At 62.7% G+C, this 53,306-nt stretch carries 63 protein-coding genes, 1 tRNA gene and 1 pseudogene (2 of these 65 running past the window's edge); 31 read left to right on the top strand and 34 right to left on the bottom strand.

Annotated elements, in window-relative coordinates; all coding sequences use genetic code 11:
- The 9 genes from JN279_RS17460 to JN279_RS17420 all read right to left on the bottom strand — a co-directional run.
- Positions 1-939, bottom strand: partial view of a portal protein gene (locus JN279_RS17460; protein WP_096447801.1) — the 5' portion only. The gene continues 843 nt to the left of window position 1, outside the view; 939 of the gene's 1,782 nt are visible here — the first part of the coding sequence; it begins with the start codon at positions 937-939; its stop codon lies beyond the left edge, outside the window.
- Between the two features lie 609 nt (positions 940-1,548).
- Positions 1,549-2,118: a hypothetical protein gene (locus tag JN279_RS17455; RefSeq protein WP_096447803.1), complete on the bottom strand. Its 570-nt coding sequence runs from the start codon at positions 2,116-2,118 to the stop codon at positions 1,549-1,551.
- Between the two features lie 563 nt (positions 2,119-2,681).
- The gene (locus JN279_RS17450; RefSeq protein ID WP_096447805.1) at positions 2,682-3,005 is read right to left on the bottom strand and encodes a hypothetical protein; all 324 of its coding nucleotides are present in this window, start codon (positions 3,003-3,005) and stop codon (positions 2,682-2,684) included.
- Positions 3,006-3,283: 278 nt separating this feature from the next.
- Entirely contained in the window at positions 3,284-3,490 is a 207-nt protein-coding gene (locus JN279_RS17445) for a hypothetical protein (RefSeq protein ID WP_096447807.1), read from the bottom strand.
- On the bottom strand, positions 3,487-3,870 hold the full coding sequence (locus JN279_RS17440; protein ID WP_244661771.1) for an SMI1/KNR4 family protein: 384 nt from the start codon (positions 3,868-3,870) through the stop codon (positions 3,487-3,489). The genes JN279_RS17445 and JN279_RS17440 overlap by 4 nt, the downstream gene beginning before the upstream one ends.
- A gap of 419 nt (positions 3,871-4,289) precedes the next feature.
- Positions 4,290-4,496, bottom strand: a complete 207-nt coding sequence (locus JN279_RS17435; protein ID WP_096447809.1) for a hypothetical protein — start codon at positions 4,494-4,496, stop codon at positions 4,290-4,292.
- Entirely contained in the window at positions 4,493-4,891 is a 399-nt protein-coding gene (locus JN279_RS17430) for an SMI1/KNR4 family protein (protein ID WP_096447811.1), read from the bottom strand. Before JN279_RS17430 ends, JN279_RS17435 begins: the two co-directional genes overlap by 4 nt.
- Positions 4,892-4,893: 2 nt before the next feature.
- Positions 4,894-7,332, bottom strand: a complete 2,439-nt coding sequence (locus tag JN279_RS17425; protein ID WP_202353471.1) for a hypothetical protein — start codon at positions 7,330-7,332, stop codon at positions 4,894-4,896.
- Positions 7,333-7,686: 354 nt separating this feature from the next.
- Positions 7,687-8,442, bottom strand: a complete 756-nt coding sequence (locus tag JN279_RS17420; RefSeq protein ID WP_096447813.1) for a phage terminase large subunit family protein — start codon at positions 8,440-8,442, stop codon at positions 7,687-7,689.
- 450 nt (positions 8,443-8,892) lie between these two features.
- Between JN279_RS17420 and JN279_RS17415 the strand changes: the two genes are divergently transcribed.
- The gene (locus JN279_RS17415) at positions 8,893-9,039 is read left to right on the top strand and encodes a hypothetical protein (protein WP_202353470.1); all 147 of its coding nucleotides are present in this window, start codon (positions 8,893-8,895) and stop codon (positions 9,037-9,039) included.
- A gap of 31 nt (positions 9,040-9,070) precedes the next feature.
- Here the strand turns inward: JN279_RS17415 and JN279_RS17410 are convergent, their stop codons facing one another.
- The 4 genes from JN279_RS17410 to JN279_RS17395 form a co-directional block, all read right to left on the bottom strand.
- Complete coding sequence (locus JN279_RS17410) at positions 9,071-9,424, bottom strand: hypothetical protein (RefSeq protein ID WP_096447815.1); 354 nt, start codon at positions 9,422-9,424, stop codon at positions 9,071-9,073.
- An 84-nt stretch (positions 9,425-9,508) separates the two neighbouring features.
- Entirely contained in the window at positions 9,509-10,273 is a 765-nt protein-coding gene (locus JN279_RS17405; RefSeq protein ID WP_096447817.1) for a terminase large subunit domain-containing protein, read from the bottom strand.
- Positions 10,161-10,556, bottom strand: coding sequence for a hypothetical protein (locus JN279_RS17400; RefSeq protein ID WP_096447819.1), 396 nt, complete (start codon positions 10,554-10,556; stop codon positions 10,161-10,163). The genes JN279_RS17405 and JN279_RS17400 overlap by 113 nt, the downstream gene beginning before the upstream one ends.
- A complete protein-coding gene (locus JN279_RS17395; protein WP_096447821.1) occupies positions 10,549-10,953 on the bottom strand; it encodes a hypothetical protein in 405 nt (134 codons plus the stop codon). Before JN279_RS17395 ends, JN279_RS17400 begins: the two co-directional genes overlap by 8 nt.
- Before the next feature lie 643 nt (positions 10,954-11,596).
- On the opposite strand from JN279_RS17395, the gene JN279_RS17390 reads away from it, so the two are divergent.
- A complete protein-coding gene (locus JN279_RS17390) occupies positions 11,597-11,866 on the top strand; it encodes a hypothetical protein (protein WP_095205016.1) in 270 nt (89 codons plus the stop codon).
- Between the two features lie 54 nt (positions 11,867-11,920).
- Here JN279_RS17390 and JN279_RS17385 read toward each other — a convergent pair whose 3' ends face one another.
- Positions 11,921-12,289 (bottom strand): YbhB/YbcL family Raf kinase inhibitor-like protein, encoded by a 369-nt coding sequence (locus JN279_RS17385; RefSeq protein WP_244734646.1) that lies wholly within the window; start codon positions 12,287-12,289, stop codon positions 11,921-11,923.
- A gap of 181 nt (positions 12,290-12,470) precedes the next feature.
- Between JN279_RS17385 and JN279_RS17380 the strand changes: the two genes are divergently transcribed.
- The 3 genes from JN279_RS17380 (at position 12,471) to JN279_RS17370 (ending at position 14,182) form a co-directional block, all read left to right on the top strand.
- Positions 12,471-12,776 carry a hypothetical protein gene (locus JN279_RS17380; RefSeq protein ID WP_010910423.1) on the top strand — a complete coding sequence of 102 codons (306 nt, stop codon included), beginning with the start codon at positions 12,471-12,473 and terminating at the stop codon, positions 12,774-12,776.
- Between the two features lie 118 nt (positions 12,777-12,894).
- On the top strand, positions 12,895-13,641 hold the full coding sequence (locus tag JN279_RS17375; RefSeq protein ID WP_096447828.1) for a hypothetical protein: 747 nt from the start codon (positions 12,895-12,897) through the stop codon (positions 13,639-13,641).
- A gap of 187 nt (positions 13,642-13,828) precedes the next feature.
- Entirely contained in the window at positions 13,829-14,182 is a 354-nt protein-coding gene (locus JN279_RS17370) for a hypothetical protein (RefSeq protein ID WP_096447830.1), read from the top strand.
- Between the two features lie 57 nt (positions 14,183-14,239).
- On the opposite strand, the gene JN279_RS17365 is transcribed toward JN279_RS17370, so the two are convergent.
- The gene (locus JN279_RS17365) at positions 14,240-14,665 is read right to left on the bottom strand and encodes a DoxX family protein (protein ID WP_096447832.1); all 426 of its coding nucleotides are present in this window, start codon (positions 14,663-14,665) and stop codon (positions 14,240-14,242) included.
- Here JN279_RS17365 and JN279_RS17360 point away from each other — a divergent pair.
- The 7 genes from JN279_RS17360 (at position 14,664) to JN279_RS17330 (ending at position 17,581) form a co-directional block, all read left to right on the top strand.
- Complete coding sequence (locus JN279_RS17360; RefSeq protein ID WP_202353469.1) at positions 14,664-14,876, top strand: hypothetical protein; 213 nt, start codon at positions 14,664-14,666, stop codon at positions 14,874-14,876. The genes JN279_RS17365 and JN279_RS17360 overlap by 2 nt on opposite strands.
- A 13-nt stretch (positions 14,877-14,889) precedes the next feature.
- Positions 14,890-15,258, top strand: coding sequence for a VOC family protein (locus JN279_RS17355; protein WP_096447836.1), 369 nt, complete (start codon positions 14,890-14,892; stop codon positions 15,256-15,258).
- A 139-nt stretch (positions 15,259-15,397) separates the two neighbouring features.
- A complete protein-coding gene (locus JN279_RS17350; RefSeq protein WP_096447838.1) occupies positions 15,398-15,589 on the top strand; it encodes a hypothetical protein in 192 nt (63 codons plus the stop codon).
- 510 nt (positions 15,590-16,099) lie between these two features.
- The gene (locus JN279_RS17345; RefSeq protein WP_027052489.1) at positions 16,100-16,279 is read left to right on the top strand and encodes a DUF3606 domain-containing protein; all 180 of its coding nucleotides are present in this window, start codon (positions 16,100-16,102) and stop codon (positions 16,277-16,279) included.
- 212 nt (positions 16,280-16,491) lie between these two features.
- On the top strand, positions 16,492-16,935 hold the full coding sequence (locus tag JN279_RS17340; protein WP_096447840.1) for a GFA family protein: 444 nt from the start codon (positions 16,492-16,494) through the stop codon (positions 16,933-16,935).
- Between the two features lie 120 nt (positions 16,936-17,055).
- A complete protein-coding gene (locus JN279_RS17335) occupies positions 17,056-17,292 on the top strand; it encodes a DUF982 domain-containing protein (protein ID WP_095205020.1) in 237 nt (78 codons plus the stop codon).
- A gap of 43 nt (positions 17,293-17,335) precedes the next feature.
- A complete protein-coding gene (locus JN279_RS17330; protein WP_096447842.1) occupies positions 17,336-17,581 on the top strand; it encodes a DUF982 domain-containing protein in 246 nt (81 codons plus the stop codon).
- Between the two features lie 48 nt (positions 17,582-17,629).
- On the opposite strand, the gene JN279_RS17325 is transcribed toward JN279_RS17330, so the two are convergent.
- Together JN279_RS17325 and JN279_RS17320 are read right to left on the bottom strand one after the other, a co-directional pair.
- Complete coding sequence (locus JN279_RS17325; protein WP_096457525.1) at positions 17,630-17,917, bottom strand: hypothetical protein; 288 nt, start codon at positions 17,915-17,917, stop codon at positions 17,630-17,632.
- Between the two features lie 158 nt (positions 17,918-18,075).
- On the bottom strand, positions 18,076-18,393 hold the full coding sequence (locus JN279_RS17320; protein WP_096447844.1) for a hypothetical protein: 318 nt from the start codon (positions 18,391-18,393) through the stop codon (positions 18,076-18,078).
- On the opposite strand from JN279_RS17320, the gene JN279_RS17315 reads away from it, so the two are divergent.
- Both JN279_RS17315 and JN279_RS17310 read left to right on the top strand, forming a co-directional pair.
- A complete protein-coding gene (locus tag JN279_RS17315) occupies positions 18,392-18,688 on the top strand; it encodes a hypothetical protein (RefSeq protein ID WP_244734644.1) in 297 nt (98 codons plus the stop codon). The two genes, JN279_RS17320 and JN279_RS17315, sit on opposite strands and share 2 nt — an antisense overlap.
- Positions 18,689-18,725: 37 nt before the next feature.
- Positions 18,726-18,799, top strand: a tRNA-Gln gene (locus tag JN279_RS17310).
- A gap of 472 nt (positions 18,800-19,271) precedes the next feature.
- Here JN279_RS17310 and JN279_RS17305 read toward each other — a convergent pair.
- Positions 19,272-19,436, bottom strand: coding sequence for a hypothetical protein (locus JN279_RS17305; protein ID WP_179298282.1), 165 nt, complete (start codon positions 19,434-19,436; stop codon positions 19,272-19,274).
- A 421-nt stretch (positions 19,437-19,857) separates the two neighbouring features.
- On the opposite strand from JN279_RS17305, the gene JN279_RS17300 reads away from it, so the two are divergent.
- Positions 19,858-20,103, top strand: coding sequence for a DUF982 domain-containing protein (locus tag JN279_RS17300; protein WP_096447846.1), 246 nt, complete (start codon positions 19,858-19,860; stop codon positions 20,101-20,103).
- Between the two features lie 119 nt (positions 20,104-20,222).
- Positions 20,223-20,456 carry a DUF378 domain-containing protein gene (locus JN279_RS17295; RefSeq protein ID WP_096447848.1) on the top strand — a complete coding sequence of 78 codons (234 nt, stop codon included), beginning with the start codon at positions 20,223-20,225 and terminating at the stop codon, positions 20,454-20,456.
- A 48-nt stretch (positions 20,457-20,504) separates the two neighbouring features.
- Here JN279_RS17295 and JN279_RS17290 read toward each other — a convergent pair whose 3' ends face one another.
- Together JN279_RS17290 and JN279_RS17285 are read right to left on the bottom strand one after the other, a co-directional pair.
- Positions 20,505-21,620 (bottom strand): sensor histidine kinase, encoded by a 1,116-nt coding sequence (locus JN279_RS17290; protein ID WP_096457531.1) that lies wholly within the window; start codon positions 21,618-21,620, stop codon positions 20,505-20,507.
- Positions 21,621-21,736: 116 nt separating this feature from the next.
- Complete coding sequence (locus JN279_RS17285) at positions 21,737-21,970, bottom strand: hypothetical protein (RefSeq protein WP_096447850.1); 234 nt, start codon at positions 21,968-21,970, stop codon at positions 21,737-21,739.
- Positions 21,971-22,243: 273 nt separating this feature from the next.
- On the opposite strand from JN279_RS17285, the gene JN279_RS17280 reads away from it, so the two are divergent.
- On the top strand, positions 22,244-22,546 hold the full coding sequence (locus tag JN279_RS17280; protein ID WP_202353468.1) for a hypothetical protein: 303 nt from the start codon (positions 22,244-22,246) through the stop codon (positions 22,544-22,546).
- A gap of 234 nt (positions 22,547-22,780) precedes the next feature.
- Positions 22,781-23,785, top strand: coding sequence for an aldo/keto reductase (locus JN279_RS17275; protein ID WP_096447854.1), 1,005 nt, complete (start codon positions 22,781-22,783; stop codon positions 23,783-23,785).
- A gap of 159 nt (positions 23,786-23,944) precedes the next feature.
- Here the strand turns inward: JN279_RS17275 and JN279_RS17270 are convergent, their stop codons facing one another.
- Positions 23,945-24,244 (bottom strand): DUF1236 domain-containing protein, encoded by a 300-nt coding sequence (locus JN279_RS17270; protein ID WP_096447858.1) that lies wholly within the window; start codon positions 24,242-24,244, stop codon positions 23,945-23,947.
- A 202-nt stretch (positions 24,245-24,446) separates the two neighbouring features.
- Between JN279_RS17270 and JN279_RS17265 the strand changes: the two genes are divergently transcribed.
- Entirely contained in the window at positions 24,447-25,097 is a 651-nt protein-coding gene (locus JN279_RS17265; protein ID WP_096447860.1) for a DUF1236 domain-containing protein, read from the top strand.
- A 150-nt stretch (positions 25,098-25,247) separates the two neighbouring features.
- Here the strand turns inward: JN279_RS17265 and JN279_RS17260 are convergent, their stop codons facing one another.
- A complete protein-coding gene (locus tag JN279_RS17260; protein ID WP_096447862.1) occupies positions 25,248-25,499 on the bottom strand; it encodes a hypothetical protein in 252 nt (83 codons plus the stop codon).
- A 522-nt stretch (positions 25,500-26,021) separates the two neighbouring features.
- Positions 26,022-26,426: a host attachment family protein gene (locus JN279_RS17255; RefSeq protein WP_202353467.1), complete on the bottom strand. Its 405-nt coding sequence runs from the start codon at positions 26,424-26,426 to the stop codon at positions 26,022-26,024.
- Between the two features lie 749 nt (positions 26,427-27,175).
- Here JN279_RS17255 and JN279_RS17250 point away from each other — a divergent pair.
- Positions 27,176-28,021: a FecR family protein gene (locus JN279_RS17250; protein ID WP_446720412.1), complete on the top strand. Its 846-nt coding sequence runs from the start codon at positions 27,176-27,178 to the stop codon at positions 28,019-28,021.
- Between the two features lie 36 nt (positions 28,022-28,057).
- Here JN279_RS17250 and JN279_RS17245 read toward each other — a convergent pair whose 3' ends face one another.
- Positions 28,058-30,262: a CHASE2 domain-containing protein gene (locus JN279_RS17245; protein ID WP_202353466.1), complete on the bottom strand. Its 2,205-nt coding sequence runs from the start codon at positions 30,260-30,262 to the stop codon at positions 28,058-28,060.
- Positions 30,263-30,567: 305 nt separating this feature from the next.
- Between JN279_RS17245 and JN279_RS17240 the strand changes: the two genes are divergently transcribed.
- Both JN279_RS17240 and JN279_RS17235 read left to right on the top strand, forming a co-directional pair.
- Entirely contained in the window at positions 30,568-31,158 is a 591-nt protein-coding gene (locus tag JN279_RS17240) for an ankyrin repeat domain-containing protein (RefSeq protein ID WP_096447870.1), read from the top strand.
- Between the two features lie 12 nt (positions 31,159-31,170).
- Positions 31,171-31,671 (top strand): YHS domain-containing (seleno)protein, encoded by a 501-nt coding sequence (locus JN279_RS17235; RefSeq protein WP_446720411.1) that lies wholly within the window; start codon positions 31,171-31,173, stop codon positions 31,669-31,671.
- 12 nt (positions 31,672-31,683) lie between these two features.
- On the opposite strand, the pseudogene JN279_RS17230 reads toward JN279_RS17235, so the two are convergent.
- A pseudogene (locus tag JN279_RS17230) lies at positions 31,684-33,864 on the bottom strand (adenylate/guanylate cyclase domain-containing protein).
- A gap of 105 nt (positions 33,865-33,969) precedes the next feature.
- Positions 33,970-36,147: an adenylate/guanylate cyclase domain-containing protein gene (locus JN279_RS17225; RefSeq protein ID WP_202353464.1), complete on the bottom strand. Its 2,178-nt coding sequence runs from the start codon at positions 36,145-36,147 to the stop codon at positions 33,970-33,972.
- 290 nt (positions 36,148-36,437) lie between these two features.
- On the opposite strand from JN279_RS17225, the gene dgoD reads away from it, so the two are divergent.
- The 7 genes from dgoD to JN279_RS17190 all read left to right on the top strand — a co-directional run bounded on the left by dgoD (position 36,438) and on the right by JN279_RS17190 (position 43,707).
- On the top strand, positions 36,438-37,610 hold the full coding sequence (gene dgoD, locus JN279_RS17220) for a galactonate dehydratase (protein WP_202353463.1): 1,173 nt from the start codon (positions 36,438-36,440) through the stop codon (positions 37,608-37,610).
- 5 nt (positions 37,611-37,615) lie between these two features.
- Positions 37,616-38,392 (top strand): SDR family oxidoreductase, encoded by a 777-nt coding sequence (locus JN279_RS17215; RefSeq protein WP_202353462.1) that lies wholly within the window; start codon positions 37,616-37,618, stop codon positions 38,390-38,392.
- A 22-nt stretch (positions 38,393-38,414) separates the two neighbouring features.
- Positions 38,415-39,398, top strand: coding sequence for a substrate-binding domain-containing protein (locus JN279_RS17210; protein WP_096447882.1), 984 nt, complete (start codon positions 38,415-38,417; stop codon positions 39,396-39,398).
- 102 nt (positions 39,399-39,500) lie between these two features.
- Positions 39,501-41,024, top strand: a complete 1,524-nt coding sequence (locus JN279_RS17205) for a sugar ABC transporter ATP-binding protein (RefSeq protein ID WP_202353461.1) — start codon at positions 39,501-39,503, stop codon at positions 41,022-41,024.
- A complete protein-coding gene (locus JN279_RS17200) occupies positions 41,021-42,022 on the top strand; it encodes an ABC transporter permease (RefSeq protein WP_202353460.1) in 1,002 nt (333 codons plus the stop codon). The genes JN279_RS17205 and JN279_RS17200 overlap by 4 nt, the downstream gene beginning before the upstream one ends.
- A gap of 2 nt (positions 42,023-42,024) precedes the next feature.
- Positions 42,025-42,825 (top strand): FadR/GntR family transcriptional regulator, encoded by an 801-nt coding sequence (locus JN279_RS17195; RefSeq protein ID WP_244734642.1) that lies wholly within the window; start codon positions 42,025-42,027, stop codon positions 42,823-42,825.
- Positions 42,826-42,831: 6 nt separating this feature from the next.
- Complete coding sequence (locus JN279_RS17190) at positions 42,832-43,707, top strand: aldose 1-epimerase (RefSeq protein WP_096447888.1); 876 nt, start codon at positions 42,832-42,834, stop codon at positions 43,705-43,707.
- 49 nt (positions 43,708-43,756) lie between these two features.
- Here JN279_RS17190 and JN279_RS17185 read toward each other — a convergent pair whose 3' ends face one another.
- The 4 genes from JN279_RS17185 to JN279_RS17170 form a co-directional block, all read right to left on the bottom strand.
- Positions 43,757-44,644 carry an aminoglycoside phosphotransferase family protein gene (locus JN279_RS17185; RefSeq protein WP_244734641.1) on the bottom strand — a complete coding sequence of 296 codons (888 nt, stop codon included), beginning with the start codon at positions 44,642-44,644 and terminating at the stop codon, positions 43,757-43,759.
- A 22-nt stretch (positions 44,645-44,666) separates the two neighbouring features.
- Positions 44,667-46,655 (bottom strand): AI-2E family transporter, encoded by a 1,989-nt coding sequence (locus JN279_RS17180; RefSeq protein ID WP_202353459.1) that lies wholly within the window; start codon positions 46,653-46,655, stop codon positions 44,667-44,669.
- A 207-nt stretch (positions 46,656-46,862) separates the two neighbouring features.
- The gene (locus JN279_RS17175; protein ID WP_096447890.1) at positions 46,863-47,936 is read right to left on the bottom strand and encodes a D-alanine--D-alanine ligase family protein; all 1,074 of its coding nucleotides are present in this window, start codon (positions 47,934-47,936) and stop codon (positions 46,863-46,865) included.
- A gap of 15 nt (positions 47,937-47,951) precedes the next feature.
- The gene (locus JN279_RS17170) at positions 47,952-48,569 is read right to left on the bottom strand and encodes a C39 family peptidase (RefSeq protein ID WP_096447892.1); all 618 of its coding nucleotides are present in this window, start codon (positions 48,567-48,569) and stop codon (positions 47,952-47,954) included.
- Between the two features lie 673 nt (positions 48,570-49,242).
- On the opposite strand from JN279_RS17170, the gene JN279_RS17165 reads away from it, so the two are divergent.
- Positions 49,243-49,497, top strand: a complete 255-nt coding sequence (locus JN279_RS17165; RefSeq protein WP_244734640.1) for a hypothetical protein — start codon at positions 49,243-49,245, stop codon at positions 49,495-49,497.
- Between the two features lie 23 nt (positions 49,498-49,520).
- Here the strand turns inward: JN279_RS17165 and JN279_RS17160 are convergent, their stop codons facing one another.
- Together JN279_RS17160 and JN279_RS17155 are read right to left on the bottom strand one after the other, a co-directional pair.
- A complete protein-coding gene (locus JN279_RS17160) occupies positions 49,521-50,720 on the bottom strand; it encodes an aminotransferase-like domain-containing protein (protein ID WP_202353752.1) in 1,200 nt (399 codons plus the stop codon).
- Between the two features lie 132 nt (positions 50,721-50,852).
- Positions 50,853-51,305, bottom strand: a complete 453-nt coding sequence (locus tag JN279_RS17155; RefSeq protein WP_202353458.1) for a GNAT family N-acetyltransferase — start codon at positions 51,303-51,305, stop codon at positions 50,853-50,855.
- 105 nt (positions 51,306-51,410) lie between these two features.
- On the opposite strand from JN279_RS17155, the gene JN279_RS17150 reads away from it, so the two are divergent.
- Positions 51,411-51,878 carry a hypothetical protein gene (locus JN279_RS17150; protein WP_202353457.1) on the top strand — a complete coding sequence of 156 codons (468 nt, stop codon included), beginning with the start codon at positions 51,411-51,413 and terminating at the stop codon, positions 51,876-51,878.
- A gap of 27 nt (positions 51,879-51,905) precedes the next feature.
- Here the strand turns inward: JN279_RS17150 and JN279_RS17145 are convergent, their stop codons facing one another.
- Together JN279_RS17145 and JN279_RS17140 are read right to left on the bottom strand one after the other, a co-directional pair.
- The gene (locus JN279_RS17145; RefSeq protein WP_202353456.1) at positions 51,906-52,451 is read right to left on the bottom strand and encodes an NADAR family protein; all 546 of its coding nucleotides are present in this window, start codon (positions 52,449-52,451) and stop codon (positions 51,906-51,908) included.
- Positions 52,452-52,804: 353 nt separating this feature from the next.
- A protein-coding gene (locus tag JN279_RS17140; RefSeq protein ID WP_096447906.1) for an IS5 family transposase crosses the window boundary here: on the bottom strand, positions 52,805-53,306 show its 3' portion. 458 nt of this gene lie beyond the right edge of the window; only the last 502 of its 960 coding nucleotides appear in the window; the start codon falls outside the window, past its right edge; the stop codon is at positions 52,805-52,807.

The following is a 53,306-nucleotide window of genomic DNA, read 5'->3' as shown; positions in this document are numbered from 1 at the left end:
GATCTGCTGCAGCGCGCGCAAGCCGGAGCGGCGCACGGCGTTTTCCTCGCGCACGGTCGTCAGCGCCTCGATGGCCGGCGAGATGCCATAGGGATCGCCCTCATAGCGACGCCAGTTGAAGGTCGACACCGGAAAGGTGCGGAACCCGCTTTCCCTGACAATCTCCTCCTCGTCCTCGATGACGTGGTAGGAGGCGAACGCCGTGTCGAGATACTGGTACTGATCGCCCAGCCGATACATCCTGCGCTCGTCGCGCGGCTGGATGCACTGGACCAGCGAGATCTTGCTCTCGCATTTGACCGGATCGTCGACCAGCACCTTGATGCGCGCCGGCAGTTTTTCATAGCCGAGCAGCTGCGCCGCCTGCCGCGCCGTGCGCTCGTAGCGGCGATGGAAGATGTCGACCTGGCCCCAGCGGTTGCGGCTGAGATAGCCCTCGACCACGGGGATCGAGGCATAGTGGATCAGCGTGTTGCCGAACCCTTCCTCGGCATAGAGATAGGCCGGGCCATAGCGCACGACATTGCGCAGGCAGGCTTGCGTGGCCGGCACAAAGTTCGAATTGGCGGAATAGCGCAGCGAGAACAGGAAGTCGCGCAAGCCTTCCGCCCATTCCTTCTCCTCGTCGGTCTCCTCGTCGTTCATCGCCGCCGTCGACAGGCCATGCCATTTTTCCGACTGCGGGATGATCAGGCTTTCCAGCCCGGCGGCCAGCCGATTGGCGGCCGAATTGATGGTGTTGGCGTAGACGCGGCTGCCGCGCCGCTCCTGCCGCTCGGCCTGCGAGTCCGGCCCGCCGCTTCGGCGCCCGCTCCAGACATCGGGCGCGTCGGGGTCGCAGAACTCCGCCACCTGCTCCCACACAGCCTCATACTGGCTGCGCTCGGTCTCGAGCTCGGACTGGCGGGACAGGATATCGCGGGCGCGGGAATCGGTCATGGGTGCCTCGCTGGGATGTGGGAAAGGGATTGACAATGGCGCGCGGCGCCGAAGCTGCCAATCTCCCCCCAAGTGGGGGTTGAGGAGCGGTCCGCGCAGCGGACGGGAAGCCAATTGCTTGGCTTTCCGAGCAACGAAAGCCGGCAGGACCGAGGGGGGCGTTGTCCCTCGGCCTGCAACCATTTTCATGTTCTGTCAGGCAGGGTGTTTCGATTGGAAATGGGGAGCGCGAAGGATCGCCAGCCTCTCAGGCTTCCATCGAATTCAGTCCTGGAGGGCGAAAAAGGAAGGACTGATAGGTCGGCGGGACAGCGCCCCCTCTGCCCTGCCGGGCTTTCGTTGCTCGGAAAGCCAAGCAATTGGCTTTCCGTCCGCTGCGCGGACCGCTCCTCAACCCCCACAAGGGGGAGATTGGCAGCATCACCCGCTCCGCTTCTTCACCAGCCGCGCGTGCCGGCGCCAGTACCACCAGTCCAGCACGCGCCGGCGAAAGCTGCGCTTCATCGCTGTCATGGTCAAAGCCCCAGGAGCACGCGGCGCTGGCCGGTGAGGCTCGACGGCGCGAGGTCGGTCTTGACGGTGCTCTGCGTGCCCTGGCGCTGTTCGAGCTCAGCCCGCAATGCCGCCTCGCGCGCCTTGACATCTTCGTCCTTGATCGTCGGCGCCGGCGGCAATGGCTTCAGTTCCGGTGGTTTTTGAAACAGACACATGGTTCCAGCCTTCTCTTGTCCAGTCGTAGAGGAAGAAATCTTCGCCGTTGCGGCCGTAGCCCGGCAGCAGGCAGCGTTGCGTGGCGCCCAGCCGGCCAAGCCAGCGCAACGCCAGATCATTGGCGGCCAGGGCGCGGGCCTCGACCCGCCAGGCGCCGCGAGCGGCAACCTGAGGCCCCAGCACGGTATGAAAGAACTCTGTAATCCTGGGCACGCAGCGCTTCATCCGGCGCGTGCCCCAGCTCCAGGCGATCCACAGCCCGCTCCGCTGCTCGGCCGCGCCGAACCCGGCCTCCGGATTGCCGTCGAGCTCCGCCACATAGGCAAACCCCTGCAACGCGGTGAGCGCCAGCAGCGCCGGCGACCAATGGTCGAGCTGGCAGTCGATCTCGGCACGGTCCTCGGGGCGCAGGTTGGCGGCGATGTAGGAGAGATCGCGCAAAGTGGCGGGAACGATGCAAGCGGTCATGGATGGACTTTCCTCCGCAGGAAGCGAAGTTCATCGTCAAGCGAGGGAAAGCGCCGGTGATCCCAACTTCGTCATTCCAGGGCGAAGCTAGCAGCGCAGCCCCCTGGAACCGCTCTGCAAGCCCAAGGAATCCATTCCGTCACATCAAGGCGTTGCGACGATGCGGAGGCGCCGCCTTCCTTCGCAATCATCGCGGGATCCGCACCGACCATCGCGCAAAAACAAAACCCGCCTCAAGGGCGGGTCGCTGGCGCAAATCAGCACCATAGGCAAAATGTACCATTGCTGCCCTCACACGGTCAATGGGTTGCAGGAAAAAATTCCTACTTGATGCCTTTCCTGGCCAAAATTGCGGTGACAGTGCACTGCTTCCGTTCGATCGTCCTGAAGCAATAGCGGACTTCGAGAAGCGGAGTCGCATCAGAGAATGAGTGCACTGTCACCGCAACTCCGTTCGTCGACAGATGTCGCGGAATGGATCCCCTGGTCAAGGCGGTCAAGCCCGAGGATGACGAACCGGTAGGCGTCCCGCCCCTCGAAGGCGGTTCAGAGGCCGTGCCAGTCTAGGCTTTTGGCTTCGCCTTCCTGACTTCCTCAATGGCCATGTTTAACGCCGTTTCAAAGGCGTGCCTTAAGCCAGAAATCTTGTCCTTCCTCAGCGCGGCAGTTTGTTTTGAAATAGGCGCGAGTTCCCAAATGAGCGCGTTGCCTGCCTCCAGCAGGTGAGCCAGAGCTGCATCCGTTGCCCCGGTCGTTTCCAAAAGGTCGCGCGACTTCCCAATGTTCAGCTGCAAATGACGCGTAATCCCTTTCACGTTGCCCGCTTCCGCATGGATCGCCTCTCTGCGCAACTTATGCAGGTACTCCACCGCTGCTCCGATTGGCATTTGTTCCTCCCTTGCTGTCGAAACCTAACGGATCATCATACGCCTCATTCTGAAAGAGGCAGCGCGATATCGTGGGTTTGGCGACTCGGGCGAAACCAACCAGGTCCGGAACTCAAGAATGTTGGAAATTCACTGGTCGAGCTGGCAATCGATCTCGGCGCGGTTTTCGGGGCGGAGAATTACGGTGACAGTGCACTATTTCCCAGATCTCAGTCCGAACCTCACTCCAATCACATAGACACAGTCGTTAAAATGCACATCACCGCAATTGCCGCGCCCTAACGATCCGCCCGCGCCGCCTTCTCCAGCGCCGCCTTACGCTGAATTTCGATAGTTCGATTCCAGAAGCGCACCACTTCAAAATGCTCTTGTCTGGTCAACCAGATCTTGTTCTCCAAACTGACTGGATCGCCGCCAACCGCAATCGGTTTGATCTCGAACAGTTCCATGCCCTTGGAGCGAGAAGCCGTATCTTGTACGCTCATTTCAAGTCCTCCAGTGTGGCAAATAGATCGGCGAGGTCTCGCGCTATCGTCTCGGCGGATTGCCGTTCCATAAATATAAACGGGATGCGCACGATTGGCATTTCCACATCGTGGGTGTCGAAGCCATAGGCTTCCCCTCCTCCGTTTGACGCAAACAACAGGATGCCTGGCGCATATTTTTCAACCTCGTATTCTCGATTGAAATCAGCCAACTCTTCGGCTTTAAAAAAAATAATATAGTTGTCGCCGATGAAACCTTCGCCGCCATTATGCTCTTTGAGGAAGTCGGCGTAGTCCTTGGGCAGCACGACGCCCAAGCGCGCGGACAGGCCATCGACGACTGTGGATTCAGCCGGCGCGTCGAACTGGCCCTCAGTCAAACTATATCCCACTGATCTCCTCCCAGGTCCTTCAGCAACTCATTCCACCACGGCGTAGCCTGTTGTCTATAAACTTCGCGAGGCAGAACGATCTTTGTAGGAGGTGTCGATCGGACTACCGCCAAACTTCACTGGAGAGACCGGTCAGCGTTGCGTCGCCGCGACAACAAAGGCGCGATCCCGTTACTGTTCGTAAGGCTCGACCACAGCAAACGGAATGCCTAACGATTCCAGAATTACGGTGACAGTGCACTAATTTCCAGTATCAGTCCCCAGTCTCAATCCCGAACCTCGCAATAGCCGCATCCTACTCGTCCGCCCGCGCCGCCTTCTCCAGCGCCGCCTTACGCTGAATTTCGAGTTACGGTGACAGTGCACTATTTTCCAAACTCAGTCCCGAACCTCACAATAGCCGCATCCTACTCGTCCGCCCGCGCCGCTTTCTCCAGCGCCGCCTTACGCTGAATTTCGATAGCTTGATTCCAGTAGCGCACGGCTTCAAAGTGCTCTTGTCTGGTCAACCAGGTCTTGTTCTCCAAACTGACTGGATCGCCCCCGACGATAATCGGTGTAATCTCAAACAGCTCCATGCCCTTGGGGCGCGAATATTCATTTTGGTTGCTCATTCTAAGTCCTCTTCCAACCGAGCAAATAGATCGGCGAGGTCACGCGCAACGATGTCAGCGTATCGCCGATCCATACCAATGAATGGTATCTGCACGATTGGCATGGCCGCATCGTCAGTGTCAAAGCCATAGCCTTCACCCGCTCCGTTCGATCCGAATAGGAGGATGCCCGGCGCATACTTTTCAACCTCATACTCTATGTTGAATTGCACCAATTCTTCGGCTTTAAAGAGAACAATATAGCTATCGCCGATGAAACCTTCACCTCCATTATGCTCCTTGAGGAAGTCGGTGTAATCCTTGGGCAGCGCGACTCCCAGGCGTGCGGACAGGCCGTCGACCAGCGAGGCTTCAGCCGGCGGATCAAGCTCTCCTTCGGTTAAACTATATCCCATCGCTATCCTCCTAGGTCTTTCTTTAACTGCTCCCACCATGGCGTAACCTGTTTTCGATGAACGTCGCGTGGCAGGATGATCTTGTTAGAGATGTCCGTCGGGCTACCGCCAAACTTCACTGGCTTGATTTCATGCACATCAACGGATTTGCCGGCAAGCCCTAGCTTGCGGCGGATAACGCGGTTGGCTTTGTGGGCCGCTTTTCTAGCCGCCTTGTACTCTGTGCCCTCTAACAATCTGAATGGCCCTTCTGGCTTCGGGATCATTGCCGGATAGGCTGTCCAATCTGAAATCGAGAAGCTGCCAGAGGGAAGTTCGGACCCAGCATCGCTTAAATCGTCTACGCTTTTGTAGAAGTCCGCTCCTTCAGAAAGAACGTCCTCCGTCGAGTCGGCGAGCTTGCCGCTGCTTCCGCGAACAAGCGCCTCGGCCCCGTCAGCGAGGTCGTCGGGCCGCTTCAAGACGAGCCCAAGCTCCTTAGCCAACGGCCTAACAATTTTGCCTGCTTGGCTCAGGCCGACAGACGCCAGGCGATCGGTGGGCAATGCTCCTGCGGCATTGAGAAACATGTCGCCGTAATTGCCATATCTGGCGGAGATACCAGCCTTATCAGCCGCGAATACAGCCCCTAGGGGAGTGAGGTCGGATAGCGAAAAGCCTTCCTCGCCACCTCCTGCAGAGCCAAGCAGCTTCACCGTCAAATTCTGACGCACGCTGCCTGGCTTGCTATCGCCGGCGGCAAATCTGCCGATCCTGTCTTGAAGCGTAGGAATGTAGTTCGTCACTTCTACATTCGAGTCCCGCAGACCCAACTCGGCCGCTTTGCGCAAATCGAGCAGCATCTTGGGATCGACTACCCAATCGCGACGTGTTCGATCAGCTAGGCTTCTCTCTGTCTGAGTTGCACTTGTCCGAATTAGGTGGTCTAGAATTGCCTCTTGGGCAGCTTCGGTAGGGAGCGCAGCAAAGATGTTGTTTAGGGTGTGATCTTGCGGTTTGGTCCCGTTTTTGAGTCCGTCGACGACGCCTCCCGCCACAGAATTGGGCAGCGGTTGTATCCTCTCGAAGCCCAACTGCTGCTGTGCGGCGATCGAGCCGATAATCGCCGTCTGATAGTCTTCCGGCGTCGAAAGATTGTTCCAAGCCGCATCGAGATTCGCGAACGTCTTGCGGACATAGCCGCCGGGATCGCCCTGCCTCTCCTTGAGGGTGAGGTCGGCGGCCGTGACTATGGCCTCATGACGCGCCCGGTCCTCTTCCGGCGTCGCGCTATCGGCCTTGGGGGCAGACGCTCTGACCATCGCCTGCACGGCGTCGTTAGACATCGTGCGCATGCCGTAGAATTGGCGACTGACATCAAGCGCTTGATTGAAAGCCTGAAAACGCCTGATCCCTTCCGTCGAGCCGTAGAGCGCCACGAACTGCTCTGGCGTGAAAGTCGGCCCTGAATAGCTACCTGTCTCCCTGATGGCGGCCGGCGCGTTCAGTTCGGCCAGGTTGATGCCGCTGCGCATTTCGACTTGCCGGGCGGCGTCGGCGGCCCAGGCTTGCTCGGCCAGGGCCGGCCGATCTTCAGGCGGAATGTCGTCCCCGAAAGCCTGAGCCACTCGCTGGTCTGGCGTGAGCTTGCCAACGCGATCGCCGGTCGCGGCAGCGGCCTTCGAGCTGCCTGAGGCAAGAACCCAGGCGATCGGAGAGGCGCCGGAGGCATCGCCCCCTGAAGACTCTCCTAGTCCCCCCGCCCCGAACATCTCCAGCGCGCGCTTCGGGTCCTTGGCGATCAGGGCCTCGAACCGCGCCTTGGCGGCGGTGCCGAACCAGTCCTTCGCCTTCTGCTGCCTGATCCCCGGGTCGAGCCCCATCTTGTCGATCAGGTCGAGACCCTGCTGGCGGGCCGCTTCGAAGGTGACGTGGTCGTCGGGGTTGGCGTTGCCGATGGCGATGGCGCTGGTCTTCAGCGCTGTGTCGACCTCGGCCTGCTCATAATCCCTGCGTCGCTGAAGCTGCCGCGCCGCCATGCGCAGCCCGCCGGTTTGACGCAACGCTTCTTTCTGCCTGGCGAAGGCGGCGCGCTGGCTCTCGGGCATGCCGGGCAAGGCAGCGGCGAACAGCTTGTCGAACAGCCCGGTCTTCACCACCCGGCCGCTGTACGGATCGACCTGGCCATACATGGCTTCATGCAGGCCGCTGCCGTCGGCCGGCGCGTTGGCCGTCACCTCGTCTTCCGCCTGCGCGATCTGGCCGTTGAACCGGCGGCGGGCCAGCTCGGCGTCGAACGCTTCCTGCTGGTCCTTCATCTGCTGGTAGCGCTCGGCGACAGCGGAAAGGTGATCGCCCAGCCCTTGCATGGCGCCGCCGATTGGCGATCCCTGCGGGTATTGCGGCGCGTTGCCGGTATCGAGCCGGCGCTTGGCGATGGAAAGCGGGATGACGTGGACCATTGCCGGGTTCCTGCTCGAATTGGCTTTGAACAAAGGGCGCGCGGCGCCGGCGATCACGGCACGGCCGGATCGCACGCATGCTGGTTGTCGCGGTCTTGTGAATCGACGTTCTTGGAGGGATCGGCCGGTGTTGCGGACTACAGGCGCGGCCAGGCGCCTCTTGCGTTCGTCATCCCACGAGCGGAGCAAGGAGCGAAGCGACGCGGCGCAGACCCCTGGAGCTGCTCCGCAGCCCAAGGGACCCATGCCGCGATTCAAAGCGCCGCTGCGGTGCAGAATTCTGTTCGGCAGCACGCCTCGGCCGATGTCGCGGCATGGATTCTCGGGTCAAGCCCGAGAATGACGAAGTGGAAGTTACCGAAACGCCCCCAGCGGATCGCTCTGCCCCGCCGGCCGCCGCGCCGCCTTGAACTCCGCCGGATCGACCACCGCCTCGCGCAGCATCATCACGCCATAGCGGGTCGCCGCCATCAGGTCGTCGCGCAGTTTTACAACCTGGCCGTCCTTGCGATGGTAGAGGCGAAACTCCTCGAACCAGTCGGCGAGCGTCGAAAACACCTTGAAGCGGCCGGATTGCATGCGGTCGAGCATCTCCATCAACCCTGCTTCGACCGAGACCGAACCGTCGGCAAATTGCGCGTGGCGCGACAGCATGTTCAGCCCGTACGCGGCATATTGTTTGGCGAGCGCCACACCCGCCCCTTCCAGCGTTTCACGACGGCCGTCGCGCGGCCAGGCGAAGGGCAGCCATTCGCCCCAGGGTTTCAGGGTCAGCGTCTGCATGGCCGGCGTCTGCTGCGAGGCCCGCACTGCCTTGGTGACATAGACGACATCGGCCTCCGTATCCCAGGCAAGCTCGACGGCGGCGGAAGGGTGGTCCCAGCCGAAATCGAGCGCGCCGATGCGCGGCCAGTAGCGCGGCAGCCGGAACGGCTCGCAGGCAATCAGCGCCTCGGCCACCGGAAAGATGCGGCCAGAACCCAGCACCGGAATGCCCCGGGCGCGCGCCTCGCGCTCATGCGCTGGATAGGCGGCGACGATCGCCGCGCGCTCTTGCACCGAATAATGCGCGGCATCGTCGATGGTCATGAAGGTGACGTGACGGGACATATTAGCCTGTCCTAATTACCTGCCGTGACGAGCTATTGCCATTGATAATACTGTTCATCAATGCGAAGTAGCTGATGACTCGGGGGAGATACATGATCCGCATAGCAATCGTTGTGGCCATTGCAGCCAGTGCATCAGCATGCCAGTCGAACGTTCCATACGATACAAGTAAGCAGACCTGCAAGATGTACGATCTCCACGGGTACCAACACAAAGTTTGTGCCCCGGACACACCGAACAAGGTATGCAATGTCTGGTTCAATCCAATTTCGGGCGACGAAAGGATATGGTGCCAACCGCTCACCCGGAAAGCGACCGATCCCAAGGCCCGCGCCAGACAGCTTGCGGGCAGCCAATACCCCTGATTCGACTTCAATCAGCTTTTTTGACGCTCAGACCTGATCAGCCGATGCGAACGTCACGGGGGCGGCGCTGCTTGAGCAAGTCCTGGTGTGGCCCGCCGCGCGCGAGGCGCTGCATGAAGGCTCGGAACGGGCGCTGGCAGGTTTCGGCGAAGATGAAGTGGCGACGCTGCTGGGTTTGCTCAGGCGGCTGAACGAAAACCTCGATCGGATGGTGGCGCGGGAGACGGAGTGAATAAGTTCAGAACCCGAGTTACCAGACCCGCTTAGCTCTTATACCCCTCGTTCAGACAATCATTCTTCCAGGCCCAGTCGAAGTCGGCCCGAGACATGGACTGGCCCATGCCCGGCTCGACAAACGGACCGGCGGTGTTGTCGATATAGACGATGAAGCGCGCCTCCTTGGTGAAGGTGCCAACCTTGGCGGTGATGACGCCGCAGGTCTGGCCGGACGAACTGTCGCCGGTAAGCTGGACATGTGAGAATGTGGCGGAAGGATCGCTCACCAGACTGCGCATCTTGCCTTCGGCGGCGGTGATTGCATCGGCGCGCCAATCGCCGCTTCCGGTGCAGGCTGAAAGCAGGGCAGAGAGCAGGAGCAGTTTTGCGATTTGGCGCATGTCAGACCTCAAACGTCGCGCCGGACGCTACTCGACCACCGGTTGCTGCAAAAGCGGCATTGCAAATCATGGTTTCGCGGCGGTTCACCCCTTCGCCAACTTTTCCACCTCCCCCGCCGACAAAAACAGCAGCACCACATCGCTCATGCCAAGCAGCGGCGTGAAGGTGACGATCGTAATCCCGCCCGTCGCGTTGGTGCGGGTCAGGCCTTCGGAATAGATGTCGAGTGGCGGTTCCTCGTCGAACCAGACGCCGTGCAGCGTCTCGCCCTGCCATTTCTCGCGGCCCTTCTCGAAGCTCTTGAACGACAGCACGCTCTCGCCGGCCTGCACGTCGCCGCCGCCGCCATGGCGCACCACGACGCTGTCGAGCGCGCCCGGCGCGCCGCGGCCCATGATGGTGTCGACAATGGCATCCGCCGGGATCATGCCGGTGCCCCAGGCCGCCTGCTGCTGCGGCGGGCCGACCAGCACGCGCTGCGGGTTGTCACGCGTGCCCTCGCCGGTCACGCCGGCGGCCCACAGCCGCACCGGCGTGTCGAAAACCTTGCCTTGCCACCACTGGGGATAGCGGCCGGTGAGATGCATCGCCCATTCCGCGCCGCCGGCCCTTGTCTTGCCGAGCTGGTTGCCGGCCATGAACAGCCTTTCGCGGTTGACCGCCCCTGCCGCGTGAAATTCGGCCTGGCGCTCATAGGGCTTATACGCCGCCAGCTGGTTTGTGCGTCTGCGGCGGTCAAGCTCCGCCAGCAGCGCCAGATATTCCGTCTTCGCGGTGATCGGCGGGCTCTTCGAGGAACGGTTTGACGATGGCTTCGAGGCTGCGGATACGGCTGCGGATCTCTTCATCGCTCAGGGCATCCAGATGGTTGATGGCGCCATCGAAATCTTTGGGCAAGACGGACAGCACGATCTTCAGATACTGGTCCGGCTTGTCGGCCCGCACCTCGGCGATGACGCCGGCGCCATACGCGCGGAAGTCCGCACGCACGGCGGCAAGAAAATCATCGCCCAGCGTCTTCTTCGTCCGCTTGGGACGGGGTTTTTGCGCAGCCGCCGAACTGGCGGCGGGCTTGCGCCTTGCTGGCCTCGCCTTGCCGCGCGTCGGCCTCTCGGCGGTGTCATCAGCCATCGACCTGGTCCATCGTCTCTGCAGCGACTTCGCTGGCCGCCCTGCCCGCCTTCGGCATCGATCCGGCCGGCTTCCTCGATCGGATTTTTTTCTTCGCCCGCTTGGCGCGCTTCGGCTTTGCCGCCGCGGCAGGTTTCGCGGCACCAGCGCGTTTTGCCACGCTGGCCTGCGCCTTGAGCCGCGCCAAGACGAGACCGATGGCCTGGCCGCCGATGCCGGCTTGCGGAAAACCAAAGCCACCGGCCGCGTCCCGCACCATGCCGATCAGCACGCCGGGCGCGACCAACTCGACCCGGCCCAGACGCGGCTGCGGCGCTGCCCCCTCGAACGCGCCAATGGCGCTGACGATTTCGGCGCCGTCATCGTCGGTGATGATTGTGGCGTAGCGTGTGGGCATCAGAGTTTCTCGCGGAGTGGATCGTCAGATGAAGGCAGCGCTCTACGACGCCCCCCTCTGTCCTGCCGGACATCTCCCCCACAGGTGGGGAGATTGGCAGCTTTGGCGGCAGCGCTTTTCCTGCAACGTCGGCAATTAGCGAAAGCCGAGATAACGGCTGATCTCCCCCCTTGTGGGGGAGATGTCCGGCAGGACAGAGGGGGGCGCTGTCCCGCCAACGTATAAGTTGGCGGCCGGGCGGATTGGCTGACAAGGCGCCAGAAACACAAAACCCACCTCGGCGGCGGGTCGTTGGCGCAAATCAGCACCATGGACAAATATGTAGCATGGCTGCCCTCACCCGGTCAACGATTTTCTGAGAAAATATTCCTATCCCATCTTCCCGCGCCAAGGCGAAGACGCAATCGGCATCGCTCCGGGAGCGCGCTAAAAAACAAAAACCCGCCTCGCGGCGGGTCATCGGCGCAAATCAGCACCATGGGTAAAATGATAGCACGACTGCCCTCACCCGACAACCGCAGCAGCACCACCGCCGGCCCGAAACCCGCATTGGCTAGCCGGCTTTTCATCGGCCGGCAGCTGTGGGATCATCAGAAGAAGCTCATGGAATGATTCGCGTCGCACGGCCTTTTAGGAGAGGACGATGGACAGACCGGCCATGGCATCCGTGTTCAGGATGCGGCATGCTCCAGCCTCGGTTTCCGGTGTGCGCAGCACCGGTCAGGGCCAGGCTGATCCGATCATCCGCGTGAACTCGCTTGGCGACGCGATCCGTTTCGTCGCCAACGCCTACCCTAACTACGACATCAGCGCCGTGGCCATAGATTGCGGCGATCCGTCCATCCCTCGCCTCGGCAGCCTGGAGGTCAAGGCGGTGTGGCGCGAATATGGCGAGCGCCTGACGCAGGAATAGAACACGGTCCCGAAAGGTGGAATCCGGCTTCGTCCACGCCATTGCTCGATAGCGTTACGGAAAGCGTCTTCGCGCTTTTGCCGTCGCGATGGTTTTGCCGCTGCCATCGAGCGCCTTCACCGATATCTCGTACATATGCGGCCTGGGTGGACAGGGTCCGCGATAGCTGAACGCTCCATAGGGCAAGGTTTTCTGGCCGCCGAAGGCCACGGTGCCGCCGCCATGCTTGAAGTCGGGCGCGTCCGTATCGACCATCTTGAACGCCAGCGTCTTCGTCCCGGCGGGAACGCCGGAAAGCGTGATCGGCGGCGACTTCGGATCAAAACACTTGACCGTCGGACCCCATTCGAAGTTCATCGCCATGTCGGCGGACGCGGCCGTCGTCATCGCCACGGCAAAACCAAAGGCTGGTACAAGACGCAAAACGACCTCCCTGCTTCGCACCCGGCCCTGGCGATCATAGTCTCTTTTCGCACGCAAGGCATCGCGGCGAGGCTCGCGACCGACGGGCAAGACGCCCGCGAGCCGGCCAAATTGGCTTGCGCACCGGATCGGAAACGCCGCTGGCGCGTTTTAGCTTTGGTCAATGGAGGGAACAATCGCCATGAACGTCGCCAACCTGCAACTCGAAGGTCTGCTGATGGCCGTCGCATCGATCAACCACGTGCTGGTTCGCAAGGGGGTGCTGACATCGGAGGAGATCGACATCGCGCTGCGCAAGGCCGAAGCCAGCGAAACCGGTGAGGAGCGATCCAATGGCATGTCGGCGTCAAGCCGCGACGCCGTCAATTTCCCGATCCGGCTGCTGGAACTCGCCAACCAGTGCCAGCCCGAGGCCGACATGCCGTCCTTCTCGAAACTGGCGCGCATGGTCGGCCAGATGAAGGAGCCTTACAACGATCAGCTGTGAGGCCTGGAGCTTTCGAGCATTTGAGGCCGGCCAGCACTGTGTGTAGAATTTTTTGTGCCTATCCGTTTTCATGTGCCTTCGCCTATAACCGCCAAATGCCCGGAACATTCCGCCTCCTATGCAGCCCGACGACCAGCTTCAGCGCCTGATCGACGATTGCTACGCGGCGTTTGCACCTTATCCGCGGCCGCATGCCATGCACGCCTCGCCATTGCGCGATCCCGTCGCGCTGCTGAAGACGCTGAGCTCCGCCCCGTTGCGAGAATTGACCGGCGAGCAAATCGGCCCTTATGCCGGTTACGCCATGACGACCGTCGGCGATCTTGATGACTACAAGCACTTTTTGCCGCGCATCCTCGAGCAGGCTGTCCTTGAGCGGCAATGGACTGGCACCGAACCACCGATCATTGCCGAGCGTTTGAAGAGGGGTAAGTGGCTGGAGTGGCCGGCGCATGAACCGGCTGCGATCCGGGCGCTGTTTGCCGGCGCTTGGTCGCGGGCCCTTCAGGAAGATCCTGATGAGGAGGAAGCCGACAGCTGGATTTGCGGCACCGCCTGTCTCGATCTCGATCTGGAGGCGATGCTGGAGAAATGGCTTGCCGCACCGTCGATCAGCGCCTCGCTGCAGCTCGCCAACTTCATGCAGACCGGTGCAAAATTCGTGTTCGAGAACGACACCACCGAGCGCGCCTTCTGGGGCTATGTGGACGAAGTGAAAATCCACCAGATGCGGCGTTGGCTGCTTGGCCAGCCGGTGCATCAGCTGTTGCTGACGGCACGCGGCCGCACCCCGCCTTCCCGTCTGTGGTTGATCGACAAAGGGCTGGAGGCGCTGGCGTCATTCGGCCCGGCCAGACTGCATTAGCAGCCTGGCACGGACCTCATCGCCCTCGCCGAGCATGTCCCGATCCTGGTCGAGGTAGAAATTCCCTGCAAGTCAAACCATTGGCCCAACACTATTCGTCGGCGTGATGTATCGAATGTCTTGCCGATGTCACCAAGTTTTGCTTGGTTGCGGCTGATTGCTGCCTGGTGATTTCTTGGGGGGACACATGAGATTTGAACCGCGCTTTGGCGCCTTGTTGCTTGGCGCCGTCATGCTCGCCGGCTGCACAACCGTCAGCGAGGGCGAGTTCAACAACGCCCAGGCAGTCCTCAGCGGCAGCCCGGCGATCAAGGCCAAAGTCACCAGGGAATGCATTGCCGACCAGGCGACACTGCCGCTGGCCGAGAGAAAAACCCTCGCTGACGTCGCCAATGTCAGCCTGGAACGCCTGCCGGCAACATTCTGCAATCGCCTTTGGAATGCCGTCGCCAGAGGACGCATAACCTATGCCGACTACCGCAATCTTTCGTCGCCATCGGCTGACAGCAGCAAGGTGATCAAAGTCCTGCAGGGCCGCTAGCCGGCCTTCGGCCCGGCCTGGCTACAAAGGTCGCCTGGCTCGGGCCCGACGCTGTCGCTACGCCCTGCCAGGCCAGCCCAGATTCAGCGTCAGCGTCCGTCCCGGCCCGTGCACGGCGGCGAACAGCAGTCCGGCCAGGAACGAAAAATGGTCGACGAAGAAGCCGAACTCGGCCTGGTTGCCGGCCCAGTGGCTGGGGCCGTGGAAGGCAAAGCCCAGGAACAGCACATAGGCAGCCGCGACGAGAGCCGCCTGGGTGAAGAAGGCGCCGCTCAGGAAACACAGCACCAGCGCCACCTCCAGGATCGCCGCGCACCAGGCAAGGAAGAGCGGGAAAGGAAAGCCGGCGGCGGCGATGAAGCCTGCGGTGGCACCCATGCCCATGAACTTGAAGGTCACCGCCATCAGGAAGACGGCGGCGAAGATCAGGCGGGCGATGAGCAGGGCCGCGGTCTGCCACGGCGATTGAGTGATATCCGGCATGCTGTCTCTCCAGGGTTTGCAATGGATGTCGACCCAAGGACGAGCGACCCCGCGCAGTTCCGACACCGGTCTGAAATTTTTGCACGAAAGCCATGCCGCGCTGGATCTCGGCACCGGTCCGGCGCTCACAGGACGCCGTGGCCGGGGCTCCAACCTTGCCGCGGCCTGCCCCGAAAGCTACCTTCACAAGGGGCGCTTGATCAGTTTGTGAGGAGAGCAAGCCTATGGCGACGGTCCGGTATCTCGTCAGCGATGTCGAGTTGGCGATAGCATTCTACACCAGGCATCTCGGCTTCGTGCTGCGGCAGCAGTTCGGTCCGGCGATGGCCATCCTGAGGCGCGACGACCTGACGTTCTGGCTTGCCGGCCCGACGGCGTCGGCGGCGAGACCGATGCCGGATGGCAGGACGCCGGAACCGGGCGGATGGAACCGCATCGTGCTGGAGGTGGAGGACCTCGCGGCGCTCATCGTCCGGATGCGCGAGGCCGGCGTGCCGTTCCGCAACGAGATTGTCGACGGCCCCGGCGGCCGCCAGATCCTTTGCGAGGATCCGTCCGGCAACGTCGTCGAGCTTTTTGAAGCAAGAGCATGATCCCTGCCCGAAATCCGTTCGCTTGCCTTGGCTTGCGCCTTGGCGCTGTCGGCGCGGCGCTCCCGCGCCGGCGAAATCGGATTATTCGGTTTGCCGGCTGATGGTATGATCGCCCCCGCCCACGGGGAGGGAATCAAACATGGCCAAAACCTTGACCATCGGCGCGCCGCAGCATCCGGCAATGAGCGCCGCCTATGAACTGGACTGCCGGGAGATGCTCGTCCCCCATCTCGACGCGCTGTTCGACGAGGTCGAGGCGGCCGGCCGGGATCGCTGCCAGGCCGCCCCGGCGCTCATGTACCTCGCCGCCAGGCGGCTGACGCCGGCCTGACGCCAAGGCGCCCGCCGGGGCGTTCACGAACAATTAATGATCCTGAAACTTGTCCGTAACCAGCAACGTGATACCGTAAGCTGGGGCTAATGCACAGGTCCGTCCTGTGCAGCTATTGGGGTGGGTTGGGTTTTGGGCGCGAGCGTCAAGTTCGGGACGATGTCCTATATGGTCCGGTCTACGGTCCTCGAGTGCAATGGCTGCGGCGGCACCGGGCAGGTTTTCCAATGCCCGCGCTGGACAAGCTCAAACGGCCTTTGCTGTCCCGCCGGCACCCACCAGCGCGGCTGTCCTGGCGCCAGCGCGCCTTGCGCCGATTGCGCCGAAACCGGCCAGCACGGCGCCGGCCTGGCCCATTCGGCCTGACAGGCGGCTTGCGATCCGCGTCGGCCGGGCCTCATCCGACGCCCGCCATGGAACCAGTACCGCCGATCGCTGTTATGTCTGATCGTGGCATCCTATATAGCGATGTCCGCACGACCGTGCGGCTGACAGAAAGCGAGGCACGCCATGCCCGACGACAAATCCAAGATCAAGCAGGACCGCAAGCTGGTTTCGAGCGAGGAGACCTATGAGGTCGCCGCCTTCGCGCGCAAATACGGCATCCCGCAGAGCGAAGCTCAGACCATCATCAAGCGCTACGGCCCGTCGCGCAAGAAGCTCGACAACCACATGGCCGCGCGCGGATAGAAGCCGCGAGCCGCAACCATTTCGCCATTATGGCGTTGATGGATGCTGCGGGCCGCGTCAGCCCGGTTGGTGTTTGCCAGCCGGGCTCGGCGGCACCACGAACAGGACATCTTTCCTGGTTTCTGGCCAACGAAATGGCAGATGAGCCTCTGTCCCGCCCGGCCCGTAGCGTGCCAGACTGACGAGAGCCAGACCGAGGGAGGGCCGCGATCATGTCCGACACCACACGCAGGACCGGCAGTTGCCTGTGCGGCGGCGTGCATTTCGTCGTCACAGGCCAGCCGACGCGGGTCGGCCTCTGCCACTGCAAGGACTGCCGCAAGGCGGGCGGCTCGGTCTATTCGGCCTTCGCCATCTGGCCGCGCGACGCCTTCGAAACATCGGGCGAAGTCGCCAGCTACGGCACGCGCAGCTTCTGCCCGACCTGCGGCGGCCGCGTCGCCTGGATCGGCGATGATGAGGTCGAGGTAATGCTTGGCAGCCTCGACGTCGCGCCAACCGACCTGGAGCCGCAATATGAATTGTGGACCAGCCGCCGCGAGACCTGGCTGCATGCCTTGCCCGGCACCGAACAGTTCGAGCATGACCGGCCCATCCCGGAAGACGCCGTTCCGCCGCCGCCGAGGCCTTTGTCGGACGCCGTCGCTCACGATTGAAAATTGATCTTTTCGGGCCTGGAACCCTCCCCTGCCGGCGACGTTATCCGGCGCCCCTTGCGAGTGCGTTGTTTCACAACCGCTGTTCGCTCCTGGGGCGACATGCCACGGAGACTTCCGTTGAACGACAAGATGTTCCCCCGACCGATCCGCCTGAAATTTGCCCCCGAGCGAGAGCGCGTTGTGCGCAGCGCCTGGGAGGGGCTGGAATGCCTCGGCGACTGGCCGGCCGGCCGAGGCCGGCGATACCAGGCGGCGCTGCGCTGCTGTCGCGATGCACTGGACGGCTGGACGCCGCCGGAAAAGGCGATGCGGGCGATGATCGACGCCGCACGCGAAGCCCACATCCTCCAATAGCGGGAAAAGCCCGGTAGCGGAAAACCCAGGAGCGGGAAAGACAATGGCCGATGTGATGCTATCTACTCCGGTGCGGGTCAAGCCGCATGGCTCCGACACGATCCGCGAGGTGGCGACCCTTCAGGACGCCAGCGAAATCCTGATCGACTGGCCGCATGCCAGCCGCGGCCCCTTCTACCAGGCGGCGCGCGAAAAGATCGAGGCGGCGCTGGAAAACAAGGACGGCGCGGCTCAGGCACAGGAGGCTTTCACGGCGCTGTGCGATCACGCCGGCCTGCTGGTCCGCTGATCGAGACCGCCGGCCGGCGCCATCTTGCGTCTCTGTTGTTTGGATCCTCTATTGCCTGGGCGGCTGGGCCGGCACTTCGCCGGGCTTGATCACCGGTGTCTTGCCTTGGTCGGGCGCTGGCGCGGCCATGCCCTGATCGCCGGTGGCCGGCGGCTTCAGCACCCCGCCGCAATCGTTGAGCTTTTCGCTCAGATTGCCGCCGCCGGACTGCTGCTTGTCGCCTTGATCCGTCTCGACCCGGCAGTTGTCGACCTGCTGGGCCGGGTTCTGCTCCGTCTGCGCCGCGGCCGGCCCGGCCAGGGCCAGCATCAGGGACGCGATGGCGAGAGGTTTCATCTCGGCCTCCTTTCCTTGCATGCCGCCCGCGGCGGCCTTCCTTCGCGGGGACAACGCCTGACGGCCCAAAAGGTGGCGGCAAAAAAGGCTGGCCGCCTTCTCCCGGCGGCGTGACACCTCCGGCCGCTATGCGTAGCGGAGGCGCCGTGGAAACGGTCCTAACTGTCCGGTGCCCGGGTCATGTCCCCCTCGCCCCCTTCGGCCGGAGCAACAGGCGGTTCGGTCCTTTGCGGGCACGCCTCGTAGCGGTGGTCGCGGCCGCCGCAGAAGGAACAGCACATGGCTTCGCGGCCCTCGTCTCCGGGCCACCATTGCGGCGTTTCGTCGGGCTTCCTGCCGTCCATGCCCAGCAATGCGCGACGCGTGGTTTGGTTGCGTCTCGCCCTGCGCAATGCGCGGCCCATCACGGAACCGGCGGACAGGTGGTGGGTTTTGTGGAACAATGAGGCTGAATCAAAACCAAGAGAAACCGTCATGTCCGCTCGCCTTCGAATCCTGTCGATGACCCTGGCCACCGTGCTTGCGGCGCCCGGGCTGGCCGAGGCCCGTCCCGACAGCCGCAGCATGAGCTGTGCTGGGATCCAGGCCATGATCCAGAGCCATCGCGCCGTGGTGCTGACCACCGGCCCGAACACCTATGACCGCTATGTCAGGCAGTTCGGCAATGAATGCGACTGGCCGGAAGTGCCGATGTCGGCCTATATCCCGGCCCGCGACGGACACTGCCCGGTCTACCGCTGCGACGAACCGGTCAACAACTTCCCGAATTGACGCCTCGCCGTACTAACGGCATAACCATCCGAGCTTCTCCCGCTTCGTCTAATGGTAGGACAGCGCCCTTTGAAGGCGTGAATCGTGGTTCGAGCCCATGAGCGGGAACCAGAAAAATCAGATCGCTGGATTCCAAATCTTCCTTTCTGTCGAATACCCACTGAATAAACGCGTGCGAATTGCCTGAGGGATAGCCGCCTCGCAGGCGCCCACCGTATTTGTGGTCCGGGTCACGGGCCCGGCTTCCGCGATCACACCATAGGCCAACGCGGCAACTTGGTTCACAGTACAACCACAAGCGGTCGATTCCTTCGGGATGTAGCCACTTGAAAAGCCCGCCGCAGGTCGCTCCTGTGGCGGGCTTTTCCTATTGGGACCAAGGTCTTAGGTGGCTCCATGCAAAGGTCTGACGTAACCGCTTTGGTTCCGGTATCGTCCATTGGATGTTCCATTACTTTAGTCAATCGCAATATATGGATGAAGGCTTGGCTGACCCGCCGCCCCATTCACGGCGGCGACGGGCGCCCCTAGGGATCGCGGGACTTGCCGCCACCTATGTTCCGAGGCTTCCCTGGCGGGCGCCTCAACGCTCCTTTGGCTTCGGCGTGATCTCCTCGACCCGCACCTTGTCGCCAATCTCTTTCGCCAGGGCGAAAGCCTTGGTTTTGTCCTTCGTGGTCAGGACCGTACGCCACATCGGTTTTTCAAAGACGCTCACGACATAGGTTGTGGCCGGCTTTTCAGTCATCGATGGCTCTCACCTCCTTCATTTGAATGCTTCAGTTATATTAGCGGTACCGCATATAATGATCAGCCGGCAGCAGCCCCACGCCGGTTAGGCCCGGCGCACTGCTTTCCCAACGAAGTGTGCGCCGGGCCGCCCCAAGTCGGGCCGGCAAAGCTCGCGATCTCGGCCAGAGGTGCGCGAGCCGATCGGAGACCCGATCTTCAGCAGGGGATGCCCCTGCCCTGCTGACAACAACAACTATTAGAGATGACTAATGTTCCATCAAGCCGGTTCCGATCGAACGGACCGGCGCCCGCAGCCCGCGGGACCATCGGATGCCTTCGCCGCCGACAGCTCCCCTCAGCCTCGCGCGACAGTGGCCGGCAGAGATGGAACCGTGCGCTGACGCGGGCGTTATTGTCCTCACGCAGTCGAGGTTCCAATGCAAACCGCTTGGTTTTCCAAACCCGTGGTGGTTTCGGTCGGTGTGGCCGGTGCCACCCGCAACTTGTCCAACACACAGCAGGCCATCGAATTGCTGACGACACACTGGCGCGACGCCGGCAGCCTCAAACATCAATCCGCGTTGCGCGCCTGCCGCCGCGCGACAAGCGGCGAGGTGCCTGCCGATATCGCCAGGGAGGCTTTCATCGAGGCGGCGCGCGAGGCACACATACTGGTCGAGTAGGTCGAGCCGCATTCACGGACTGCAACCATCGTTCACAATTTCGTGATCGACGGAACCGTCTGAAACGGCGAGCGTTTTTTTGCAGGCGTCTTTTTGTCAGGCAACATCAGGAGGCGTTTATGCGCATCATGAACCTCGTCACGCTCGCTCTCATCATCCTTGGCGGTCTCAACTGGCTGTCCATGGGTGTGACCGGCTATGACGTAATCGGCACAGCCCTTGGGGGCGCCATGCTGGCCCGCCTGGCCTATCTGATCATAGGCCTTGCAGCCATATGGCAGCTCATGCCGGGCTTCCAGAGCTTCACCCTTGGAGAAGTCGATGCCGAAAGGCATCTCCCGCATCATCGGTGACTGGTAAGCCGGGGGCGGCGGAAAACCCGCCGCCCCACGGGGGGGCATTCAGATGCCAAAACCCGGCGCGGCGTCGGCATCGGCATCGACGCCGGCTTGCGGCACGATAATCGATGCCAGCGGCGCGCTGAGGCGCCAGTGGAGACGGCCGGGCGAGCGCTCCAGTTCGGCTGAACCGCCCAGCGACTGCGGCGCCACCCGCTGCAGGACGACAGTGCCGAACCCCTTGCGTGTGATCTCATCGCCGTTGCTGCCCGGACGAGGCGTGGATGTTTCGGTCCAGAGCATCTGGAATTCACGCCCGCCAGAACCCTGGGCACCTGCACTCCGGGCGCCGGCCCCTTGGACGCTGGCACCCTGGGCGCCGGAACCGATCGTCCAGGTGATCTCGACCCGGCCGTCTTCGCTGCCCAATGCGCCATATTTGGACGAGTTCGTGCCGAGCTCATGGAAGGCCATGCCGAGATTCTGCACGGCATTCGACTGCAGCGTCAGGACCGGACCCGAGAGCAGGATCTGCTCCTCGCGGCCGAACGGCTTCAAATGTTCCTGGATCAGGTCGAACAGGCTGGCGCCGGCCCATTCCGAGGTGACGAGCAGGTCGTGCGAGCGCGACAGCGCCATGATGCGGGCGCGGATCAGTTCCTCGAACTCACGCGGGTCGCTGGAGCGCTTGCTCGTTTCCCTGACCATCGACAGGATGACCGCGAACTGGTTCTTGACGCGATGGTTGACCTCCCGCATCAAGAGCCTGATGCGGCGCTCGCTCTCCTTGGCGGCGGAAATGTCGCGGGCGATCTTCGAGGCGCCGACGATCTCGCCATTGGCGTTCTTGATCGGCGAAACCGTCAGCGAGACGGAAATAAGCGCGCCGTCCTTGCGCCTTCGCGTCGTCTCATAGCTCGCCACCCGCTCGCCGGCGCGAACCCTGCGGATGATCTCGGTCTCCTCGCCCTTGAGGTGATCGGGGATGAGCATGAGGATGGACTGGCCCACCGCCTCGTCGGCGCTGTAGCCGAACATGCGCTCGGCTGCCAGGTTCCAGCTGGTGATGATGCTGTTCAGATCCTTGCTGATGATGGCATCGAAAGACGAATCGACAATCGCCGCGAGCCGTCCGTCGGCGAGCATGTCCAGCCTGTTACTGCCCTTGGTATCGGTCATCGCCGCCCGGAATTCCGCCATCACCATTAGCTAGCGCGCTGGCGGCTCAAGGCAATCGCCCGGGGAAAAATTGCTGCGGGCGACGCGCGATGAGGCAGCGCATCATGCCGAACGCCTCATCGGCCGGCCGGCTTCGCGCCTTCGGCGTCAGGCAGCACGCCGAACTCCTGCGACTTGACGCCTTGCTCGGCCGTCAGGAATCCGTCCGAGGAAAGACCGCGCCGCAGCAGTTCCCTGACCGCCGCCGAGCGGCTTGGCATGCGCCTTTCGAAGCGCCAGTTTTCCAGCGCCGCCAATTCGTCTGTGGTGAGCATGATCTGCAGTCGTTCGGGGCGTTCGAGTTCAGCCATGTGCGCGCTCCTCGCTCAGGACTAAAAATACAGTGAGTTAGTATCTAACTCATTTGGCTTATAATTAGGATAGCGCTCATTACGCGTCAAGACCGGCCAGTGAGCGCTCCCCGCATCAAACTCATGATGCGTATCGAACGCCTGAAACACATTCCTGTAACTACCCTAACTAACTGATTTTATTTGGATATTATGAAATTTTCACTTGCCATGCCGACGCGCCGGGCGCATGCTCCAAGCTGAACAGAAAACCGTTCCCTTTGGGAGGTTTCGATGCGGTACGATTACTCCACGCGCCTGCGCGATGACGTCAATTCAGCGGCCGAGAGGGCATTCAAGACGGCAGGCATCATCAACATCACGGCGACGGCCGAACAGGTCAGGGTCCGGAATCTGGCCGAGAACGTCGCCCTCGAGGACATAGAGTATCTGGTTCTCCAGGCTGCCCAGCTGCTTGGCGCGGCAATCGAATTCGACGCCTTGAGCAATGGGTTGGCGCTGCCAGGAAATGGCATTGATGCTGAGGAACCTGCGATCGGCGCGCCCACCTTCTCACAGCCGGTCTCGATCCAGTAGTGCCGCTCTGACGCGGCTCCTAACCGCTGCGCCGCTTCCAACACGTGAAGGAGCGCTTTCCGGCCGGGGACCGGCAGCTCGCGCCTCGGTCACATTCGCCCGATCGCAGTCGCCCCATCACAGCGGCCCGATCACAGTCGCCCGATCACAGTCGATTGAGACAGCTCCGAACACCTTTGGGAATTGAGCGCGCGCTCTATATGGTGCGGCAAAACCCCAATCGGAGCCTCCACAATGACCCTCGCCACACGAAAACTCGGCAGCCAGGGGCTGCACGTCTCGGCCATCGGTCTCGGCTGCATGGGCATGAGCCAGTCCTACGGTCCGGCCGACGAGGCTGAATCCATCGCCACGCTGCACCGCGCCATCGAACTGGGCTGCACCTTCCTCGATACCGCCGAGGTCTATGGCCCGCACACCAACGAGGCACTGCTCGGTCGGGCGCTGAAGGGCAAGCGCGACCAGGTGACGATCGCCACCAAATTCGGCTTCCGCATCGAAAACAGCAAGCAGGTCGGCGGCGTCGACAGCCGACCCGAGCACATCAGAGAGGTTGTCGAAGCCTCGCTCCGCCGGCTCGCCACCGACCATATCGACCTGCTCTACCAGCACCGCGTCGACCCTGATGTGCCGATGGAGGATGTCGCCGGCACCGTCGGCGAACTGGTCGCGCAAGGCAAGGTGCGTTTCTTCGGACTGTCGGAGGCAGGTAGCGCCAACATAAGCCGCGCGCATGCCGTCTTTCCGGTCTCGGCGCTGCAGAGCGAATATTCGCTGTGGGAGCGCAACCTGGAGCCCGAGATCATCCCGCTGCTCAAAAAGCTCGGCATCGGACTGGTGCCCTTCTCACCCCTCGGCCGCGGCTTTCTCACCGGCGACGTCAAGCGTGCCGAGGATTATCCCGAGAGCGACTACCGCCGCAACGACCCGCGCTACCAGGGCGAGAATTACGACGCCAATGTCGAAGCGGCCACCAAGGTGCGCGACATCGCAACGGCCCGCGGCGTCAAGCCTGGACAGATCGCGCTGGCCTGGCTGCTTGGCAAGGGCAACGGCTTTGGCATTGACATCGTGCCGATCCCCGGCACCAAGCGCAGACAATATCTGGAGGAGAACATCGCCGCCGCCTCCCTGAAACTCGACGCCGCCGAAATGGCAGCACTCGACGAGGCGCTGGCGCCAGGAAAAATCTCCGGCCCACGCTATGGCGAGCGCGGCATGGCGATGGTGGATCGGTAGCGCCGCACTGGGTTCCATTTCCGGCCAACTAGCGCCGCTACGCACCGACCCGAAGCGGTCGATCGGCGCCAAGATCATCCAGCTTCATCAGGCGGTCTCGGAATTTGACTGCCGGCAAGAGCCCGCCACCGCGAAGCGGCGGGCTTGGATGACCTTGGATCACTGAATGATCTTGACGATCTTGCGTGTGTGAGGATCAACCACAACAGTTTGGTTGTCGACCACGACGTAGCGGTATTTGACGTTGGGAACTTCATGAAGTTCGACGGTATCGGGCAGAGCCGTGCCGACATTGAGCTCAACCCCTGGAAGCTTGACGGAAGCCAGCGGTTGCTTGTGCACATACTCCTTGATCACCGTTTCCTGCTCAGGCTGGATGACCACATCCTGAGCGGCGGCAGCGCCAACGCCAGCGAGAAGCAAAAGTCCTGCCGCGGCAGTGATAAGATGCATCCTCATGATTGTCTCCTTTCCTTTGCAAGCCCTTTCGCTGGGCGATTGAGATCATTTCGCAGCGCAGCAAGGGCTCCCGCCGTAACGCCGTCGGATGTGGGTTGTTCCTTCAAATTTCCGACTGCCGCTTTTGCCAATTCGCCTGGAACGAAGTTTTTTCGTCGAGGTTTATCCTGCGAAGGGACTGATGCTTTCGAGGAGACCTCCCATGAAGCATATTCTGATCACCAGCATGCTCGCGCTCGGCATCGGATGCGGTGCCGCGGTTGCCCAGACACAGCCAGCTGAAACCCAGTCGGGCGGTGACGCCAATTGCGCGGCCGGCGCGGCTAATTGTCAAAAAGGCTCAAAGATGAAGATGGGCGAGCAGGCCCAGGGCAAGGCAAAGGCCCAGACGGACCAGCAGGCTCAAGGCAAGCCCAAGGTCCAGACCGACGAGCAGGCCCAGGGCAAGGCCAAGGTCCAGACCGACCAGCAGGCCCAGGGCAAGGCCAAGGTCCAGACGGACCAGCAGGCCCAGGGCAAAGCAGGTGCGACCACCGATCAGCAGGCCCAGGGCAAGACCTCAACACAGACTGATCAGGGGTCGACTGCTTCCATCAGCAACGTGACTGTCGAACAGAAAACCCAGATCACCCAGGTCATCAAGGAGACCAGGGTCGAGCCGGTGTCGAATGTCGATTTCGACATTTCGGTCGGCATCGAGGTTCCCCGGCACAAAATCCGGTTGCATCGTCTGCCCGCGCGCATCGTCAAGATCGTGCCGGCCTACGAAAGCTACGAGTATTTCGTATTGGCCGATGGTCGGATCGTCATCGTCGATCCGGACACGTTGAAGATCGTCCTTATCCTGACCTGACCTTGTACCCATCGCACCGCCCGCCACATCCACGTGGCGGGCGTTTCTATGATAGGGCCGATGAACCGACTGAGCGATGGCCACCTCGCGGCATGGAGGCGGATCAGTGCAGCTATTGGAGTTCCGACCGCATTTGCTGGGGCAAGGCCGCTAGGATTTAGCTGTCAGGACGTCAAAGTGGATTTCAGCACCCGCCTGTTCGTCGAACAACACCGAGCAGCCTCGCGCAAGCGCTACCGTGGAAAGGGCGTTTGCCACGACGTCGTCCGGTGACACGAAATCGCCGGTCAGCACCCGCAACTCTTCGACGCCCTCAGCCATCGAGACAAAATTTCCGACCACTCGATCGTGCCTGCAGGCCTCGACCACGTAAAGCAGATCGACCATTTCGAAGCTGTGCATGTTCAGCCTCCAATAAAAATCGTCCCTTGCAGGATCATGAAACGCATTGGCTGAACATAGTGTTCCGGCGGGCTTGAGTTACCCCTATCGCCGCTCCGACCGGCGCCGTTTGGCGATGAGCTTGAGGATCGTTCGACCGCGCGCGCGTCGCGGCATCGACCATGCCATAAGCGATGGCCTCGAACCCGAAGGTGCCTAGATCCGTTTGAAATCGGCAAGGCCTAGCCGTATCCACTGCCCCTCTGCAAAGGCTAGAGCAAACGCCTCCAAAATTCCTCGACCATAAGCTGGAGTGCCCATACCTGCCTCACCATACGGCTGAGAATTCCCGCCAACGCTGATCCAGACACCCCGATTTTTTGCGATGATTGTGGAGCGTATCTGGGCACCTGGGATGAACTCCAAACCGACTTTGAGAGGCAAGGCTTAAGAATGGTGTCTTCCGCCTGAACAAGGGCCGTATCCAGCGGGTCGAATAGGACGTGCCCCGGCCAGATCGCGAGCGGCTGCATGCAAATCCATCTAGGCGCCAGCAATTGCCGTTTCTACCTCCCGCGCGGAATGACCTGTGAGATCCTTGGCGATTTCGCCTACCAGCACGGCCGATAGTTGCTGGTGATAGTGCTTGCGAAGTTCCCCCAGGGTTCGCGGAGCGGCGATGACAATCAGGTTGGCGATTCGTCCGTCCAGAACTTGTCGGTTGAGCAACCCGGCAGTTCCTGCCGCGAAACTGTCTTCTTCGATCTGACTGTTGTCGGGATTGGCGGAACTGCTCTGATGACGGGCGCCGGACCCCTTGTTCTCATTTGCCACGTCTTCAACCGCCGAGGCCGTCAGCTTCGGGTTGGCTTCGTCTCCGGAGTTGCGAAACAGGTTGAGTTTCTCTCCATCAGCTACTGCAACTGTCGCACCTTTGGGAATATTCATTTTAAGTCTCCAAAATTGCGCCAGTCGTTGGCTGATCCAATTCAAAGCCATCTGGCGTCGGCCTCAACGTTTCAACTCGCCATTGGATGCCTTGGATCGGAGCCTTTCGTCGAGGACCATCGGGATCGGAAAACCACATCGCGCCGCTGCGAGATGCCAGAGGCATCAAGGCGCGGCATTGAATGCGGAATGTCGTTCGTTCCCTAGCAGGCGCCGCCTACTGGCCGCTTTCGGCCCTTGAGGGCCAATTTTCATAGCATCCGTTTCAGCATCCCACCTGGAAGCCGCGAGCATGCTCGCAGTGGTCGTTTCTAACGAGCCGCTTCTGTTCCAGACCGATGATCTCAGGGTCGACGAGGCGCCAGGCAAAATCTCCGGCCCCGCTATGGCGAGCGCGGCATGGCGATGGTCGATCGGTAGCGCGCTAGGAGCATGGACGCCAAGGGCATGAACCGGTTTCGAAAAAACATGCCTAGAAAACAGATAGTTATCCTGACCCCGTCGGGATGGGCGGGCCCTGCCGGTGGCCGAGACGGGCTGGGAACGGACATCCGGAGGCGCTCGACCGAAAGGCCGATTGCGGGCGCCTGAGCGAACGCGATATCCCATTCAAATTGATGTATTCCCCAACGTAAGCATGTGATAATTAAGAATTCACTAATGAAAGCATCGCGGGGGATGCCATGCCGTCCTTTAGATGGGCTGTTATTGTCGCGCTTGCCGCGACGCTCAACAATACGACACCGATGATGGCCGCCGAAACAGTGGGCCAGGCAGTCGTGATCAAGACTGCTGTCACCGGCGCGACCGGACCGCTTGTGGTCAGCGCACCCGTTCATCGGGACGAACGTATCAAGACATCCAATACCGGGCTTGGCCAGTTCGTGTTCCTGGATGGCACCAAGCTGGCGGTGGGGTGGGGTTCTTCCGTCGTCATCGACAAGTACGTCTTCAGCGGTGAGAATTCGGTGAAGAACCTTACCGTGCGCGCCGCCAAGGGAACGTTTCGCTGGATAAGCGGAAGCTCGCCTTCGTCCGCCTACCAGATCGTGACGCCAGCAGGCACAATAGGCGTGCGGGGAACAGCATTCGATGTCCACATCGCGCCCAACGGCACAACCGCCGTCGTGCTCCTGAAGGGGGCGGCCCGATTCTGCAACGGCGGCGGATGCAGGGAACTGAAGCGGCGCTGCGATTGTGTGGTCGCGACGCCATCAGGCGCAATGACCGACGTCGTCAAGGTCAATCAATCGGTGCTCACCAGACTCGGCACCGCGCGGGCATTGCCGTTTCTGACCGGCAATCAGCAGCTTTCGGGCGGCTTTGGCGCGACCGGTTGCGGGCTTACCGCCTCCAGTCAGCGTGAGGGCACCGCGCCGCAGCGGCAGCGAACCTCACCGGCGCCCAATCCGCCCGGCCCACCCAGTCCGGGCACACCCGATCCGCCGAGCCCGCCAAGCCCGCCGAGCCCGCCGAGCCCGCCGGATCCGCCAGGCGACACGGATGACGGCAACAACGGCAATGGAAATGATCCGGGTCATCACGACCCAAGCAATCCCGGGAGAGGCCACGGCAATGGCCATGGCAGGGGATAGCCGCACTTTTGTCTTGGCGCGTCCGGTATTCGACGGTCAGGAATCGGAGCCGAATTGTTGTTCCGCATATCCGGCATTCGCTTCCACCGTCGCTCCCGCCCGTTTGGCAAGAAAGTCATCCGGTCGGCGCGATATCCGGCCATAGAAGTCCTGCAAGCCCGCCGGCAGGCCCGCGGCCGTGGCTTTGGCCGCCGCGATGATCTTTCGGCTGCGTGGCGAGCGCGAATGCAACGCCTCGACGAGCTTGCCGTGGAGAAGCCGCAACTCCGCAAAATCCGGCGACGAGGCAACATTTTCATCGCCGACGACGGCGTTGATTTTCGTCCTCGCGCTCTTTCCCTTGAGCTCCAGCGATCCCGCGTCGAGCACGGCCCAGCCTGCCAGCGATCGGACTGTGTCGTCGGACGCGAGGATGTCGAAATTCACCATCTTGCACGCTGTCTCGATACGCGCGGCGACGTTCACCGCATCGCCAACGGCCGAATAGTTGAATCGCGACTCCGCCCCCATGTTGCCGACGCAGGCGACGCCGGTATGGATCCCGATACCGATGCGGACCGTCTGCTCGGCCCCGAAACCGAATGCATCGCTCTCGTTGAGGCGGGCAATCGTCTCGCGCATGGCCAATGCCGCGCGAACGGCCTTCGCGGGATGATCCGCGACATCGATGGGGGCATTCCAAAAGGCCATGATCGAATCGCCGATGAACTTGTCGAGCGTGCCTTCATTGGCGGTGACATGACGGCTGAGCGCGTCGAGAAGCGTGTTCAGAAACCCCACGACGGCGGTGGGCGGCAGTCTTTCGCTGATCTGGGTGAAGTTTCGCACGTCGACAAACATCACGGTCAGCTCGCGGTCGTCGCCGCCAAGACGAAGTGCGTTGCGCGTGTGCTCGATGCGGTAGAGAAGCGATGGCGACAAATATTGGCCGAAGGCCCGCCGGATCGCGCGCCGCTCCCGGTCGGTCACCAGGAAGCGGAAAGAGGTTGTCGCGAAATGCGTGATCGAGCCCATGACGATCGGCGCAAACGGGTCGAACAGCAGTCCAGCGAGCGAAAAGGCAAACCATGATGCGACCAGCGCCAGGCCGGTGATCGCCAGGCCGCAGGCGAGCGCAATCGCGGGGCTTACGAAAATCGTGAGGATCACCAGAAGGCTGCCCAGCGTCGCGATCGACGCTATTTCCAGCCCGTTTGCCCAGTCGGGCCGCGACAGATAGTGGCCGGACAGTATCTGTTCAACCATCTGCGCATGGAGCGAGACGCCCGGCACGTTCTCACCGAGCGCCGTGACACGAATATCCTGCAGCCCGGCGGCGGAAGTGCCGACAAACACGATGCTGCCTTCGATCGCGGCCTTTGTTTCGGGCGAGACGCCGCCGGGTGCGAGCACGTTCTTCGCCGAAACATACCGTTCCGCCTTGTCGGGACTGACATAGAGCCAGAGTTCGCCGGCCGAGGTCACCGGGATAACGAAGTCGCCGATCTTGACGGAGGTCATTATGCCCTGCCGGTCCGGCGCGCCGGCAATGAGGTAGGTGGAGGCGCCTTGCGCTACCCTTATGGCTTCGAGGGCAAGACCGGGATAGAGCTGCTCACCATCCGTCAGAAAGAGTGGGGCTGCCCTCACCACGGCGGTCGATCTGCCCGGATTGAGGCTGATATGTCCGATGCCGGCGGCATTGGCCTCAAGCTGCGGCCGCAGCGGCGTGGCTGCCTTGACATGGGGAGGAGCATCGACCGGGCTCTCACCTATAAAGGCAATGCCGGCCTTCACTTGCGGCCGATAGTTGCCTTCGTTGGAGATGCCGTAACCCAGGATAACCGGCTTGCCGGCGATCGATTGGGCGAAGATTTCGTCATTGTCGGGCAAGCGATCGAGCAAGGCAGGGTCGACGCCTGGCACGGCGCGGACGACAGTGCGAGGCGACAGACGATCGGGCTCGGCGAAAACGATGTCGAATGCGATGGCTGCCGCACCAAGCTCCGTCAGTTTGTCGACCAGAGCCGCCATGCGATCCCTGGGCCATGGCCACTGCCCGAACTGCCGCAAGGAGGCCTCGTCGATGTCGACCACGCGGACGGGCATCGACTCGAACCTTCGGGGTGCCAGCCTCTGATATTGGTCGAACGTCGCTTCGCGGGCGAGCCGCAACGGTTGCGGGTCGCTCGCCCGGACAATGGTAAGCGCCGCGACCAGCGACAAGCCCAGGATGACGCCGGCCAACTGGGCGCGTGTCATCGCTTCTGCACCAGTTGCTGTGCCGCGTACCCTTCCTGCATGGTCCCGCCCCGGGAGTGGCCTTTCGAGCCTCGAGGCTAGGCTGCATTTTTCCAAGAGAATTAGCAATCGCTAACCTACAGCCCAACGGAGTAGCGCAGGTCCAGCGCCGGCGATTTGCGCAGCCATGAAGAGCTCGATCGGTTCCACATGGTCGACACCGGCGATGTCTAGCGTGCCGAGGATTGTCCCGAGGGCGACTACGGCCGCGGCAGGCACCGCCCTGCCGAACTTGTACGCCATCCTCGCGCGTGGTATCGATAGTGATGCGTGGACTGTTGACACTTATCGTGTTGGCGTTTGCCGCGACCAATGCTGCGGCGGGCAATACGCTGTTTGACGCCATAGCTGCCGGCGACAAAGCAGGTGTCGAGCGAGCCCTCGCGAGTGGTGCCGATGTCGACAGCCGGGCACGCGACCAGGCAACCCTCCTCATCGCTGCAGCGCTCGACAACCAGCTGGAAATCGCTGAACTCCTGCTCGGCAAAGGTGCCGACGTCATGGCGCGCAACTCGGGCGGCTTCACCCCACTTCATGCGGCGGCCTTCTCCGGCAGCCTGCCGATCGCCAAGTTGCTGCTGGAAAAAGGCGCGGTACTCGACGATGCCGCCAACAAGGCGGGAGCTACGCCGTTGTTGGTGGCCGGCGAGGAAAACCACCTAGAACTGGCCGAATTCCTGATTGCGAAAGGCGCCGATGTGAACCATCCCGAGGGTCATGGTTACATGCCGACAACGCGCGCATTCTGGAAGGGCAATACGGATATCATACGGCTGTTCAAACGCCACGGTGCTACCTGCCAAACCAAAATCCTTGGCGAGGTGAACGCGGCGAAGTGCGCGGAGATCCACGATTAACGGAGGATGCAGATGAGCACGATGATCAAGTCACGACTGGTTCGGAATTTGGGGGCTGCCCTGGTCGCTGTAGCTGCGGTCGCCGGCGCGGGATCGGCCTTGGCCGACGGTTCGGTAAACACCGGCTATTTCGGCGGCGTGGCGATCATGGGCTACGACACGGTCGCTTACTTCACTGACGGCAAGGCCGTGAAGGGCTCCGAAGAATTCACTTATGAATGGCTGGGGACACCTTGGCATTTCGCCAGCAAGAAACACCAGGAAATGTTCATGAGCGAACCGGTCAGGTACGCTCCTCAATATGGCGGCTACTGTGCTGGCGAAGTCGTGGGCGGTGGGGTCACGGTCAATGTCGATCCGGAAGCATTCAAGATTATCGACGGCAAACTCTACCTGATCTACGACGTCGGCAATGCGGACGATTTCGCCGCGCATGCGGCTGAAAACATACCGAAAGCCGATGCCAACTGGCCGAAGGTCGCGGCCAACCTGAAGCTCGATCAGTATCACTGAGACCGGGTCGTCCTACTGGACGACCATGAAGTGAAACACCTTGCTTGTATTGGCATAGGAGTAGCCTGTGCCGGCAGTGTCATTGCGTCTGTAGACAGGACCGCAGTCGGGGCGCCCGAACAGGTTCTCGCTCTGCTCGCACAAGAGTTCGCCATCGACGTAGACGGTCTCGGTGACCAGCCGCGTCGTCGTGCGGAAGGCCGCCTTGCCGTCGCTCCCGATCTGAAGGAAGGCTGGTTGCAGGCCGGGTTCGATCTGGCCTTGCAGTGTATGGCCAATGACGAGGGACGCGATCTCAGCACCCTTCAACTGGTCGTGCTCGTCCGGGGTAAAGCCATAGCGCCATTGGGGTAGGCCTGCCTGGCGCAGTGCGTTGACGAGGATCGCCAGATCCTGCGGGTTCCGGAAATGTGCATGAGTCATCTGCCACCCAGCCAAAGAGTCCACGTAGCTGGACCCTGCTACGAGGTGGAGCCCAGCTGCGATTTCGGCTTTCGCATCCGGTAGACGGCCGCCGCGGACATACGCCGCAGCGAGCGTAAACCGAAAGTTGCCAACCGTGGGCGCATCGTCGCGTGCGCGTTCGAGAGTCTCGATCGCTTTCTCGACATTCCCCTGCAGAAGAAAAACCAGCCCGGCAGCTTCCCGGTTGATGGGTGAAAGGTTGGGGTCGAGCCTGAGCGCTGTCTCGACCGCTGCGGCTGCCTCGGTATAATTGCCGGCGCATAACTGAACATATCCAAGGGCTGCTTGCGCCTCTGCATCGCCCGGACCGATTGAAACAGCCTTCTTGGCAGAGGCAATCGCATCTTCGTAGCGGCGATTCACGACCTGCATGATACCGAGAATTGCATAGGGCGATGAAAGGTCCGGTTCGAGTTCCAAAGCTCGGCTCGCCTTCTCATAGGCTCTCTTTTGTGCTGGCGCGCTCTGGATGATGTCGTTTAAGGCCTCGCGCCAGATATAGACGGTCGTGCGCGCGTCGGCCGCAAAGGCTTCGGCAAAAGCGGAGTCGAGCCCCTCCGCCTTTTCATAGAGCGCAAGCGCCTCCCGCAGCCCGGCCTGCAGGACGCTGCGTGACGCCGTCTCGGCTTGGAGATAGTAATCGTAGGCTTCGAGGTTTTCGGTCGGCGGGCGCGCCATGCGCTCGCTCTCCGCTGCCGAAGCCTGGATACCGAGCGCCTTGGCAATCTCCCCGCTCATCTCTTCCTGGACGGCAAACACGCCGGCCATGCCACGGTCGAACCGGTTGGCCCACAGATTCTCACCCGTTGCCGTATCGACGAGCTGGGCATTGAGGCGGATCTGCTCGCCGGTGCGGCGCACGCTCCCCTCGACGACGTAGCGGACGCCAAGGTCGCGCGCGACGTCCGCCAGCGCTGCAGGGTTGTTCTTGTAGGCGAACACCGAGTTGCGGGCGATGACATCGAGGCCGGAAAGTTTGGTGAGGTCGGTGATCAGATCCTCGGTGATGCCGTCAGCGAAATAATCCTGGCCTGGATCGCCGCCGAGATTTGCAAACGGCAGCACAGCAACCGATGGCCGCGACGACACCGAGAACTTCTGCCACGCAAAAATGCCGGCAAGCACGGCAAATGCCAGAGCCGCGGCGCCTGCCAGGATCATGACGCGCGATCCCGGCCGGTGTGGCGCGGCTGTGACCTTTCCCGATGCTGCGGGATCCAGCAGCAGCCGATAGGCGCGAACCGGATCAGCGATGTTCTTGAGGCGCTGCTCGCCGAGACTGGCAAAGCCGACATCAACCTTGTGCAGCGCATGATCGAACGCCGTGCCCGAGATGCATACACCTCCCGGCTCGGCCATGGCCTCGAGGCGAGCGGCGATGTTCACGCCATCTCCTTAGATGTCGTTTTCCTCGACAATGACGTCGCCGAGATTGACGCCGATGCGAAACCGGATCTGTCGGGCATCAGTGGCGCCCTTGTTGCGATCGGCCATCCGGCGTTGGATCATGGCAGCACACTGGACGGCATCGACGACGCTGGCGAACTCGACCAGCGCCCCGTCGCCCATGAGCTTGATAATGCGACCGTGGAATTCCTTGATCGCAGGGTCGACCAGTTCGCGACGGCAACTTTTCAACCGCTCGAGCGTGCCTACCTCGTCCTCGCCCATGAGGCGGCTGTAGCCAACCACATCGGCAGCAAGAATCGCGGTAAGCCTTCGCTCCATACTTGCCTGCGCCCTCCCCGGTCGATCACGCGGCTTCGCTGCAGCCTATTCCAGTCCCGCGTCGGACGCGAGCGTAAGCAGCCGCTTTCACTGAGACGCGTGCATCTACTGAATCACCGCGAAGTGGAACACCTTGCTTGAGTTGACGAAGGAATAGCCGCCGCCTCCATCGTCACGACGTTTATAGACGGGTCCGCAGTCCGGGCGCCCGAACATATTCTCGCTCAGCTCGCACAAAAGGTCGCCATCCACACGGACAGTCTCGGTGACCAGCCGCGTCGTGGAGCGGAAGGCAGCCTTGCCGTCGCTCCCGATCTGGAGGAAGGCTGGTTGGAGACCAGGTTCAAGCTGGCCCTGCAGCGTATGGCCCAGCACAAGCGAGGCGATCTCCTCGCCCTTCAAGCGGTTGTGTTCGTCGCCGGTGAAGCCGAACGGCCATTCGGGCAAGCCCGCCTGCTGCAACGCGTCGATGATGAGAGCCAAATCGCGCGGGTTACGGTATTGGGCACCGTTGAGCCGATATGCAGACAATGAATCGGACCCAGCTGTCGACGTGGAACGTAGTCCCTCGGCGACCGCCGCTCTTGCATCGGGCAAACGGCCGGCGCGGGCGTAGGCCGCAGCGAGGTCAATCCTGAAATCTCCAACTGACGGCGCCTCGTCGCGGGCGCGTTCGAGCGCCTCGATCGCCTTGTCGGTGTTGCCTTGAATGAGAAAGACCAGACCGGCAATTTGCCGGTTGATGGGGGAAAGGTTGGGATCGAGCCTGAGCGCCGTCTCGACGGCAACGGCTGCCTCGGCATGATTGCCGGCAAACAGCTGGACATATCCCCGCGCGATCTGCGTCTCGGCATCTCCGGGGCCGAGCGCGACGGCTCGCTCGGCCGAAGCGATGGCTTCCTCGTAGCGACGGTCCACGACCTGCATGACGCCGAGAATCGCATAAGGCGACGAAAGGTCCGGGTCGAGCTGCAGCGCACGGCTTGCCTTCTCATAGGCGCGCTTGCGCGCGGGCGCGCTCTGCATGATGTCGTTGAACGATTCGCGCCAGATATAGACTGTCATGCTTGCATCCGCCGCGAAGGCTTCGGCAAAAGCGGGGTCGAGCTCCTCCGCCTTGTCGTAGAGCGTGAGCGCCTCCCGCAGCCCGTCGCGCCGGCCGGTCCGTGCCGTCTGCTCGGCCCGAAGGTAGAAGTCGTAGGCTTCGAGGTTTTCGGTCGGCGGGCGCGCCATGCGCTCGCTCTCCGCTGCCGAAGCCTGGATACCGAGCGCCTTGGCGATCTCCCCGCTCATCTCTTCCTGGACGGCAAACACGCCGGCCATGCCACGGTCGAACCGGTTGGCCCACAGATTCTCACCCGTTGCCGTATCGACGAGCTGGGCATTGAGGCGGATCTGCTCGCCGGTGCGGCGCACGCTCCCCTCGACGACGTAGCGGACGCCAAGGTCGCGCGCGACGTCCGCCAGCGCTGCAGGCTTGTTCTTGTAGGCGAACACCGAGTTGCGGGCGATGACATCGAGGCCGGAAAGTTTGGTGAGGTCGGTGATCAGATCCTCGGTGATGCCGTCAGCGAAATAATCCTGGCCTGGATCGCCGCCGAGATTTGCAAACGGCAGCACAGCAACCGATGGCCGCGACGACACCGAGAACTTCTGCCACGCAAAAATGCCGGCAAGCACGGCAAATGCCAGAGCCGCGGCGCCTGCCAGGATCATGACGCGTGGGCCCGGCCGGTGTGGCGCGGCTGTGACCTTTCCCGATGCTGCGGGATCCAGCAGCAGCCGATAGGCGCGAACCGGATCGGCGATGTTCTTGAGGCGCTGCTCGCCGAGACTGGCAAAGCCGACATCAACCTTGTGCAGCGCATGATCGAACGCCGTGCCCGAGATGCATACACCTCCCGGCTCGGCCATCGACTCCAGTCGCGCGGCGATGTTGACGCCATCGCCGTAGATGTCATTTTCCTCGACAATGACGTCGCCGAGATTGACGCCGATGCGAAACCGGATCTGCCGGGCATCAGCGGTGCCTTTGTTGCGATCGGCCATCCGGCGTTGGATCACGGCGGCGCACTGGACGGCATCGACGACGCTCGCGAACTCGACCAGCGCCCCGTCGCCCATGAGCTTGATAATGCGACCGTGGAATTCCTTGATCGCGGGGTCGACCAGTTCGCGACGGCAACCCTTCAATCGTTCGAGCGTGCCTACCTCGTCCTCGCCCATGAGGCGGCTGTAGCCAACCACATCGGCAGCAAGAATCGCGGTAAGCCTTCGCTCCATACTTGCCTGCGCCCTCCCCGGTCGATCAAGCAGCTTCGCTGCAGCCTATTCTAGTCCCGCGTCGGATGCGAGCGTACGCGACCGCTATCGGGAGGATGGCGGGTTACTCAGTATGCGCGACGCGCCGATCCTTCCATCCGCGAGTCCTGAACGGAATGCTCTTCGACAAGATGTCCGCTTAGGTATGACGCGAAGTCGGTGCAACCTGATGCCACGCTTGACTTGCTCATATGTTTCATAATAAATCATACATAATAATGTTAAAAAAGACGACGCGTCTGGGAGCATCTATGAAAATTACGGCCATCAAGGCGCTCGTCTGCAATGCGGAAATGCGCAACTGGGTTTTCGTTCGGGTCGAAACCGATGAGACCGGTCTGTTCGGCTGGGGTGAGGCAACGCTGGAATGGAAGACGCGTGCCGTCGTTGGCGCGCTTCAGGATCTTGAGGCACTGCTCATCGGGCAGGATCCGCGCAATGTGGAGCAGTGCTACCAGATCCTGACGCGCCACGGTTTCTGGCGCCTCGGCGTCGAAGGAATGTCGGCCGTCAGCGGCATCGAGATCGCGCTCTGGGACATTCTGGGCAAGTCGCTGGGCATTCCGGTCTGGCGGCTTCTCGGCGGCAAGGTCCGCGACCATCTGCGCACCTACACGCATCTCGGCCTCGGCGACATGAAGGCGGTCTATGAGAGCGGGTCGGTGGACACGATCGTCGAACGCGGACGCATCGTCACCCAGGCCGGCTACGACGCGGTCAAGGTCGTCTGCATTCCCTACACCCACTATGTCTCGCCGGCGAAGGCGGTCGACTCCGTCGCCAATATGGTTGGCGCGCTGCGCGAGGCCGTTGGTCCCGATATCGACATCATGGTCGACTTCCACGGACGCCCGGCCTCCGTCAACGCGGCGATGGACTATCTCAAGGCGATCGAACCGGCCCGCATCATGTTCGCCGAAGAGCCGGTGCCGCCCGAGGATGTCGCCGGCCTGGCGCATATCACCGCGCGATCGGCGGTCCCCATCGCGTCCGGCGAGCGGCTGATCGGACGCCGCGAGTTCACGCAGTCGATCGCGGCGCGTGCGTTCAACATTGCCCAGCCCGATATCTGCCATACCGGCGGTCTGCTCGAGACCAAGAAGATCGCGGCTCTGGCGGAAACCGCAGGCATCGGCCTTGCGCCGCACAACCCTCTCGGCCCGATCGCCGGAGTCGCGGCGCTTCACTTCGGCATATCGACGCCGAACGTCATCATCCAGGAGGAGATGTCGGGCGCGGTCGCCTGGTACGATGACGTCGTCACCTGGCCGATCGATCGCAAACCCGGCCGCTGGGACGTGCCCGATCTGCCGGGCCTTGGCGTCACCGTGAATGAAGATGTCATCGCGCGCCACCCCTTCAAGCAGGAAGTGCTGCATGCCCGCAACGCCGTCATGCCCGACGGCACCGTGGTCGATTGGTGAGCGCCATGACAGGCAGGCTTCAGGGAAAGACCGCAATCGTCACCGGCGCCGGCCAGGGCATCGGCGCCGCCACCGCCCGGGCCTTTGCGCTGCAAGGAGCAAGGACCGTGATTGCCGAGCTCAACGCAACAACCGGCAAGGCGCTCGCCGACGAATTGCGTGCCAAGGGCACTGATGCCCTTTTCGTCGAAACCGATGTCACCGACAAAGCGGCGGTGGCCGACATGGTGGCCAAGACGATCGCGGCCTATGGCGGCGTCGATGTTCTCGTCAACAATGCCGGCGCCAATGTCTTCCACGAACCTTTGCTGATGCCGGACGAGGAATGGGACCGCTGTCTCAGGCTCGACCTTGAGGCCGCGTGGTTCTGCGCCAGGGCGGTGTTGCCGACGATGCTGGCGAAGGGTTCGGGGTCGATCGTCAACATAGCCAGCTGCCACGCCTTCAAGATCATTCCCCACACATTCCCCTATCCAGTTGCCAAGCATGCGCTTGTCGGCCTGACCCGCTCGCTCGGCATCGAATATGCGGCGCGCGGCATCCGCGTGAACGCGATCGCTCCCGGTTACATCGAGACGCCGATCGCGCGAGCCTATTGGAACACCTTTCCAGACCCGGCCGAGGAGAAGCGGCGGGCCTACGACCTTCATCCGCCCAAGCGCATTGGCCGGCCGGACGAAGTTGCAATGACGGCGGTTTTCCTCGCTTCGGACGAAGCGCCGTTCATCAATGCCGAGACGATCACCATCGATGGTGGACGCTCGGTTCTCTACCACGACTGACAACCAAGCTGGGAGGATCCACATGAAAACGACGACAAAGGCTCTGGCAACATTGGCGATACTGGCCGCCGGACTGATGGCTGGCGCGGCAAGCGCCGACGACATCAAGATCGGCTACATCAACAAGATGGGCGAGCATCCATGGTTCGTCGCCGAAGTCGGCGGCGCCAAGAAAGCGGCCGAGGCGGCCGGCGCCACCTTCGTGTCGCAAGACGTTCAGTTCGACTCCAATCTGACGATCACCACCTTCGACACGATGGTCGGCGACGGCGTCAAGGGCATCGCCATCGTCGTTCCCGACAAGGCGCTCGGACCGGTCATCGCCGAGAAGGCCAAGGCGGCGAAAATCCCCCTGGTGGCCGTCGATGACGACATCTACTACCAGGACGGCACCCAGGTCCCCTATGTCGGCATGAATGCCTACAATATCGGTGCGCGGGTGGGCGAAGAACTGGCCAAGCTCTATAAGGCCGGTGGCTGGGCCGGCAAGGAGGTGCGTATCGCCTCGATCGAGGACCGCAAGGCCGACACCTGCATGCAGCGCAACAAGGGGGCCGAGGAAGCGTTCCTGAAGGCGGTGCCCGATTTCAAGCCGGCAAACATCCTTCGCGTCCCCTACGACAACACGATGGTCAACGCCATCGACGTCATGACCACCACATTGACGGCCAATCCCGGCGTCACCAACTGGATCTTCTATTCCTGCAACGATGACGGCGTGCTGGGTGCGTCGCGAGCGCTGGAAAACGCCGGCTATGGCGCGGACCAGGGCATGGGCATCGGCATTGACGGCAGCCGCGCCTGCGAAGCCTTCGGATCAGGCAAGCCTTCGGCATTCCGTGGTACGATGTGGCTCAATTCGGCGAACCATGGCGCGCTGGCGGTGAAGATCCTGCTGGCCTCGATCAAGGACGGAACGAAGCTGCCCGTTCAGTCCTTCACCGACCCGGAATACATCACCGCCGACAATTTTGCATCGGACTACAAGGCCAAGCTCTGCCACTGAGCCGGACCTGCGTCATGCGTCCTCAGGGGCGCATGACGCTTCCAGTTGGCAGGTTCGCTGGCTGCCATGCCACCGAACACGATCGATCCTTGGGAGTGAGCCTTGACGCAATCGGACTTCTTCTCGCTCGACGGCATATCGAAACGCTTCGGCGTCGTGCAGGCGCTCGACAACGTTTCGATCGCCTTCCGGCCAGGCGAGGTGCTCGCCCTGGTCGGCGAGAACGGGGCCGGCAAATCGACGATGATGCGCATTCTCGAGGGTGTGTTCGGACCGGACACCGGCACCGTGCGGTACGGTTCCACGCCGATCGTTTTCGGCGAACCGCGCGACAGCCACCGGGCCGGAATACGCGTCATCCATCAGGAGCCGGAGATCGTTCCGAACCTGACGGTGGCCGAGAACATTTTCGTCGGCGAATTGCCTCGCCTGGCAGGCGTCCTGCTCGACTGGCGCAAGCTGGAGGAGCAGACCAACCGGGTGCTTGCGACCTTCGGCATGCAGCAGGACATGCGGCCACGCCAGCTCAGCGCCACGCTCGGCCCGGCGCAACGCCAGATGATCGAGATCATGCGCGCCATCCGTGCCGGCGGCCGGCTGATCGCCTTCGACGAGCCGACCTCGTCGCTGACCGATGATGAAGCGCTGCGCCTGTTTTCCGTCATCCGCCGGCTGCGCGAGGACGGCACGTCGATCATCTACATCTCTCACCGGCTGAACGAGGTCATCGACCTTGCCGACCGTATTGTCGTGTTGCGCGACGGCAGGCTGGTCGACGATTCGCCGGCGGCCGGCGCCAGCGAGCAGACCATCGCCAAGCTCATGGTCGGCCGCGACATCGCCGATCTGTTCACCCGCGAGAGCTGGCGGTCCGGGGAACAATTGCTGGAGGTGGCGGGGTTGACCACCGACCGTGTCAGCGATGTCAGCCTCAGGGTTCGTCGCGGCGAAGTGCTCGGCATCGCCGGCCTCATGGGTGCGGGCCGCTCCGAACTGGCAAAGGCGATTGTCGGCTACGACCGGCGCATCGCCGGCACCATAGCCATGAACGGCGTGCCCGTTCTCCCCAACAGTCCGCATGCGGCGATCGTCGCGGGCATCGGCTTTGCTCCCGAAGACCGCAAGCACGAGGCGTTGCTCTTGTTCCGAAGCATTCTCGACAACGCAGCGCTTTGCGTGCCCGACAAGACGTCGAGCTTCGGCTTCTTCAACCGGCGCAAGGCGCTGGAGATTGTCTCGCCTCTGGCAGCCAAGATGTCGATCAAGGCACCCAACCTCGACGAGCAGGTTTCGAAACTGTCGGGTGGCAATCAGCAGAAGGTCGTTCTGGCGCGCTGGCTTGCCCGGCAGCCGATGCTGCTCATCCTAGACGAACCGACGCGCGGCATCGACATCGGCGCCAAGGCGGAAATCTACCGGCTGATCGATGAACTCGCGGCAAGCGGCATCGGTATCATCTTGATTTCCTCGGAAATGCCGGAACTGATCGGCCTCGCCGACAGGGTTCTTGTCATGGCGGGAGGCCGCATCACGGCAGAACTTGCCCGCCCCGGCATCGACGAGGCGACGATCCTCAAACACGCCATGCCGCAATCCGCACCAGCGCCCGGAGACCATATTCAATGAACAGCCTCGAGCTTCGCGCATCGAAAGCGCAGACCGACGCCAGGGGCCTTTCCACGCGACTTGTGGAGCGCCTTGGCGTTCACAACATCAGCCTTCTGGTGGCGCTCGCCATTCTCGTCGTCATCTTCGGTTCGCTGCGCGGCGATGTGTTCTTCTCCAGCCGAAACCTGCTCAACATCGGTCTCGGCATCACCATTCTCGGCGTGCTGGCGATGAGCCAGACCGTGGTCATCGTCGGCGGCGGTCTCGATATCGCCGTCGGCGCCACTGTCGGTCTGACCACGGTCTCGACGGCAATGGCCATCCAGGCGACCGGGTCGCCGGCGGCCGGCATCGTTGCCGGCCTGGTGCTTGGCGGTCTTGCCGGTCTCGTCAACGGCATCATCATCACCTACGGGCGGGTCAACGCGGTCATTGCCACGCTCGGCACCATGGCGATCTTTCGCGGCATCGCCTTCATCATGTCCGACGGCCAGTCGATCGCCATCTTCAGCGACACGTTCCGGTTCATCGGCATCGGACGCATCCTCGGCCTGCCCCTGCTGGTCTGGATTCTGGTGCTGACGGCAATCGCATTCCACCTCTTCCTCGCGCGTTCGATTGTCGGCCGCAACATCTATGCGCTCGGCGGCAATCCCGTCGTCGCCCGCTTCTCCGGCATCAACATCAACCGCTACCGCGTCGGCATCTACATCATGAGTGGCGTTGCCGCCGGATTGGCCGGGATCCTGCTGGCCGCCCGTACCGGTTCGGGTCAGCCCGTATCCGGATCCCAGGGCCTGGAACTCGAGGCCATCACGGCGGCCGTACTGGGTGGCTGTGCCTTGCAGGGCGGCAAGGGCACGATTGTCGGCGCGCTGCTCGGCGTCGCCATCATTGGCGTGCTCAACAACGGAATGATACTGACGTCCGTGCCAACCTTCTATCAATTGCTTGCAAAAGGCTCACTGCTGATCCTTGCTGTGGTCATTGCCGAGTACCACTTGAACAGGACATGACGATGGACGCGGCGACCGCTGCAATCGATCAAGGCAAGCAGGACCTTCCCGCCAGGGATGGCGCCACCTTGTCCCTGAAGGATCGCATCGCACGCGATCTCGGGCAGCGCATTCTCGCCGGCACCTACGCGCAGCACGCGGTGCTGCCGACGGAGGCTGAACTGTGCGTCATCTACGGCGCCAGCCGGACAGCGCTTCGCGATGCGCTGCTGACGCTTTCGGCCAAGGGACTGATCGAGGCGCGCAAGCGGGCCGGCACGCGTGTACGCGCGTCGAGCGAATGGAACAGGCTCGATGCGCAGGTTCTCGAATGGATGCGCGATATCGAGCCTGATCTCGATTTCGTCCGCGGCTTGATCGAGGCGCGGCTGGTCATCGAGCCGGCTGCCGCCCAGCTTGCGGCCAGGATGGCGACCTCGGGCGATCTCGCCGTGATCGAAGCCGCCTATGAGGCCATGCGCATTGCGCCGGAGGACGACCTCGCGGCCTGTCTCGATGCCGATGTCCGTTTCCATACCGCCATCCTGCGCGCCAGCCGCAACCCGGTTTTCGCCAATCTCGGCAATATGCTGGCAGCCGCGCTCAGCTTCTCTTTCCGGCTGACCACATCGGCCACCGCCAACTATCAGCAGACGCTCAGCGCCCATGGCGATGTGCTGGAAGCAATCCGCATGCGCAGGGTCGACGACGCGCACGACCAGATGAAAGCGCTGATCGGCATCGCCTCGAACGACCTTCTCGCTGTCGCGCGCAAGGGCCGCCACCAACAGCCGGTCCCCGCTGCCAGTGCCGATCCCATCTGAGTTTCGATGACCCGGACAATTGAAATTCGAAACGGCGACCTGTCCGCCGAAATCGTTCCGTCGCTTGGCGCCGGTCTGGCGCGGTTCGACCATGGCCGCACGCCGCTGTTCAGGCCGTGGCCTGACGGCGGCAGCACGAACCCGTTCGATCTCGCCTGCAACCTGCTCGTGCCATGGTCAAATCGCATCTCGGGCGGCGGCTTCACCTTCGACAACACATTCCACGAATTGCTCCCAAACCTTGCCGGCGAGCCCTTTCCCATCCACGGCAATGGATTTTCAAGCGCATGGGATGTCGACTCCTTAATGCCGGACAAAGCCAGGCTGTCGCTCATCAGCGAAGGGCCCGGTCCATATCGGTATCGCGCCGAGGTGGCTTACGCCCTGACCGAACAGGCGCTCGATCTGCGGCTTCAGGTCCTCAACAGGGCGCCGGTCAGGCTGCCGTTCGGGCTTGGCATCCATCCGTGGTTGCCAAGAACGGCCCGGACAACACTTCACGCCCCGGCGTCAGAGGTTTGCCTCGAACTGCCCAGCCATCTCCCCGACAGGTTCGAGGCTGTCGCAACCCGTCCCGATTGGGATTTCGCCACGCCGACAGCCTTGCCCAGCGGTTGGATCAACAATGCCTTTGCCGGCTGGGCCGGCGTCGCTTCCCTATGTTGGCCAGAGCAAAATCGCGGCCTCAGGATCGAAGCATCCCCGGCCCTCAGCTTCTATCTCATCTATTCGCCATCGCAGGCGAGCGACTTCGTCTGTTTCGAGCCCGTCAGTCATGTCGTGGATGCCCACAACCGCGGTTCGGTCGACAAGTGGAACGGATTGTCGGTGCTCGGCCCTGGCGAGAGCCTGGTGGCCAGTTGCCGCTTCACTGTGATGTAGAGCGCCCAGCATGGCCGCGGCGTGCCCGGTGCGCGCCGACAACCAGGGCTCAGATGTCAGGATCGTCGAGAATGCGAGAGAGCGTGCTGCGCCCCAGCGCACTCATGGCGGGGTTGGTGCGACGGTAATACCAGACGAGACCCATGGCCTGCTGGAATGCCCAGGCAGCACCGCGCTTCCACAAGAGGTCCTCGACTTGAAGGCCGCTCCGAAAGGTCGCCCTTCGCTCGTGGTCGAGAAGATGCCACGCGACCACCAGATCCAGCGATGGATCGGCTGGTCCGAAACTGCCGCCATCAAGCACTCCGACAAGACGCTCGCCCCGCACGAGAAGGTTTGGCGGGATAAGGTCCTTATGACTCATCACGACAGGCCCAGCGGCGGGCAACTCCCGGAACCGGGCCCACAGATCGCGCAGTCGCGCCACATCAAGAAGGCCCTCGCTGTTTTCAAAGCAAACAGCCATCCAATCGTCATGATCGGGGAGATGTCCACCACGTCCTTGCCCGTCGAAGCGTCGGCCCCGTGTGTCCGCCTGGCGCAACGATGCCACGAGGTGTGCAAGGTCAAGGGCGAAAATCGTCGATCCACTGAGCCCGTGTGGCGTGGCAACCTCGCCTTCGATCCACGTCTGCAATGCCCATGGCATCGGATATCGAGGACCGGGCTCGCCGAGCCCAATCGGTTGCGGCGTCGGAAACAGGCAATGTTCTCCGATCTCGACCATGGCAGCGGCCTCCGACCGAAGCATATCGGCGCATTCGGCCGGCTTCATCGCCCGCAGCGGGAACCGCGCGGCGCTCCTTGAGCCAATGCGGAAGATGGCGTTGACGGTTCCCGACGATCCAACCGCAACAAAGATCGGAATATCGGCTTCTGAAGTCGGACGGGACCTTGCGCCGGACGTCTTCGGTGAAACGCATCCCCACCAGCGCACTCGCAGGGATCAGGTTTCGCCCCTAACCCGCCGCCGCAGCCGCCACCTTCCTCGGCGCAGCCCGCTGCCGGCGCATGCGGCGTTTGGCGACGAGTTTGAGGGCAACCGGCGGCTCGGTCGACAGCGCGCCCGTCACGGCGTCGACCATGCCATGCGCGACGAAATCGGCGTTGATGTCATGCGCCAGTTTGGCCGCCGCTTCCTTGTCGTCGTTGCCGGTCTCCGACCAGAACACGATGCCCACCCGAAGTGCTGCCTTCGCCCGCTTCAGCCGGCGGACCAGGAAGCGGGCGTGCTTGACGGAATCGCGGTTGAGGAAGCCGACCACCACCGTCTCGATGGCTTCGAGCTGAAGCCCGCGGATGCTGGCGGGTTCCATGTCGGCAAAGCCCGCCCTCGACGCGGTCGCCCCCTGGACTTCCAGCACCTGCGCCAGCATCGCCGCGGCGGCATCGTCGAGCTCCCCTCGCCCGCCGGCGCAAAGCACCGACATACCCGTGCCGTCGGGCAGCTCGACCTCGTCCTCGGTGGCAGCATCGCCGGGCTCGCCTGCTTCCCCGGCCACGTGCGGGCTTTCGTCCTCGGCTGCTTCCTCCTTCGCATCGTCTTCGAGATTGGCCACCAGCGCCAGCGCGCTGGCCGCCACCTGCCGTCGCTGCTGGTCGCCCATGACGCCGCGCACACGGTCGCGCTCGCCCAGCAGAAGCGCCGGAATGGCCACCTTGTCGTAGAAGTCGACCAGATATTTTTCCTCGAGCATCTCCTCGGCATGATCGGTGGCTTCGTCCGGATCGCCGGCCAGCAGCCGCTGGTAGAGGCGCGCATGCGGTTCCAGCACCGGCTCGTTGCCGAACAGCACATCGAGGAATTCGAACTGCGGCACGTGCCTGCCCAGCACCACCAGGCAGACGGTGAGCGGCGTCGACAGCACCAGCCCGAGCGGACCCCACAGCCATGTCCAGAAGATCGCCGCGACGATGATCGCCAGCGGCGACAGTCCGGTTCGCGAGCCGTAGAGCCAGGGTTCGACGACATTGCCGGTGACCAGTTCCATCACCACGAACAGGGCCGCCGTCCACAACACGAGCGACCAGCCCGGCGCCACGGCCAGCGCCAGGAACAGAGGCAGAAGCATGCCGATGGCCGGGCCGATATAGGGAACGAACCGCAGCGCCAGCGCCAGCAGCCCCCACAGCAAGGCATTGGGAATGCCGAGGATCCACAGCCCGATCGCAATCGGTATGGCGTAGACGATGTTGACCACCAATTGCATGAGCAGGTAGCGGCCGACGCGCTTGCCGGCATCGCGGAGCGCCTCGGTGGTGCGGTGAAGGTCGCCATAGCCGACAAGCCGGATGAAGCGGTCGCGCAAATCCTCCCGCTCGAGCAGCATGAAGATGACGACGATGATGATCAGACCCGCCGATCCGAGCGGGCTGATCAGCGGACCGACGATGTTCTGCAGGACTTCGAGCGGCCTTTCACGCGCAACGATCTCGACGGGCACCGGCTCGCGCGGCGGCTTGTCGGGCGTGGCGGCCGGCAGCGTGGCGTCCTGCCTGTCGATCTCCTGGCCGACACGCTCGACGACGTTGCTCAATCTGGCGATGATCCCGCCCCCGACGCCGGTTTGCTTGAGCGAGCGGATCTTGGCCAGGATGTTGGTCTGATAGACCGGAATGTTCTGCGCCAGTTCGCTCACCTGCGTGGCGACAACGAAGCTGAACAGCGCAAGGGCCGCGAATGCGCCGAGTACGCTGGCGATGACGGCGGCGATGCGGGGAATGCCGATCCGTTTGAGCGCCGAGACCAGCGGCGCCAGCGCGAAGGTCAAAAGCAGCGCGATGGCGATCGGCAGGAAAACCTCGCGCCCGAAATAGAGCGCCGCCACCGTCGTGACGGTGGTCGCCACATTGGGCAAGGCGGTTCGCGGGTGTGGCGCGGCGGCCGCAAGAATGTCGTCCAGCCCATGCGCTGGAGACGCCGTCCCGTTTCGACGATTGGCCACCAATTGATGTCTCCCCCTGCCGGCGGCCATGGTCCGATATATTGAGCCGGCGTGCAACCTTCGCCGGCAGGCCGCTGGTTACCCTTCAATTCCGGGCGGGTCAGTATGTTCCCTGCGGACCGAGGAAATGGAGAGAAGTGATTTTATCCGCCCGTCGGAGTCACGTTCCACGGCCGGCGGCAACCCTGGCGTGACGCTGCACAGCGCCGGTCACCCCGCCGCATGCCTCGCCAGCGCGTGCTCGATCAGTACGTCGATCACCGTGCTGTAGCCGATGCCGGCCGCCGCCAGCGCCTTGGCGTACATAGAGATGTCGGTGAAGCCGGGCAGCGTGTTGACCTCGTTGACCAGCAGCGAACCGTCAGCGCGCAGGAAGAAGTCGACGCGCGCCATGGCCTCGCAGCCGAGCGCCCGGAAGGCCCGCACTGCCATCTCCTTGGCCCTGTCGGCGACATCGGCCGGGACATCGGCGGGCACCTTGACCACCGCGCCGTCGGCGTCGAAATACTTCGCCTCGTAGGTGTAGAAGCCATGCTTGTCGGCCGGAATGATTTCGCCGGGCGGCGACACGGTGAGCGAGCCGTCGGCCCGCTCCAGCACCGAGCACTCGATCTCGCGGCCGTCGACGAACTCTTCGATCAGCGCCTTGCTGTCATAGCGCAAAGCCGTTTCGACGGCCTGCTCGAAGCCGTCCCTGTCATGCACCTTGCTCACCCCGAAGGACGAACCCTGGCGCGCCGGCTTGGCGAAGAAAGGCAGCCCGAGCGCCCCGGCAATCTCCTGGAACGAACCGACATTGCCTCTCATTACGGTGACCGAGCGGGCAACGCCTAGCCCCGCCTCGCGCAGCAGGCGCTTGGCGACATCCTTGTCCATGGCGGCGGCGGAAGCCAGGATGCCGCAGCCGACATAGGCGACATCGGCGACCTCGGCATAGCCTTGCACCGAACCGTCCTCGCCGAACGGCCCGTGCAGCACGGGAAAGACGACATCGACGGGGTCAAGCTGCGCGCCGCCCTGCGACGCCGCCACCAGCCGGCCCTTGCCGCCCGGCAGCAGGGCGACCTCCACGCCATCCTCCGACACGGCAGCCCCTGCGCCGTCGGCGCCAGCCTCGGACGACTGTTGCAGCAGCCACTTGCCGTCTCTGGTGATGGCGATCGGCACCACCTCGTAGCGCGTCCGGTCGATCGCCTTCAGCACATTGGCGGCCGACAGCCGCGAGACGTCATGCTCGGCCGAACGCCCGCCATAGAGGATGGCGACCCTTGTCTTTTCAGTCATTGAAATCCCTCGAAATCAAATGGTGACGGCAATGCCGCGATTGGCAAAGAAACGATCGAAATCGGCTGGCGCCAACACTGCGTTTGCCTGTGTGGCGCGGGTATGGCCGGATGGGTTGTGAAAGCGAAAACCCTCGTCCGACGCCGCCGTCACCAGCACCAGATGGCCACCCTTCGACGGCGGCTCGCGCTCGGGCCAGCGGATCGAACTGCTGACCGAAGCGATGAAGAAGCGCGACCGGCCAAGCATCGCGGGAATGTCCGCTGTCGCGACATTGGTCATCACCTGCGCCTCCAGGCCGAATTCCGCCTTCACGAAGGCGACGAAGGGCGCGTAGATCAGGCCCTTGATTGAGTTTTCATTGACGACATAGCCGCCATATCCGGTGCAGCGCCTGGCCAGTTCGATCGTCGGCACGATCTCGCCGCGCGTCGCCAGGATCATTTTCAGGCACGCCATGCCGCAGATGTTGGCGGCCCAGGCCGCATATTCGTCGAGGCTCTCCGCGCCTGAACCCTGCCACAACGGATCCCGCCGCAGCGCGGCCTCGGCGCCATCGGCAAGCACGGCCAGCGTCATATCAGGCGATTCCCACTGGCTGAAAAACGGCACGGCTTCAGGCAATGGGTTCATACGGATTCTCGGGCTGCTCGGATCAATCTCGTATACGAGAATACGAGATTGATGAAAAGCCGCTTAAGGTCTGTTTCGAAATCGCTTCCAGCATACCTCCGCGATAGGCGCAGACATCAACCGTTTCGTCATCCTATGGCGGAGCAATGAGCGCAGCGACGCAGCGCAGCGACGCAGCGCAGACCATAGGATCCATGCCGGGACTCCGGAGCGTTGCCTCGGTCCAGAATTCTGCTCCGTTGCACCCGTCAGCAAGGTCGCGGCAGCCTGCGCTGACGAAACATAAGCAACAGATGATATTTTAGGAAGACCCGTGGTCCCGACCGGAAGTAGAAGCGCGGCCACACATCGGGGCCACCAATCTGGCGACGCAACGCACCATCCACCGCAAGTCCGGCCGCCGACCCTCACCTTGCAAACGAAAGCCCGCCGGGAGGGGGGATCCGGCGGGCTTTTGGAAAGTTGATTTCCAACTTTCAGATGTCTGACGGGGGATCAGACGTGGTGACAACTTTTATTGACCGCAGAGGTTCCACCCGAAACAAAAGAATGCCGGCGGCTCGTTCAAATGCCGGAATTCAAACGGTGGCAGCGATTTCTTTTCGCGGGACCACGTTCCACTGGAACCTTCCACTGCTGGCCGAGTTTTGTGGCGCGGTCGGGAGGACTTGAATTGGACAGTTTTCAGAGGCTGGAAGCACTGCTCGATAGCGCCGGCGGCGATGGCATCGACGAAGCCAACGCCTTGCTGCGCCGGTTCAAGGGCAAATCGCAGGAGGTTGCCGCAGCCATCGACGAGTTCATGCTCGACTTCAAGACATTGGTCTTCGTTGTCGAGACCGGCGCGGAAGGGTCCCAGAAATCGCTACGCGAGCTGGCGCGCGTCAGGCTTTCCAGGCTCCGGCAGCTGGTGAACGTGGTGGCATAGGGACACCAGCCCCGGCGCCGACCTTACCCCTTCAGCAGCGCCGCCAGCCGTGGAATGCCCTCGGTCACGGCGCGCCGGTCCGCCAGCGTGAAGGACAGCCGCAGCGTGTTGCGCCCGGTGCCGTCGGCGTAAAAAGCGTTGCCAGGCACGAAGGCGACGCGGGCCTCCTTCACCGACCGTGCCAAAAGCGCGGTGGCATCAGCCCCTTCCGGCAGCGTCGCCCAGACGAACATGCCGCCTTCCGGGCGGCTCCAGGTCACGCCGTCAGGCATGTTGGCTTCGAGCGCGCCCAGCAGGCCGTCGCGGCGCTCGCGATAGGCGCCGATCAGTTTGTTGACCTGGCCGTCGAACACGGCTTCGGCGACGCGGTGCATCACCAGCTGGTTGATCGACGGGCTGTGCAGGTCGGACGCCTGCTTCATCAGCACCAGTTTTTCCACCACATGGCGCGGCGCGCAGACCCAGCCCACGCGCATGCCCGGCGACAGGATTTTCGAGAACGAGCCGCAATAGAGCGTGCGCGCCTTGTCGATACCGCCGGAGCGCGCGCAATCGAGCGCCAGGATCGGCGGCACGCCTTCGCCATCGTAACGCAGCGCCCGATAGGCGGCGTCCTCGATGACCGCGATGTCGAGTTCGCCGGCAAGATCGAGCACCGCCTCTCGCTGCTTTTGGTCGAGCGTGTTGCCGGTCGGGTTGGCGAAATCGGGCACCAGATAGGCGAACTTGACCTTGCCGCCATTCGCCGCTGCCGCCGCGCGATAGGCGTCGGGCGTCATGTTGCCGCCTTCGGGCCGCAGCCGGTCATAGCGCGGCTCATAGGCGTTGAAGGCCTGCAGCGCGCCAAGATAGGTCGGCCATGTCACCAGCGCGGTATCGCCGGGCGACAGGAACAGTTTTCCCAGATAATCCAGCGCCTGCTGCGAACCGGAGGTGATGAAGATATTGGCCTCGTCGCAGGCAACGCCGAGCTTGCCCATCTGCCCGGCCAGCCACCGCCGCAGCGGCAGATAACCTTCCGAGACCTGGTATTGCAGCGCCGCCCCCGCCTCCGCGCCGCCCAGCACCTCGGCATAGGCATCGCGAATGGCCTCGGCCGGAAACAGCGAGGGATCGGGAATGCCGCCGGCGAACGAGATGATGTCCGGCTGGTCGAGCAGCTTCAGCAGCTCGCGGATTTCGGAGGCTTTCATGCGCGACGAGCGCGAAGCCAAAAGGTTCATAAGGGTCAAGTCACGCCTCCCCGGACGATTTTATATAGGTCAATGTAGCTGACCTATATCCGCTTTATCAGGCAATTTGAATAGTGCCTGAAGCCCTTGCGGTATACGCCAGTGGCGGCCGGGGCGGAACGCCTACAGTGCTTTCTTGTAACCAATATGGCTGCCGGTGAAGCCGAGGCTTTCATAGAAGCGGTGCGCGTCCGTCCGTCCCTTGTCCGTGGTCAGCTGCACAAGGCTGCAGCCGCGCGCCCGGCATTGATCGATCGCCCATTCGAACATCAGCCGGCCGATGCCGCCCGAGCGCCGGTGGCCGGCGACCCGCACCGCCTCGATCTGCCCGCGCCATGCGCCCTTGCGCGACAGCCCGGCAAGAAAGGTGATCTGCAACGTGCCGATCAACTCGGCTCCGTCGACGGCCACCGCCAGCAACTGGTTGGGATCGGCGTCGATGGCGTTGAAGGCATCGCGATAGCCTTGCGCCAGCGGCAGAGAGGCATCTTCACGGCCGGCGCCCAGCGGATCGTCGGCCAGCATGGCGACGATAGCGGGAAGATCCGAGGCTTGCGCCTTGCGGAAGGTGATCATGGGTGCCGAGATAGCGCGAGGCGGTGGCCGGGGCAACGTACCACTTGAGCCGGACGCGATCGGCTGCAATCATGTCCGTATCCACCATCTCACAAGAGGGCCGGCATGCATGCCAAGGAACCGCTCTACCGCAAAGTGAACACCCGAACCCGCCTGGTTCTTCATGACCGTGGCGGCGAGTACAGACGGTCGCGAAACACAGGCCGGGAAGACCGGACCAACCGGGGTTCGATGCATGGCGGACACCAACGTGGTCTGGATTACACGCCGCTGTTCAAATTCCTGCTGTCGCATCTCGGCGACGATTGGGCGGCGGTCCACAGCGAGGCGGTGGCACGCCTGGACCGCGCCGACCCGATCTTCTGGATGGTCGCGCGCAGTGAGGCCGAAAGGAAGCCGTTCATCAGGGTGGGCGAAAGTTCCTACTATAGCGGCCTCTATGTCGACGATGACAGCCGCCTTGCGCGCGTCGATCCTGACTTGCGGGTCGAGGATATGGAACCATCCTGTTCCTGCTGCACCCACACATTCAACGGGTTGCCCTTCACCAGAGCCTTCAGGCCCTTCGCCTAGAATGCACCGTAGCCGCGGCAGCCAGCTTCAACGCAGCCGGTCGCGAGCCTGCATCAGCGCAAACCCCAGCAGGTTCTCGCCGCGCCACAAAAGCGGGTTTGCCGCCTTTTTGTCATCGGCGGCCAGACCGATACCCCACACACGGTCGACGGGGCTCGCCTCGACCAGGATCTGCTCGCCGGTCGACAGCAGATATGTGCGCAGGGCGGCATTCTGCCGGAATTTCTCAAAACTCCCCTCGCCGACGATGCGCCGCTTCTCGGCGTCCCATCTGGATTCGTCGAAACCGCGCACCTGCCGGCCAAACTGCTTCGCCTGCTTGGGGCTTCCCGCCCGCAGGATCTGCGCCGCCGTCTCATCATCGCCGAACAGCCGGGCCTTCTCGGCCATCATCCAATGTTCGGCTGTTGGATAGCTCCGCCCCGCCACTGTGAAGGGTGCCGGCCACCACTGGCTGAAACAGGACGCGGTGATGCTGCCGTCCTTGGAGGGCTGATGTCCCCAGAAGAACAGGAGTTTGAGCCGGGATTTTGCCCGGAACGCGTCTTCGAGCTGGGAACGGTCGTAAATCATGGCCGCGACAGAACAGAGCAGGCGGGCAGCTTGTCAATACCGGTCCTGCTGCGCCGGCAGCGGCAAGGGTGCGCTCTCCCTTCTCCCCTTGTGGGAGAAGGTGGATCGGCGCGCAGCGCCGAGACGGTTGAGGGGTGTTCCAGCGGAGTGAGACGTCTGTATTCCCTGGAGCACCCCTCATCCGACCTCGCTTCGCGAGGCCACCTTCTCCCACAAGGGGCCTGTTGCGCAGTTTCGGGAGTGCGCGGACGGGAGTGGAATGCAGCGGGTTGTTGCTTGCGCTTGTGGATTGGAGTCTGGTTTTGAGGGGTTGAGGTGGCGGTTCGGCCCGTACGGCCGGACTGCAGGCGCACCTATCCCGTGATGGCGGCCCATCGGCGCATGTTGAAGGCGATCGCCGCCATCGTCACTTGGGCGGACGCCTTGGCCAGTCCGACATAGCGGATCGCGGTCAGCTTCATGCGGTTCTTGAGCGTGGCGAAGGTGGTCTCCACCGCCGCCCGACGCCTGGCGATGAGGCGATTGTAGCGTTTGAGCCGCAACGGCAGCTCCGGATGATGCTTGTTGGGGCGGCGCGCGATGCGCACCTTCTTGCCCTCGGCCTTGAGCCGGGCACGCCGGGCGTGCGTGTCGTAGGCGGCATCGGCCCACACCGTCTTCTCGTCGCTGCGGATCAAGTCATCGGCCATCACCGTGTCGTTGACGTTGGCCGGTGTGGTGATCACCGTGCGGATGATGCCAGAGCCCTCATCCACGCCGACATGGGCCTTGTAGCCAAAAGTGAAACCGCCCTTGCCCTGCCGCGTGGTGACACGGGCGTCCGCATCTTTCGAAGGCCGCTCAGCTGTCGGCGGC

Source organism: Mesorhizobium sp. 113-1-2 (assembly GCF_016756475.1).
Taxonomy (GTDB): domain Bacteria; phylum Pseudomonadota; class Alphaproteobacteria; order Rhizobiales; family Rhizobiaceae; genus Mesorhizobium; species Mesorhizobium loti_C.
This window is presented reverse-complemented; position numbering and strand designations above follow the sequence as displayed.

Bases quoted from the DNA above. Each gene is read 5' to 3' on its own strand.
- JN279_RS17300 (WP_096447846.1), top strand. From the start codon at position 19,858: ATGCAAACCGCTTGGTTTTCCAAACCCGTGGTGGTTTCGGTCGGTGTG.
- JN279_RS17325 (WP_096457525.1), bottom strand. From the start codon at position 17,917: ATGAAACCTCTCGCCATCGCGTCCCTGATGCTGGCCCTGGCCGGGCCG.
- JN279_RS17145 (WP_202353456.1), bottom strand. From the start codon at position 52,451: ATGATTTACGACCGTTCCCAGCTCGAAGACGCGTTCCGGGCAAAATCC.
- dgoD (WP_202353463.1), top strand. From the start codon at position 36,438: ATGAAAATTACGGCCATCAAGGCGCTCGTCTGCAATGCGGAAATGCGC.
- JN279_RS17225 (WP_202353464.1), bottom strand. From the start codon at position 36,147: ATGGAGCGAAGGCTTACCGCGATTCTTGCTGCCGATGTGGTTGGCTAC.
- JN279_RS17340 (WP_096447840.1), top strand. From the start codon at position 16,492: ATGTCCGACACCACACGCAGGACCGGCAGTTGCCTGTGCGGCGGCGTG.
- JN279_RS17160 (WP_202353752.1), bottom strand. From the start codon at position 50,720: ATGAACCTTTTGGCTTCGCGCTCGTCGCGCATGAAAGCCTCCGAAATC.
- JN279_RS17265 (WP_096447860.1), top strand. From the start codon at position 24,447: ATGAAGCATATTCTGATCACCAGCATGCTCGCGCTCGGCATCGGATGC.
- JN279_RS17375 (WP_096447828.1), top strand. From the start codon at position 12,895: ATGCAGCCCGACGACCAGCTTCAGCGCCTGATCGACGATTGCTACGCG.
- JN279_RS17435 (WP_096447809.1), bottom strand. From the start codon at position 4,496: ATGAGCAACCAAAATGAATATTCGCGCCCCAAGGGCATGGAGCTGTTT.
- JN279_RS17280 (WP_202353468.1), top strand. From the start codon at position 22,244: ATGCGGTACGATTACTCCACGCGCCTGCGCGATGACGTCAATTCAGCG.
- JN279_RS17170 (WP_096447892.1), bottom strand. From the start codon at position 48,569: ATGAACCCATTGCCTGAAGCCGTGCCGTTTTTCAGCCAGTGGGAATCG.
- JN279_RS17405 (WP_096447817.1), bottom strand. From the start codon at position 10,273: ATGAAGAGATCCGCAGCCGTATCCGCAGCCTCGAAGCCATCGTCAAAC.
- JN279_RS17195 (WP_244734642.1), top strand. From the start codon at position 42,025: ATGGACGCGGCGACCGCTGCAATCGATCAAGGCAAGCAGGACCTTCCC.
- JN279_RS17250 (WP_446720412.1), top strand. From the start codon at position 27,176: ATGGCCGCCGAAACAGTGGGCCAGGCAGTCGTGATCAAGACTGCTGTC.
- JN279_RS17320 (WP_096447844.1), bottom strand. From the start codon at position 18,393: ATGACGGTTTCTCTTGGTTTTGATTCAGCCTCATTGTTCCACAAAACC.
- JN279_RS17390 (WP_095205016.1), top strand. From the start codon at position 11,597: ATGGACAGACCGGCCATGGCATCCGTGTTCAGGATGCGGCATGCTCCA.
- JN279_RS17350 (WP_096447838.1), top strand. From the start codon at position 15,398: ATGGCCAAAACCTTGACCATCGGCGCGCCGCAGCATCCGGCAATGAGC.
- JN279_RS17360 (WP_202353469.1), top strand. From the start codon at position 14,664: ATGCTGTCTCTCCAGGGTTTGCAATGGATGTCGACCCAAGGACGAGCG.
- JN279_RS17215 (WP_202353462.1), top strand. From the start codon at position 37,616: ATGACAGGCAGGCTTCAGGGAAAGACCGCAATCGTCACCGGCGCCGGC.
- JN279_RS17420 (WP_096447813.1), bottom strand. From the start codon at position 8,442: ATGTCCCGTCACGTCACCTTCATGACCATCGACGATGCCGCGCATTAT.
- JN279_RS17200 (WP_202353460.1), top strand. From the start codon at position 41,021: ATGAACAGCCTCGAGCTTCGCGCATCGAAAGCGCAGACCGACGCCAGG.
- JN279_RS17235 (WP_446720411.1), top strand. From the start codon at position 31,171: ATGAGCACGATGATCAAGTCACGACTGGTTCGGAATTTGGGGGCTGCC.
- JN279_RS17155 (WP_202353458.1), bottom strand. From the start codon at position 51,305: ATGATCACCTTCCGCAAGGCGCAAGCCTCGGATCTTCCCGCTATCGTC.
- JN279_RS17245 (WP_202353466.1), bottom strand. From the start codon at position 30,262: ATGACACGCGCCCAGTTGGCCGGCGTCATCCTGGGCTTGTCGCTGGTC.
- JN279_RS17275 (WP_096447854.1), top strand. From the start codon at position 22,781: ATGACCCTCGCCACACGAAAACTCGGCAGCCAGGGGCTGCACGTCTCG.
- JN279_RS17175 (WP_096447890.1), bottom strand. From the start codon at position 47,936: ATGACTGAAAAGACAAGGGTCGCCATCCTCTATGGCGGGCGTTCGGCC.
- JN279_RS17410 (WP_096447815.1), bottom strand. From the start codon at position 9,424: ATGCGCCAAATCGCAAAACTGCTCCTGCTCTCTGCCCTGCTTTCAGCC.
- JN279_RS17345 (WP_027052489.1), top strand. From the start codon at position 16,100: ATGCCCGACGACAAATCCAAGATCAAGCAGGACCGCAAGCTGGTTTCG.
- JN279_RS17400 (WP_096447819.1), bottom strand. From the start codon at position 10,556: ATGGCTGATGACACCGCCGAGAGGCCGACGCGCGGCAAGGCGAGGCCA.
- JN279_RS17425 (WP_202353471.1), bottom strand. From the start codon at position 7,332: ATGGTCCACGTCATCCCGCTTTCCATCGCCAAGCGCCGGCTCGATACC.
- JN279_RS17150 (WP_202353457.1), top strand. From the start codon at position 51,411: ATGCATGCCAAGGAACCGCTCTACCGCAAAGTGAACACCCGAACCCGC.
- JN279_RS17290 (WP_096457531.1), bottom strand. From the start codon at position 21,620: ATGACCGATACCAAGGGCAGTAACAGGCTGGACATGCTCGCCGACGGA.
- JN279_RS17450 (WP_096447805.1), bottom strand. From the start codon at position 3,005: ATGCCAATCGGAGCAGCGGTGGAGTACCTGCATAAGTTGCGCAGAGAG.
- JN279_RS17370 (WP_096447830.1), top strand. From the start codon at position 13,829: ATGAGATTTGAACCGCGCTTTGGCGCCTTGTTGCTTGGCGCCGTCATG.
- JN279_RS17255 (WP_202353467.1), bottom strand. From the start codon at position 26,426: ATGAATATTCCCAAAGGTGCGACAGTTGCAGTAGCTGATGGAGAGAAA.
- JN279_RS17305 (WP_179298282.1), bottom strand. From the start codon at position 19,436: ATGACTGAAAAGCCGGCCACAACCTATGTCGTGAGCGTCTTTGAAAAA.
- JN279_RS17330 (WP_096447842.1), top strand. From the start codon at position 17,336: ATGGCCGATGTGATGCTATCTACTCCGGTGCGGGTCAAGCCGCATGGC.
- JN279_RS17355 (WP_096447836.1), top strand. From the start codon at position 14,890: ATGGCGACGGTCCGGTATCTCGTCAGCGATGTCGAGTTGGCGATAGCA.
- JN279_RS17380 (WP_010910423.1), top strand. From the start codon at position 12,471: ATGAACGTCGCCAACCTGCAACTCGAAGGTCTGCTGATGGCCGTCGCA.
- JN279_RS17240 (WP_096447870.1), top strand. From the start codon at position 30,568: ATGCGTGGACTGTTGACACTTATCGTGTTGGCGTTTGCCGCGACCAAT.
- JN279_RS17295 (WP_096447848.1), top strand. From the start codon at position 20,223: ATGCGCATCATGAACCTCGTCACGCTCGCTCTCATCATCCTTGGCGGT.
- JN279_RS17210 (WP_096447882.1), top strand. From the start codon at position 38,415: ATGAAAACGACGACAAAGGCTCTGGCAACATTGGCGATACTGGCCGCC.
- JN279_RS17190 (WP_096447888.1), top strand. From the start codon at position 42,832: ATGACCCGGACAATTGAAATTCGAAACGGCGACCTGTCCGCCGAAATC.
- JN279_RS17395 (WP_096447821.1), bottom strand. From the start codon at position 10,953: ATGCCCACACGCTACGCCACAATCATCACCGACGATGACGGCGCCGAA.
- JN279_RS17455 (WP_096447803.1), bottom strand. From the start codon at position 2,118: ATGACCGCTTGCATCGTTCCCGCCACTTTGCGCGATCTCTCCTACATC.
- JN279_RS17270 (WP_096447858.1), bottom strand. From the start codon at position 24,244: ATGAGGATGCATCTTATCACTGCCGCGGCAGGACTTTTGCTTCTCGCT.
- JN279_RS17430 (WP_096447811.1), bottom strand. From the start codon at position 4,891: ATGGGATATAGTTTAACCGAAGGAGAGCTTGATCCGCCGGCTGAAGCC.
- JN279_RS17315 (WP_244734644.1), top strand. From the start codon at position 18,392: ATGTCCGCTCGCCTTCGAATCCTGTCGATGACCCTGGCCACCGTGCTT.
- JN279_RS17445 (WP_096447807.1), bottom strand. From the start codon at position 3,490: ATGAGCGTACAAGATACGGCTTCTCGCTCCAAGGGCATGGAACTGTTC.
- JN279_RS17260 (WP_096447862.1), bottom strand. From the start codon at position 25,499: ATGCACAGCTTCGAAATGGTCGATCTGCTTTACGTGGTCGAGGCCTGC.
- JN279_RS17285 (WP_096447850.1), bottom strand. From the start codon at position 21,970: ATGGCTGAACTCGAACGCCCCGAACGACTGCAGATCATGCTCACCACA.
- JN279_RS17365 (WP_096447832.1), bottom strand. From the start codon at position 14,665: ATGCCGGATATCACTCAATCGCCGTGGCAGACCGCGGCCCTGCTCATC.